44 protein-coding genes (1 of these 44 running past the window's edge) are annotated in these 57,671 nt (G+C 68.7%); 14 read left to right on the forward strand and 30 right to left on the reverse strand.

Annotated elements, in window-relative coordinates:
- A partial coding sequence (locus tag QHF83_RS24020) for a M23 family metallopeptidase (RefSeq protein WP_282420250.1) occupies positions 1 to 1,777 on the reverse strand: 1,777 nt, incomplete at its 3' end.
- 95 nt (positions 1,778 to 1,872) lie between these two features.
- On the opposite strand from QHF83_RS24020, the gene QHF83_RS24025 reads away from it, so the two are divergent.
- From QHF83_RS24025 to QHF83_RS24045, 5 genes are all read left to right on the forward strand, one after another.
- Positions 1,873 to 2,628, forward strand: coding sequence for a tetratricopeptide repeat protein (locus QHF83_RS24025; RefSeq protein ID WP_282420251.1), 756 nt, complete (start codon positions 1,873 to 1,875; stop codon positions 2,626 to 2,628).
- A gap of 106 nt (positions 2,629 to 2,734) precedes the next feature.
- Positions 2,735 to 3,946, forward strand: a complete 1,212-nt coding sequence (locus QHF83_RS24030; protein ID WP_282420252.1) for a DUF2062 domain-containing protein — start codon at positions 2,735 to 2,737, stop codon at positions 3,944 to 3,946.
- A gap of 66 nt (positions 3,947 to 4,012) precedes the next feature.
- Positions 4,013 to 5,641 carry an amidohydrolase gene (locus QHF83_RS24035; RefSeq protein WP_282420253.1) on the forward strand — a complete coding sequence of 543 codons (1,629 nt, stop codon included), beginning with the start codon at positions 4,013 to 4,015 and terminating at the stop codon, positions 5,639 to 5,641.
- Positions 5,638 to 6,972 (forward strand): amidohydrolase family protein, encoded by a 1,335-nt coding sequence (locus QHF83_RS24040; protein ID WP_282420254.1) that lies wholly within the window; start codon positions 5,638 to 5,640, stop codon positions 6,970 to 6,972. Before QHF83_RS24035 ends, QHF83_RS24040 begins: the two co-directional genes overlap by 4 nt.
- Complete coding sequence (locus QHF83_RS24045) at positions 6,969 to 7,337, forward strand: hypothetical protein (RefSeq protein ID WP_282420255.1); 369 nt, start codon at positions 6,969 to 6,971, stop codon at positions 7,335 to 7,337. Before QHF83_RS24040 ends, QHF83_RS24045 begins: the two co-directional genes overlap by 4 nt.
- A gap of 15 nt (positions 7,338 to 7,352) precedes the next feature.
- Here the strand turns inward: QHF83_RS24045 and QHF83_RS24050 are convergent, their stop codons facing one another.
- A complete protein-coding gene (locus tag QHF83_RS24050) occupies positions 7,353 to 8,567 on the reverse strand; it encodes a hypothetical protein (RefSeq protein WP_282420256.1) in 1,215 nt (404 codons plus the stop codon).
- 31 nt (positions 8,568 to 8,598) lie between these two features.
- On the opposite strand from QHF83_RS24050, the gene QHF83_RS24055 reads away from it, so the two are divergent.
- The gene (locus tag QHF83_RS24055; RefSeq protein WP_282420257.1) at positions 8,599 to 9,195 is read left to right on the forward strand and encodes a DUF938 domain-containing protein; all 597 of its coding nucleotides are present in this window, start codon (positions 8,599 to 8,601) and stop codon (positions 9,193 to 9,195) included.
- Between the two features lie 129 nt (positions 9,196 to 9,324).
- Here the strand turns inward: QHF83_RS24055 and QHF83_RS24060 are convergent, their stop codons facing one another.
- From QHF83_RS24060 to QHF83_RS24080, 5 genes are all read right to left on the reverse strand, one after another.
- A complete protein-coding gene (locus QHF83_RS24060; protein WP_282420258.1) occupies positions 9,325 to 10,965 on the reverse strand; it encodes an amidohydrolase family protein in 1,641 nt (546 codons plus the stop codon).
- Between the two features lie 143 nt (positions 10,966 to 11,108).
- Entirely contained in the window at positions 11,109 to 12,095 is a 987-nt protein-coding gene (locus QHF83_RS24065) for a hypothetical protein (RefSeq protein WP_282420259.1), read from the reverse strand.
- A 124-nt stretch (positions 12,096 to 12,219) separates the two neighbouring features.
- Positions 12,220 to 13,011 (reverse strand): hypothetical protein, encoded by a 792-nt coding sequence (locus tag QHF83_RS24070; RefSeq protein WP_282420260.1) that lies wholly within the window; start codon positions 13,009 to 13,011, stop codon positions 12,220 to 12,222.
- A gap of 42 nt (positions 13,012 to 13,053) precedes the next feature.
- On the reverse strand, positions 13,054 to 14,886 hold the full coding sequence (locus tag QHF83_RS24075; protein WP_282420261.1) for an ABC transporter transmembrane domain-containing protein: 1,833 nt from the start codon (positions 14,884 to 14,886) through the stop codon (positions 13,054 to 13,056).
- Positions 14,887 to 14,941: 55 nt separating this feature from the next.
- Complete coding sequence (locus QHF83_RS24080) at positions 14,942 to 15,862, reverse strand: Ku protein (RefSeq protein ID WP_282420262.1); 921 nt, start codon at positions 15,860 to 15,862, stop codon at positions 14,942 to 14,944.
- 45 nt (positions 15,863 to 15,907) lie between these two features.
- Here QHF83_RS24080 and ligD point away from each other — a divergent pair, with 45 nt between their 5' ends.
- Complete coding sequence (gene ligD / locus QHF83_RS24085; protein WP_282420263.1) at positions 15,908 to 18,472, forward strand: DNA ligase D; 2,565 nt, start codon at positions 15,908 to 15,910, stop codon at positions 18,470 to 18,472.
- A 6-nt stretch (positions 18,473 to 18,478) separates the two neighbouring features.
- Here ligD and QHF83_RS24090 read toward each other — a convergent pair whose 3' ends face one another.
- Both QHF83_RS24090 and QHF83_RS24095 read right to left on the reverse strand, forming a co-directional pair.
- Complete coding sequence (locus tag QHF83_RS24090) at positions 18,479 to 19,093, reverse strand: hypothetical protein (RefSeq protein WP_282420264.1); 615 nt, start codon at positions 19,091 to 19,093, stop codon at positions 18,479 to 18,481.
- Between the two features lie 12 nt (positions 19,094 to 19,105).
- The gene (locus QHF83_RS24095; protein WP_282420265.1) at positions 19,106 to 19,552 is read right to left on the reverse strand and encodes a hypothetical protein; all 447 of its coding nucleotides are present in this window, start codon (positions 19,550 to 19,552) and stop codon (positions 19,106 to 19,108) included.
- A gap of 180 nt (positions 19,553 to 19,732) precedes the next feature.
- On the opposite strand from QHF83_RS24095, the gene QHF83_RS24100 reads away from it, so the two are divergent.
- Together QHF83_RS24100 and QHF83_RS24105 are read left to right on the forward strand one after the other, a co-directional pair.
- Positions 19,733 to 19,966 carry a hypothetical protein gene (locus QHF83_RS24100; protein ID WP_282420266.1) on the forward strand — a complete coding sequence of 78 codons (234 nt, stop codon included), beginning with the start codon at positions 19,733 to 19,735 and terminating at the stop codon, positions 19,964 to 19,966.
- Between the two features lie 456 nt (positions 19,967 to 20,422).
- Complete coding sequence (locus tag QHF83_RS24105; protein ID WP_282420267.1) at positions 20,423 to 21,367, forward strand: hypothetical protein; 945 nt, start codon at positions 20,423 to 20,425, stop codon at positions 21,365 to 21,367.
- A 54-nt stretch (positions 21,368 to 21,421) separates the two neighbouring features.
- Here QHF83_RS24105 and QHF83_RS24110 read toward each other — a convergent pair whose 3' ends face one another.
- From QHF83_RS24110 to QHF83_RS24130, 5 genes are all read right to left on the reverse strand, one after another.
- Positions 21,422 to 22,021: an SRPBCC family protein gene (locus QHF83_RS24110; RefSeq protein ID WP_282420268.1), complete on the reverse strand. Its 600-nt coding sequence runs from the start codon at positions 22,019 to 22,021 to the stop codon at positions 21,422 to 21,424.
- 139 nt (positions 22,022 to 22,160) lie between these two features.
- On the reverse strand, positions 22,161 to 23,054 hold the full coding sequence (hemH, locus tag QHF83_RS24115; protein ID WP_282420269.1) for a ferrochelatase: 894 nt from the start codon (positions 23,052 to 23,054) through the stop codon (positions 22,161 to 22,163).
- 52 nt (positions 23,055 to 23,106) lie between these two features.
- Positions 23,107 to 25,026 (reverse strand): sulfate adenylyltransferase subunit CysN, encoded by a 1,920-nt coding sequence (gene cysN / locus QHF83_RS24120; RefSeq protein ID WP_282420270.1) that lies wholly within the window; start codon positions 25,024 to 25,026, stop codon positions 23,107 to 23,109.
- Position 25,027: 1 nt separating this feature from the next.
- Positions 25,028 to 25,939 carry a sulfate adenylyltransferase subunit CysD gene (cysD, locus tag QHF83_RS24125; RefSeq protein WP_348980465.1) on the reverse strand — a complete coding sequence of 304 codons (912 nt, stop codon included), beginning with the start codon at positions 25,937 to 25,939 and terminating at the stop codon, positions 25,028 to 25,030.
- A 97-nt stretch (positions 25,940 to 26,036) separates the two neighbouring features.
- Entirely contained in the window at positions 26,037 to 27,155 is a 1,119-nt protein-coding gene (locus QHF83_RS24130; RefSeq protein ID WP_282420272.1) for a hypothetical protein, read from the reverse strand.
- A 293-nt stretch (positions 27,156 to 27,448) separates the two neighbouring features.
- On the opposite strand from QHF83_RS24130, the gene QHF83_RS24135 reads away from it, so the two are divergent.
- Positions 27,449 to 27,931: a cytochrome c oxidase assembly factor Coa1 family protein gene (locus QHF83_RS24135; protein ID WP_282420273.1), complete on the forward strand. Its 483-nt coding sequence runs from the start codon at positions 27,449 to 27,451 to the stop codon at positions 27,929 to 27,931.
- Between the two features lie 9 nt (positions 27,932 to 27,940).
- Here the strand turns inward: QHF83_RS24135 and QHF83_RS24140 are convergent, their stop codons facing one another.
- The 11 genes from QHF83_RS24140 to QHF83_RS24190 all read right to left on the reverse strand — a co-directional run bounded on the left by QHF83_RS24140 (position 27,941) and on the right by QHF83_RS24190 (position 45,923).
- Positions 27,941 to 28,333, reverse strand: coding sequence for a DUF4150 domain-containing protein (locus tag QHF83_RS24140; protein WP_282420274.1), 393 nt, complete (start codon positions 28,331 to 28,333; stop codon positions 27,941 to 27,943).
- 5 nt (positions 28,334 to 28,338) lie between these two features.
- A complete protein-coding gene (locus tag QHF83_RS24145) occupies positions 28,339 to 29,001 on the reverse strand; it encodes a DUF3540 domain-containing protein (protein ID WP_282420275.1) in 663 nt (220 codons plus the stop codon).
- A gap of 14 nt (positions 29,002 to 29,015) precedes the next feature.
- Positions 29,016 to 30,062: a pentapeptide repeat-containing protein gene (locus tag QHF83_RS24150; RefSeq protein ID WP_282420276.1), complete on the reverse strand. Its 1,047-nt coding sequence runs from the start codon at positions 30,060 to 30,062 to the stop codon at positions 29,016 to 29,018.
- Positions 30,059 to 32,698, reverse strand: coding sequence for a DUF2169 domain-containing protein (locus QHF83_RS24155; protein WP_282420277.1), 2,640 nt, complete (start codon positions 32,696 to 32,698; stop codon positions 30,059 to 30,061). Before QHF83_RS24155 ends, QHF83_RS24150 begins: the two co-directional genes overlap by 4 nt.
- Positions 32,695 to 35,103: a type VI secretion system tip protein TssI/VgrG gene (gene tssI / locus QHF83_RS24160; RefSeq protein WP_282420278.1), complete on the reverse strand. Its 2,409-nt coding sequence runs from the start codon at positions 35,101 to 35,103 to the stop codon at positions 32,695 to 32,697. Before tssI ends, QHF83_RS24155 begins: the two co-directional genes overlap by 4 nt.
- A gap of 70 nt (positions 35,104 to 35,173) precedes the next feature.
- Entirely contained in the window at positions 35,174 to 37,771 is a 2,598-nt protein-coding gene (locus QHF83_RS24165; protein WP_282420279.1) for a hypothetical protein, read from the reverse strand.
- A complete protein-coding gene (locus tag QHF83_RS24170) occupies positions 37,768 to 40,410 on the reverse strand; it encodes an AAA family ATPase (RefSeq protein ID WP_282420280.1) in 2,643 nt (880 codons plus the stop codon). The genes QHF83_RS24165 and QHF83_RS24170 overlap by 4 nt, the downstream gene beginning before the upstream one ends.
- A gap of 42 nt (positions 40,411 to 40,452) precedes the next feature.
- Positions 40,453 to 41,208 carry a hypothetical protein gene (locus tag QHF83_RS24175; protein WP_282420281.1) on the reverse strand — a complete coding sequence of 252 codons (756 nt, stop codon included), beginning with the start codon at positions 41,206 to 41,208 and terminating at the stop codon, positions 40,453 to 40,455.
- Positions 41,205 to 43,934: an OmpA family protein gene (locus QHF83_RS24180; protein ID WP_282420282.1), complete on the reverse strand. Its 2,730-nt coding sequence runs from the start codon at positions 43,932 to 43,934 to the stop codon at positions 41,205 to 41,207. The genes QHF83_RS24175 and QHF83_RS24180 overlap by 4 nt, the downstream gene beginning before the upstream one ends.
- A 4-nt stretch (positions 43,935 to 43,938) precedes the next feature.
- A complete protein-coding gene (locus QHF83_RS24185) occupies positions 43,939 to 44,346 on the reverse strand; it encodes a hypothetical protein (protein WP_282420283.1) in 408 nt (135 codons plus the stop codon).
- 20 nt (positions 44,347 to 44,366) lie between these two features.
- Positions 44,367 to 45,923, reverse strand: a complete 1,557-nt coding sequence (locus QHF83_RS24190) for a hypothetical protein (RefSeq protein WP_282420284.1) — start codon at positions 45,921 to 45,923, stop codon at positions 44,367 to 44,369.
- Positions 45,924 to 46,176: 253 nt separating this feature from the next.
- On the opposite strand from QHF83_RS24190, the gene QHF83_RS24195 reads away from it, so the two are divergent.
- Positions 46,177 to 47,715, forward strand: a complete 1,539-nt coding sequence (locus tag QHF83_RS24195) for a choice-of-anchor L domain-containing protein (protein ID WP_282420285.1) — start codon at positions 46,177 to 46,179, stop codon at positions 47,713 to 47,715.
- A 51-nt stretch (positions 47,716 to 47,766) separates the two neighbouring features.
- On the opposite strand, the gene QHF83_RS24200 is transcribed toward QHF83_RS24195, so the two are convergent.
- The 4 genes from QHF83_RS24200 to QHF83_RS24215 form a co-directional block, all read right to left on the reverse strand.
- Positions 47,767 to 48,381, reverse strand: coding sequence for a Uma2 family endonuclease (locus QHF83_RS24200; RefSeq protein WP_282420286.1), 615 nt, complete (start codon positions 48,379 to 48,381; stop codon positions 47,767 to 47,769).
- A gap of 107 nt (positions 48,382 to 48,488) precedes the next feature.
- Positions 48,489 to 49,202 carry a hypothetical protein gene (locus tag QHF83_RS24205; RefSeq protein WP_282420287.1) on the reverse strand — a complete coding sequence of 238 codons (714 nt, stop codon included), beginning with the start codon at positions 49,200 to 49,202 and terminating at the stop codon, positions 48,489 to 48,491.
- A gap of 470 nt (positions 49,203 to 49,672) precedes the next feature.
- Positions 49,673 to 50,539, reverse strand: a complete 867-nt coding sequence (tesB, locus tag QHF83_RS24210) for an acyl-CoA thioesterase II (RefSeq protein WP_282420288.1) — start codon at positions 50,537 to 50,539, stop codon at positions 49,673 to 49,675.
- Between the two features lie 126 nt (positions 50,540 to 50,665).
- A complete protein-coding gene (locus QHF83_RS24215; protein ID WP_282420289.1) occupies positions 50,666 to 51,484 on the reverse strand; it encodes a hypothetical protein in 819 nt (272 codons plus the stop codon).
- 50 nt (positions 51,485 to 51,534) lie between these two features.
- Between QHF83_RS24215 and QHF83_RS24220 the strand changes: the two genes are divergently transcribed.
- The gene (locus QHF83_RS24220) at positions 51,535 to 53,811 is read left to right on the forward strand and encodes an IPT/TIG domain-containing protein (RefSeq protein ID WP_282420290.1); all 2,277 of its coding nucleotides are present in this window, start codon (positions 51,535 to 51,537) and stop codon (positions 53,809 to 53,811) included.
- A 32-nt stretch (positions 53,812 to 53,843) separates the two neighbouring features.
- Positions 53,844 to 54,689, forward strand: coding sequence for a hypothetical protein (locus tag QHF83_RS24225; RefSeq protein ID WP_282420291.1), 846 nt, complete (start codon positions 53,844 to 53,846; stop codon positions 54,687 to 54,689).
- A gap of 6 nt (positions 54,690 to 54,695) precedes the next feature.
- Here QHF83_RS24225 and QHF83_RS24230 read toward each other — a convergent pair whose 3' ends face one another.
- Positions 54,696 to 55,919: a hypothetical protein gene (locus tag QHF83_RS24230; RefSeq protein WP_282420292.1), complete on the reverse strand. Its 1,224-nt coding sequence runs from the start codon at positions 55,917 to 55,919 to the stop codon at positions 54,696 to 54,698.
- Positions 55,920 to 56,150: 231 nt separating this feature from the next.
- Between QHF83_RS24230 and QHF83_RS24235 the strand changes: the two genes are divergently transcribed.
- Positions 56,151 to 57,671: the 5' portion of a hypothetical protein gene (locus tag QHF83_RS24235; protein WP_282420293.1), read on the forward strand. The gene runs 138 nt beyond the window's last position; 1,521 of the gene's 1,659 nt are visible here — the first part of the coding sequence; the start codon lies at positions 56,151 to 56,153; its stop codon lies beyond the right edge, outside the window.

The raw sequence follows: 57,671 nt of genomic DNA on the forward strand, positions 1-57,671 counted from the left end.
CGCCCGGCACAGCGGGCGCAGCGCTCCCCGCGGGCGACGGCGACGCGCCCGGCGCGGCGGCCGCGGGCGCGGGCTTCTCGGGCGGCGGCTCGGGCAAGGGGATCGCGTCGAGGCGCCGATCGAGCTCCGCCTTCACCTCGAGGAACGCGGCACGATCGCCCGGCGGCAGCACGCGCTCGCCGTCCATCTGCAGCGTCAAGGCGTCGAAGAACTTGCCGTCCTTCTTCGCGCTGAAGTGCAGGTGCGGGCCCGTCGAGCGGCCCGTCGACCCGACGTACCCCACGAGCTGGTGCACGCCGAGCTTCATCCCGACCTTGATGCCGGGCGCGAAGCGCGAGAGGTGCGCGTAGCCCGTCTGCACGCCGTTCGGGTGCATGATCGTCACCAGGTTCCCGCTCGGACCCGCGGGCCCCACCCAGTCGACCGTGCCCTTGTACGCCGAGTACACCGGCGTCCCCGTCGGCGCGCCGAGGTCCGTGCCGTTGTGCGGCATCAGCTTCTTCAGCACGGGGTGCATCCGCTTCGGGTTGAAGTGCGACGTCACCGGCGCGCCCGGGACCGGCGAGCGCCAGCCGCCCGAGTAGGGCTGTTTGCCACGATCGTCCCAGTAGCCGCGCGCCTCTTGCCCGTTGAAGAAGTAGATGCGGATCGGCTTCTCGGCGGGATCGACGGGCCTGTACTCGAGCGCGACGATCTTCTTGTATCGCGCGAACATCCCGAGCGCCGTCTCCTCCACCGCGATCACACGAACCGTGGAGCCTTCCTCGAAGGCCTCCGACGAGATGCGACCGCCGAGCGCGTCGTCGATCGTCGCGATGATCCCGTCCTCGAGGCCGCCGGCCTGATACGACGCGACGAGATCCTTGCTCACGTAAAACGCGCTCACGACCTCGGCCTCGGCGACCTTCATGTCGAGCCGCGTGCCGGTGAGGATGCCGTTCTGATCCTCGCGCGCCTGGTAGACCTCGAGCGACGAGATCTCGTACTCGAAGGCGCGCACGCGCTTCGTCGCGCGATCGAGCGCCACGAAGAACTTGTCCTTGCGGCCGCACTTGTCGAACTTCCGCGTCCCCTCGAAGGCCTTCATGATCCGGTAGGTCTGGGCCTTCGGGACGTCCTTCTCCGCGAGCGCCTCCACGAAGCTCTTGCGATCGATCGTCCCCGACACGATCTGCACCGACGGATCCTTCGCGAGCTCCGACAGCCTCCACGGCCCCGGGACCGGCTCGCGCTTCCTCTTCGTCGGCAGCGCGTTCGGACCGCCTTGTGCGTTCTCCGGCGTCGAGGCCTGGTGCGTGAGCGCGGCGCCTGCGATGAGCGCGCGCTCGTTGCGCGGCGGCACCACCTGGATCAGGAGCGCGATGATCGACGTCACCGTCGCGAGCCCGAAGAGCCCCCCGAAGATCGCCGTCATGCGCGGCGTGAGGTGCACGCCTCCGTGTGCGCGCGGCAGCGGCCTCGCCGACGGGCCTTCGAGCCCCGACGAGGGCGACGGCCCTGCGCCGCTCCCCGCGAGCCCCGAGAGCGGGCCTCGTGGCGCGGCGGGCGGGCCTTCGGCTTCGCGCCTTCGCAGGGGCACGACGAGGCGCGGACGTTTGGATCTCGAAGCGTCTGCGACGCTCCCACCCGGCTCGGGCGACGGATCGTTCAGGTCGTCGAGCTCGGGCGCTTGGGGACCCGCGCGCTCTTCGACGGGGATGATCGGCTCCGGGACGTCCGCCACGGGATGCACGTACCCCGAGCAGACGAAGGCGGCAAGGGCGGCGTGCATGCGCATGTTCGAGCATCCGCCTCGGTCGAAGTATTGGAAAACGTAGGCTTTTTTGCTGGCCCGCATCGCCGAGCCGGTCTGACCGACGTAGACTTCGCGGCATGGATGAGCGCCTCAAGGACCTGCTCCGCGTCGCGCGAGAGCACTACCAACGACGGGATTACGAGCGCGCCGAGCCCGCCCTGAGACAAGCGCTCGCGCTCCATGGCGAGCTCGCCGACGTGCACGACATGCTGGGCGTGATCCTCCATGATCGCGGGGATCTCCTGGGCGCCCGGTTTCACTTCGCGAACGCCGCGCGCATCAACCCCGCCTACACCGAGGCGCTCATGAACCTCGCGGTCACCCACGCCGACCTCGGCGACTACGATGCCGCGCGCGAGGTCTACCGGCGCATCCAGTCGGAACACACGGGCACCACCTCCGATCCTTTCGTCCGCGGGAAAATCGCCAACATGCACGCGGACCTCGCGCAGGCCTACCTCGACGCCGGCAGCCCTCGCGACGCCATCGCGGAGTTGCGCCGCGCCGTCGACCTCTGCCCGCGTTTCCCCGACTTGCAGGCTCGCCTCGGCAACCTCTACCGCGACCAGGGCAACCACGCCCTCGCGCGCGAGCACTACACCGCGGCGATCGAGGCGAACCCGCGTTACGCCCCGGCCCACGTCCTGCTCGGCCTCACGATGCTCGCCCTCGGCAGCGCCGATCAGGCCGTCACGTGCTTCCGCTCGGCGCTCGCGGTCGACCCGGACAACAAGAGCGCGAAGATGTACCTTCGCCTGGTCGAGGCCCAGCGCAACGCGCGCGCGGCCAAGCAGACCAGCCGCTCCCGCGAGGGCGCCCGAACACCCACTTGACGCTCGGGGGTTCCGCTCGGACAAGCCGAGCTGCACCCCCAAACCCCTGACGCTCGGGGGTTCCGCTCGGACAAGCCGAGCTGCACCCCCAAACCCCCCACCTCATTTGGCGACCTTTTCCTTCTGGCGCGAGGAGCTCCGGCGCGCCTTCCGTGACCTCCAAGGCGAGGACCTCTCTCCCGCGCGGCTCGGCGCCGCCGTCGCACTTGGCCTGTTCATCGGCTCGCTGCCCGTCTTCGGGTTCCACCTCCTCCTCGTCCTCGTCGTCTGCCTGAAGCTCCGCCTGCACGCCGTGCTCGCGTACGCCGCGGCGAACGTCTCGAACCCCTTTTTCGCGCCCTTCCTCATCACCGCGGAGATCCAGGTCGGAGCTCGCCTCCGCACCGGCGCATGGCTCCGCCTCGATCATCCGATCGAGGCCGGCTACCGCGCCCTCGCCGACTTCGCCGCCTACATGCTCGTCGGCGCCCCGCTCGTCGGACTCGCCCTCGCCGTCGCCGGCTTCGCCCTCACCGTCGCGTTCGTCCTCGCCAAACGCGCCATTCGCCCTGCCTCCGGCGCGCTCCCGCCCTACCGCCTCCCTACGAGCGCGCCTCCCTGGATCGTCGCCGCCGAGCGCGTCGCCTCGCGCTTCGCCTCGCCCGAGAGCTCTTCCGCCGCCGACAAAAGCCTCTTCCACTACGTCCGCATCAAGCTCTCGCTCGATCCCGTCTCCCGCCTCATCGCCGACATCGAGGGCGCGCGTGACGGCGCGCTCGGCGACGTGCTCGACATCGGCACGGGCCGCGGCCAGCTCCCGATCCTCCTCCTCGAGCTCGGCCGCGCCACGCGCGCGCATGGCCTCGACTGGGACGAGGTCAAGATCGAGGCCGCGCGTCGCGCCGCCGCCACGCGCCCCGAGGGTGGTGTCCCCGCCACCGCCACGTTTGCTCGCGAGGACGCGCGCCGCTTCGAGGCCACGCCTGCCGACACCGTCCTGCTCATCGACCTCCTCCACTACTTCACGATCGAAGAGCAGGACGCGATCCTCGGCTGCGCCGCCGACCACGTAAAACCCGGCGGCCGCTTGCTCGTCCGCGAGGCCGACACCGAGCGAGGCTTCCGCAGCTTCGCCACCTTGCTCGAGGAAAAAATCTTCACGGCCGTACGGTTCAACCGCGGCGAGCGTGTTCGTTTCCGGCCTGCGCAGAGCATCGCCGCGCTCCTCGAAGCGCGCGGCTTCCACTGCGAAATCCTGCCGGCGTGGGGCTCCACGCCCTTCTCCAACGTCCTCATCGTGGCGCGACGACCCGCGCTGGAGAATGCCCCCGCGGCGTGATCTCCCGGCAAGCGGTGATCCGCGTATGCCCCGCACGTTCGTCCGGGTGTGATACCGTCCCGCGCGATGTTTTCCCGCCGCGCGTTCCGGCTCCTATCGCCGCTGCTCCTGGCCCTGCCCGCCTGCGCCTCCTCCTCGACCTCCGCGCCTCCGAGCTCGCCTGCGCAGGCCGAGGCGCCTCCGCCCGACGTCCCCTTCCCCTGGGAAGCGCGCCCCTCCACGGCCGCGGGCATCGAAACGCCCGCCGCGGCGTCGCCGCCGGTCCTCATCCGCAATGCGACGCTCTGGCTCGCCACGGGCAAGACCATCCCGCGCGGCAGCATTCTCCTGCGTGACGGCAAGATCGCCCAGGTCGCCGAGGGTGACATCACGCCGCCCGAAGGCGCGCGGGTCATCGACGCCGCTGGCAAATTCGTCACGCCCGGCATCATCGACACGCATTCGCACCTTGGCGTGTATCCGATGCCGGACACGGTCGCGCATTCCGACGGCAACGAGGCGAGCTCGCCCGTCACGCCCGACGTGCAGACCGTCGACGGCTTCTGGCCTCAGGATCCGGCCATCGAGCGTGCCGTCGCCGGCGGCGTCACCACGCTCCAGATCCTCCCCGGCTCGGCGAACCTCATTGGCGGACGCGCCGTCACCTTGAAGCTTCGGCCCGCCCTCTCGCCCCGACAAATGCATTTTCCGGGTGCGCCCGACGGCCTCAAGATGGCCTGCGGCGAGAACCCCAAGCGCACCTACGGCAACGGCCGGCACGCGGCCCCCGGCACCCGCATGGGCAACCTCGCCATGCAACGCAAGGCCTTCCTCGACGCAAAAAAACACGAGGACGACTGGCAACGTCACCGCATCACCGAGGCGAACCGCATCCGCGAGGACCAGAAGAAACGCGCCGCCTACGAGGCCGAGGTCGAAACCCGCAAGAAGCAGCAAGCGCAATGCCAGGACGACCCGTACTTCCCGTCCTGCGCCGAATGGCAAAAAGACTGGGACAAACCCCTCGACCCCCCGAAGCCGAGCGACCCGGGCGCCGCGCCCCCGCGTGATCCGGCCAAAGAGACGCTCATCGGCGCCATGCGCGGCAGCGTCCTCGTCCACATCCATTGTTATCGCGCGGACGACATGCTCGCCATGCTCTCGCTCGCCGACGAGGTCGGCTTCCAGGTGCGGAGCTTCCATCACGCGCTCGAGGCGTACAAGATCCGCGATATCCTCGTGAAAAAGAACGTATCCATCTCCACCTGGGCCGATTGGTGGGGCTTCAAGATGGAGGCGTACGACGGCATCCCCGAGAACATCGCGCTCCTGCAGGAATCGGGGGCCCTGCCGATCGTGCACACCGACTCGCCCGAGGGCATCCAGCGCATGAACCAGGAGGCGAGCAAGGCCCTCGCCAGCGGCCGGCGCGCCGGAATGACCCTCACGGACGAGGACGCCATTCGCTGGCTCACGTACAACCCCGCCTGGGCCCTCGGCATCGAGAAACGCGTCGGCACGCTCGAAGTCGGCAAGGACGCGGACGTCGTCCTCTGGGATCGCCATCCCTTCTCGGTCTATGCCTCGGCCGAGGAGGTCTGGATCGACGGCGCCACCGTGCATCAAAAAGGCAAAAAGCGCCCACCCTGGAGCGATTTCGAGCTCGGCCAGGATACCGGCCGGCCCACGACCCTTCTGCCCGGAGGTGCGCCGTGACGAACCCCCGAAATACGTTTGTCTCGTCCCTGTTCGTCCTGACCACCGTCCTCGCGACGACGGGTGCCTTCGCGCAACCTCGTCCCGCGCAAGCTCCGGCGCCCGCGGCCGCGAAATCCGCCGAGCCTGCCGCCGCCGCGCCGATGGCGATCGTCGGCGGACGCGTCCACACGGGCACGGGCGAGATTCTCGAGGACGCCACGATCCTCGTGGAAAAAGGCCTCGTCCAGAAAATCGGAAAAGGCCTCGCCGTCCCGCCCGGCGTCACCACGATCGACGCCAAGGGCGCCATCGTCACGCCCGGCTTCGTCGACGCGCTCACGTCCATCGGCCTCGTCGAGATCTCGCTCGAGGACTCCACGCACGACGACGATCGCGGCGGCAAAGACCCCATTCGCGCCGCCTTCCGCGCCGCCGACGGCTACAACCCCGCCTCCACCGTCGTCGGCATCACGCGCGCCGAGGGCGTCACCTCCGCGGCCGTCGTCCCTCTCGGCGGCGTTTTTTCTGGACAATCCGCCTGGGCCGACCTCGACGGCGACACCCGAGAATCCGCCCTCGCCCAGGGCCCCCTCGCGCTCCACGTCCACCTCGACGGCAGCAGCCTCGGCGGCGACCGCGGCGGCCCTGCGGCGGCCTTGCTCCGCGCGCGTGAGGTCTTCGACGACGCCCGTACGTTCCAGAAAAACCGCGCCGCGTGGGAGCGCAATCAAAGCCGCCCCTTCGCGGCGAGCCGCCTCGACCTCGAAGCCGTCGGCGACGCGCTCGCCGGCCGCGTCCCGGTCGTCTTCCACGTCGAGCGCGCCTCCGACATCCTCGCCGCCGTCGCGCTCGCCAAGGAATTCGGCCTCCGCCCCGTCATCGCGGGCGGCGCCGAGGCCTGGAAAATCGCGCCACGCCTCGCCGAATCGAAGACCCCGGTGATCGTCAATCCCCTCGAACCCGGCCCCACGAGCTTCCACACCCTCGGCATGCGCGACGACAACGCCGCGCTCCTCTACGCGGCCGGCGTCCCCGTCGTCATCACCACGGCCGACACGCACAATGCGCGCAAGCTCCGCCAGGTCGCCGGCAATGCCGTCCGCGCGGGGTTGCCGCACGCGGCGGCCATTGCCGCGATTACGCGCGCCCCGGCCGAGGCGCTCGGGCTCGGCGCGAAATACGGCACGCTCGCCCCTGGCAAGGTCGCGAACCTCGTCGTCTGGTCCGGGGATCCCCTCGAAATCGCCTCACGCCCGCTCGCGGTCGTCATTCGTGGCAAGAAGGTCGACCTCGCGAACCGCCAGTCTGCTCTTTTCACGCGATACCGGAAGCTCCCCATCGCCCGGTGAACGCGCCCGCCCCGCCTCGGTTTCGCATCCGCCTCTTCATCGAGCGCCTCGCCGTCGGCCATTTCTTCGGCTACCCCCTCGCCTTCGTGTGGGCCATCGCCTCGATGCCGCTCACGATCCACCTGCATTTCGAGCGCCTCTCCGCGATCGAACACGACACCGAGGCGATGGGCCAGCTCGTCGTCCGACTCGTCGCCTGGCCTGCGGGCGTCGTATTCGTCCTCTCGCACCTCTTCGCGATCGCGTGGGGGCTCGCGCAGGAGAAGAAACGCGGGCAATGGGTCTTCTTCGGCGGATTCGGCGTGATCCTCGGGACGGGCGTCCTCTTCGGCGCGGGGAGCTGGCTCTGGCTCTACCTGCGCTGACCCCTCCGTTCGGCGCTATCGAATCTCGATGTACCGGAGATCCGCGCTCTCCTGCGGACCGTCATTGTCGCCGAGCAACCACACGGTCGAATCTTTCCCCACGGGCGCGACCGGCCCGAGCTTCGATACCGTCGCGTCCCCCTTCGTCGCGCCCTTGATCGAGATCAGCCGCCGGTTCGGCAGGTATTGCACCCGCACCTCGAGCTCCTGATCCCGCGACCATTCGAGCCCCTCGATCCGCAGGCTATCCGGCGAGCCCACCTTGAGCAGCGTCAGCGTGCCTCCCGCCTTCATCCGGAAAAACGTGCTGTCGTCCTCCAGCGCGACGAGATCGTGATCGACGACCTGCTCGTTCTGCGCGAAATGCGGCGCATACCGGATCGTCACGTCGAAATATCCCGACGGGGCCAGCGTCTCCATCTCGACGTTCAAGAGATCCGCCTCCCGAAGCACCGGCGCTCCGGTCGTCGGAATGAAGCTCGAAGGATACGTCCCCACCTCGACCTGCGCCCCGTACACGTTCACCGACGTCTGCTGCGTGATGGCCGGCGCCGCCCCGATCGCCTCCGTCGTCAATCGAAGAAGGGGCTTCTCCTCGGACGTTCTCACCTCGTACCGCTTCCATGCGGTATCGCCCACCGACGCGTAAGCATTGCCATACGCAAAATAGGCGAACGTCCCCTCTCCCTGCGCGCCGATGATCCACGCCGACGCGATCGTGCCATCCACTTCGATCCCGGGGGAGGACTGCTTTCCGGAGGAGATCAAGGACACGCCATCCATCCCCCCCGCGGGATCGGGCGCGTCCGGCACGGCCAGCATCGATTCGGCCGGCGTGGTCCAGCCGGCGCCTCCCCATCGACTGAGCGGATTCAAATTCGTCCGCTCCGTCTCCATCGCGAGCCCCCAGCCCGTCCCCACGTTGCGCGGCCGCGGCTCGTTCTTCTGGTATCCGATGCGCAGCGTATTCGGCCCGATCTGCGACGTGCGCGGCGTATCCGACCGGTTGATGTACTCGAGCCAATCCGGCATCGTGTAGACCATCTCCGGCCCGGGCTCGGTCGCCTCCCATACCAGCGGATCGCGCGGCGGCAGGCTGCCGGGGTCATCGTCGAGCGTGAGCTCGGAAGGGAGCCCGCCCACGATCTGACAGCCAAAGGAGGACATCCCGACGGCCGCGATCCACAAAGCTCGTTTTGCCTTCCATACGCGCATCTTGCTAAGCTCCACGCGCCCGAGGATACACCACCCGGAAGCCCCCATGAAGCGACGCGCCCCCGCTGCCGAGAGAAATCGCGATCCCATCCTGGACATCCTCCGCCGCGTCCTCCCGGACGGCGCCTTTACGCTCGAAATCGCGAGCGGCTCCGGCCAGCACACCGCGCACTTCGCGGCCCACCTCCCCCGCGTCACGTTCCAGCCTACGGACCCCGATCCCGACGCGCTCGCCAGCATCGACGCGTACCGCGCGGAGCTCGACCTACCGAACTTCCTCCGCCCGCTCCGGCTCGACGCCTCCGAGGACGCCTGGCCCGTCTCCCGCGCCGACGCCGTCGTCTGCATCAACATGATCCACATCGCCCCCTTCCGCGCGTGCGAGGGCCTCTTCCGCGGCGCCGCGCGCATCCTCCCCGCGGGCGGCGTGCTCTTCACCTACGGCCCTTATCGATTCTCGGGCGCGTTCACGGCCCCGAGCAACGAGGCCTTCGACGCCTCGTTACGGGAAAGGGACCCTTCGTGGGGCGTGCGCGACCTCGACGATCTCCAGCGCCTGGCGCGACAAACCGGCTTCGTGCACGAGGAGACCGTCCCCATGCCTGCCAACAATCACTCGCTCGTCTTCCGCAAGACGGCCTGAGAGGGTGCTGCCACAGGCGTCGCGAGCGGCTCGAGGCTAGGGAGGCCGAGCGAGGCGTACACTGTACGTCGAGCGAGGCCGACCGACGCATCGAGCCGCGCAGCAGCCTGTGGAATACCCTCTCAGCGATCACTCGCATTTCACGAGAGGCGCGAGTGGCGCGAAATCCCACTCGGTCAGGTTCATCCCGTCGTACGTCTCGAGCTCCGTCGAGAGGATCTGCGTGATCTCGGCCCACGTCTGCCCGAACTTGTTCGTCGTCGTGCCGCCCGTCTCGGCCACGCACGCGAACTTCGCGGCCCCGCAAATATCGAGCGCCTCGCAGCCCGGCGCCTGGGGCCCGAGCGCCGCGAGCACCGCGTCGCCATAAAGCGGCACGCCATTCACCACCACGAGCGAAACATCCTTCGGCCGCGCCGCGAGCACCGTATGGAACGGCGTGCTTGCATCCCCCGCGATCACCGTCACGTCCGCCTTTTTCCCGACCTCCAGCGACCCGAGCACGTCCGAGAGCCCCAGCGCCTTCGCCGCGTTCACCGTCACCATGCGGACCAGCATGGCCGGCGAGATCACGTCCCCGAATGCCCCGTTGTCCACCTTGTTCGCGAAACGCAGCTCGTCGAGCAGATTCTGGCTGCCGCCGAGCGACCAATCCGGCGCCAGCGCCACGTTGATGCCCAGCGACAATGCCAGCGGCACGTCCGTCGTCTTCGTCAGGTCCGTCCCGCCGCCATACAAGAACACATTCGAGCGCGGCGACCACACGAGGCTCATGCCCTTGTCCGCCATCACCGCGAACTCGTCGGGCCCGAAGGCCGTCCCGTGCACGATCGTCGTCTCGGCCGCGTACAGGCAGCCGTCCGGGTTCGTCGACGTCCCGAGCGTGGTGAACTCCTTTTTCGCCGTCTCGTCCACGCCCTCGCCGCAATGAATGACGTACGCGTCGGTCTTGTCGACGACGAAATTGCTGCAGACCGTATCCCCGCTCGACGGCGGAAACAGCGTCGAGACCTGCACCTTGTCGGCGGCGAGATCGTTCCCTTTCTGATCGATCGTCCGCGCGAGCGACCCATAACACGTCTTGTCGATCGGGTTCGCCGCGCCGGCGATGCTCGTCGTCCCGGCGACGAGCCCCTTCATCTCGCCGTACTTGTTCATCTCGCAGCCGAAGCCCGGGTCGAGGTTCGGCGTCCCCTCGCCGTTCAGGTATTGCTTCGCGTCGACCATCGCCTTGTAACGCGGCTCGTTCGGCCACTGGTTGTGATTGCCGTACGGCTTCGAGGGGCTCCAGTCCGACTCGTCGAAGATGTCGAACAGGATGTGGTTGTGCGTATCGATCATCCCCGGCAGGATGACCCCGTGTGTCTTGACGACCGTCGCGTCCGCGGCGCCCGGCGCGTCCTCGCACGATGGGCCCACGCACGTCAGCGTATCGCTCTCGATGAGCACCTCGCCCGCGAATGCCTTGTCCGGGGTGACCACACACCCGATGAGGCGCAGCTTTCCGGGCATCCCCACCTTGGACACCTCGGGCGGACTCATGTCGGCCACACAATCGGTCTCGACCGGGGTGGCGTCGCCGCCGCCGCCTCCGCCTGCGCCGCCGCCTGCGCCGCCGCCCCCGGTTCCGCCCGCGCCGCCCATTCCTCCGACGCCGCCCATTCCTCCGACGCCGCCCGCGCCCCCGACGCCGCCCGACCCGGCGTCGCCGCCGCTTCCCCCATTGCCCTCGTCGACGTCCACGGGGAGGGGGTTGCTCGGCGTAAGCACCGGCTCTTCCGAACAACCCGCGACCGAGACCAACCCAAGGGCCCAAAGGACGAAGGTTCGGGAGGATGCCACGGGTCGAATGTACAGGTTTTCCCTCCGAACCGCACTCCGTTTTTCGTGACATCTCGATGGCACGCGGCGCGTCAATTCGCGGCGCGCACCACCAAAAGCGGACCCCGGAGCGAGCTGCCATCGAACCGATCGTCGAGGAAAACAGACCCGCCATCCTTTTCCACCACGATTGCGCGGACGCCCTGGTCGGTCGCGACGAGCGCCCGGTCCCCGGCCGTGACCAGGTCGCGCGAGAAAAACGTACCAGCGCGACGAACCTTCCCCCCGAGCGCGACCGCGGACGCGCTCGGCCCTCCGTTTTCCTCCCCCGGCTCCACGACCCACAACGTATTCGTCGACAGCACGAGCGCTGCCCCCGAGAGCACCTCCGCCGCCTCGATCCGCTCGATCCCCGGCCCGACCCCGAGCATCACCGCCGCCTCCGCGCCCTCCGCGTCCACCTTTCGCATCGCGACATCGCCTTCCACCACGTCCCAGAGCAGCCCGGATTCGGCCGACAGCGGAACGAATCGCGCGGTCGGCGGCGCGAGCGCCGGCTCTCCCAGGTCGAGCCCCGTCGTCACGACCAACCCGCCTTCCGTCATCGTCGCCGACAGCCGCGTCAATCGGTCATCGCTCACGCCGTAGGAAAACACCTCGACCCGGTCCCCTTCCCTCCACACCGAAGCGGGCCGCGGCGCGTAAACACCCTTTGCGATCGTACCTTCCCGCAGCACCTTCCACCGCGGCCCGTACGTCGCCTGCTCGAACACCCAGAGCCCCTCGTCGGCCGCGAAAAGCGCCGCGCCCCCATCCACCCACGCCGCGTGCTGGCACGGGCCCACCGCGCCTGCGTCGAGTGCACACACGCGGATCTCTCCGCCCGACGCATCCTCATTTTCTTCGAGCACCCACAATCGCGCCCCGTCCGGATCCACCGTCACGTCGCGCGGCGTCCCTCCGCCCCCTTCGGCCGAGCTCGTCACGGCCCCGGTCTTCCCATCGAAGACCACGACCTCCCCGTTCAGGCCAAACCCTACACCATACCACACTTCATCGGCGGGAGAAATATGTTTCACCTCCAACGGATTCTGCTCCCGGCACGCCGACACCCCAAAAACCCCGAGCATGAGCACTGACCATCGCGTCATGCCCCTTCATCGACGCGAGGCCCTCGGCAGTTGCGCGGAATTCTCTCGGACCTTACGGACAGCGAATCCGCGTAGGCAATGGCTCACACCGCGCCACGCCCTTGTGCAGCACGCAACAGGATTCGTGTGCCCCGTGGCACGGACAATCCTTCGGTTTCGTCCCATCGCCGCAGAGGACGCCGCGCGTCTTCTCGAACTCGGCCTGCTCGGCCCGCAAAAGCGGCAGCTCCTTCGACGAGAGCTGTGCGAGGGCCCGCGCCACCTCGGGTTTTCGTTTCTCCCCCGCGGGCAGCGTCTCGAGCAGCGCTCGCGCCTTGCAAACCGCCGCGCGCCCGTCCATCCGCGCGTCCCCGAGCGCCGCGCTCGCCAATCGCGTCCGCTCGCTCGTCGAAAGCTGCGCGGCGTTCGCCGCCTCGATCGCCTCACCGACCGCGCCCGACTCCACGGACGCCACAGGACGCGCCGGCTCCGCGGACGGGCTCTCCGCGCTGCTCTCGCGCAAGCGATCCTCGATCTCGCGCACGAGCCCGTCTTTGTTCTCGGCGACGTGCCCATACGCCACCACGGCCACGACGACCGACGCGAGCGCCACGGCCACGCGCACGAGCTCCATCTTGGTATACGCGAGCCAGCGCAAGCGCCGCGGCGCCCGTCCCTCGCGCGTGCTCCGTGCCACGAGCTCGTCCGCGAACACAGGATGATCGTCGAGCGGGATCCACGCCTCCTGCCCCTCGGGACGCACCCGCGTGGACGAAGGCAAACCTCGCTTGATGGCCCAGAGCACGGCCTCCTCGCTCATCGGGCCGATCTTCCTGTCGCCGTCTTGGAGCTCCCATCCGGGCATGATGGTTCAGCGTGAGACTACCATGAGTTCAGCGGCCGGGGCTCAAAGAACCTGCGCCCCTTCGGATGTCGGGACGAGCGACAATGGGCTGACCGAGTGTGCCCTCGCACCCTCCCGCCCCCCTTCGAGCTGCCGCTCCACGAGCTTCCGATAAAGCCCGCCTTGCTGCATCAGTGTCGCGTGGTCGCCGCTCTGGACGATCTTTCCATCCTCGATCACGACCACCCGGTTCGCGCCCATCACCGTCGACAATCGGTGCGCGATGATCAGCGTCGTCCGCCCCTTCATCAATCGGTCGAGCGCTTCTTTCACGAGGTGCTCGCTCTCCGCGTCGAGCGCGCTCGTCGCCTCGTCGAGCACCAGGATCCGTGGATCCTTCAGCACCGCGCGCGCGATCGCCACCCGCTGCTTCTGCCCGCCCGACAGCTTCACGCCCCGCTCGCCCACGAGCGTCGCATATCCCTCCGGGAACTTCGACACGAACTCGTGCGCGTTCGCCGCCCGCGCCGCCGCCTCCACCTCGGCCTCCGTCGCGGTTGTCCGGCCATACCGAATGTTGTCCGCCACGCTGCACGAAAATAGCATCGGCTCCTGCGACACCACCCCCACGTTGCGCCGCAGCCATTCCGGCGAGAGCTCCCGCAGATCCTTTCCGTCGAGCGCGATGCGCCCCTCGGTCGGATCGTACAGACGCAAAAGCAGCGCCGCGATCGTCGATTTCCCCGACCCCGACGGGCCCACGAGCGCCACCACCTCGCCCGACGCGATCGCGAGATCGAGGTCCCGGAGCACCGGCACGTCCTTCCGCGAGGGATACGCGAAGCTCACGCGCGAAAGCTCGATCCGCCCCTCCACCGACCCGGGCCGCGCGCCCTCCGCCAGCGGGATCGTCGGGGGACGATCGATCAATTCGAACACCCGCTCCGCCGCGCCCGACGCGCGCATCAGGTCCGCCCAGAGCTCGCTCATCCCGCCGAGCGAAAACGCCACCATGAGCGTGTAAATCAAGAATGACGTCAATCCGCCCGGCGTCATCGCGCCCTGTGACACGAGCCGCCCGCCATACCAGAGCACCAGCGCGAGCGCCGCGAATGCCGCGAACGACGAGACGCTCATGAACACGGAGCTCGTCACGATGCGCCGCCATACCACGGCGAATGCGTCCCATACCGCCTTCGTGTATCGCCCCGCCTCCGTCTTCTCCGCGGCGAACGCCCGCACCGTCCGAATGCCCGCGATCGTCTCCTCGGCGACCTCGTTCGCTCGGGCGAGCGCGTCCTGCGCCTCGCGCGACAGCTTGCGCACGCGGCGCCCATACGCCACCGCGCCCAGCGCCACCGGCGGTACCACCCCGAGCATCACGGCCGTGAGAATGGGTGACGTGTAGACGAGGAACCCGACGCCGCCGAGCACCTGCGCCGCGAAACGCAGCCCCATCGAGATGTTCACGCTCACCGCGTTTTGCACGAGCGTCGTGTCCGCCGCGAGCCGGCTCGTCAGCTCGCCCGTCTTCCGCTCGTCGAAGAACGCGATCTCCTGCGCGAGCAACTGCTCGAAGAGATCCCGCCTGAGCCGTGTCACGACCCGCTCGCCTGCGCTCGTGAAACACACGAAACGCAGCGCCGTCGAGACCGCCTGCACGGCCGCCAGCACGACCAGCGCGAGCGCCGCCCGGTCGATCGTCCAGAAGCCGTCCGCCTTGCTCACGGCGCGATCCAGGATCACCCGGAATGCCTGCGGAACGAGCAGACCCATCAGCGTCCCGATGACCAGAAACACGGTCCCGGCCGCGAGCCGCGTAATCTCCGGGCGAGCGAGCCCGAGCAAACGACCGAGGGACGCATTCGTCGAGGCAGGTTTGTCCGGATCTCCCATGATCCGGCATTATATACCACGGAGCACGCCCGCGGACGACGCTGCTTGCTCTACGTCAGCCTGCTTTCCTCTCGCGCTCGCGCGGCGCGCGCCTCGGCGCGGCCTTCTTCACCGACGGACGCGGGCGCGCCTCCTCGACGGGCGCCTCCTCCGCTGCGGGCGCTTCTTCTTCCTTCGGCGCGGGTGCCGCTGCGGCCGGCGCCTTGTGCTTTCCGGCGAGGCTCTGCTTCAGCGCCTCGAACAGATCGATGATCTGCGCCTGCGGCTCGGCCGGCGGCAGCGAAATCTCCTGCCCCGCCACCTTCTTCTCGATGAGCCCCGTCAGCCGCTCTTGATATTCGTCGTGGTAGTTCTCCGGGTGGAACGCGTCCGTCGACAGCTCGCCGATGAGCCGGTCCGCGAGGTCCTCTTCTTGCGCCCGGAAGTCCACCTTGGCCGGCGGCGCGATCTCCTCGAACGACCGCACCTCGTCCGCGTAATAGACCTGGTGCATGATGAGCCCGCCCTTGTACGGCCGCAAAAGGACGAGCTGATCCTTGCCGCGGACGCCATACCGGCCGACCGCGATCTTCCCCGTCCGCTCCATTGCATCCGCGAGCAGCTTGTACGCCCGCGCGCCGCCCTTGTCCGGGCCCAGGTAATTCGTCTTGTCGACGTAAAGCAGGTCGACGGTCTCGGCTGGGACGAACTCGACGATGTCGATCCGGTCCGTTCGCTCGGCGCGCACCGCGTCGAGGTCCTGATCCGTCACCTCGACGTATTGCTCCCGCGCGTACTCGAACCCTCGCATCGTGTCCGATCGCTCGACCACCTCGCGGTCGTACGGACAGAACAATTGCTGCTTCACGCGGGTCCCGCATTTCTTGTGAAGCATGTGAAAGCCGACGCCGTGGGAAGACGTGGCCGTGTACATCTTGACCGGAATGGAAACAAGGCCAAACGAGATGGTCCCCGTGCCCGTGGATCGCGCAGCCATGCGCATCGATCCTTGCAAAGGTCGTGGACGATCCCGGAGGCCCCTGTGGACGGATCGGCGAAGCTCGCAGCATATCGGAAAAAGCGTGATCCCGGGCAAACCCCCGAGCCCTTCGGCGGCCCTGCCGGCTCGCCCGGCGCCACGATGGAAGGCGCGTATGTCGTGCACCTGCACGACGCTCGCCGCCGCCATTACGACCTGCGCCTCGAGGTGGGCGGCGCGCTCGAGAGCTTCTCCGTGCCCAAGGGGCCCACGCTGAATCCGGGCGAGCGCCGCCTCGCCGTCCGCACCGAGCCGCACCCCCTCGAATATCTCCATTTCGAGGACGTCATCCCCGAGGGCAATTACGGTGCCGGACCCATGATCGCCTGGGACACCGGCAGCGTTCGGTACCTGGACGAACCCGCCGAAGACCAGTTACGCAAGGGCAAACTCGAGTTCGAGCTTTCGGGCCACAAGCTCCACGGCCGCTTCCTCCTGGTCCGGCTGAAGGACTCGGACAAGGACTGGCTCCTCTTCAAGAAACACGACGCCTTCGCGGCGCCCGGACACGACATCGTCCAGGAAAAACCGCGCTCCGTCCTCTCCGGCCTCGACATCGGCGAGCTCGGCCACGCCTCGGACATCGCCTCCGAGCTCGAAGCCCGCGCCGCGGCCCTCGGCGCGCCCACGGGTTCCATCGAGCCAAACATGGTCCCCATGCGCGCCTGCCCGGCGCCGAAGGGCTCGCTCGGCTCGAACTACGTCTTCGAGCTCAAGATGGACGGCGTCCGCTGCATTGCCCGGAAAAACGGCTCGGACGTCCTCCTCCAGTCCCGAAACCTGCGCGACGTCTCGCGCGTCTATCCCGAGGTCGCGCGCGCCGTCCACAAGCTCGCCGCCGCCCGCCTCGTCCTCGACGGCGAGATCATTGCCCTCGACCAGGCCGGGCAGCCGAGCTTCCAGCGCCTCGCCCAGCGCATCCACCTCGCGAAGAGCGCCGACATCCGCCGCGCCGAGACCCGGATTCCCGTCCTCTACGTGGTCTTCGACCTGCTCGCGATCGGCGACCGCGACCTGCGCCGCCTCCCCCTTCACGCGCGCAAGGAGCTCTTGCAAAGCCTCGTCCGCGCGCCTGGCGAGATTCGCACCCTCGACATGATCGAGGGCGACCCCACCATGCTCTTCGATTTCTGCCGCGAGCGCCACATGGAGGGCCTCGTCGCCAAGCGCCGCGACGCCCCCTATCGCCCCGGCCCCGCGCGTTCGTACGATTGGATCAAGCTCAAGTGCGAGCGCGACGACGATTTCGTGGTCGTCGGATATACCCTCGGCGAGGGCGGCCGCGCCCGGCTCGGCGCGCTCGACGTCGCTGCCTACGAGGCCGGCGAGCTGCGCTACCGCGGCAAGGTCGGCAGCGGCCTCGACGCGGCCTCGATCGAAGCCCTGCTCGCGCGCCTCACGCCCCTGCGCACGGACAAACCCACCGCGCGTGGCCCGTACAACGCCGCGCCGCGTGGCCGCATCCACGTGCGCCCCGAGGTTGTCGTGTCCGTACGTTTTTCCGGGTATACCGACGACGGCAACCTGCGCTTCCCGGTTTTTCGCGGGATCCGGGACGACGTCGCGCCCGAGGAGTGCGTGGTCTCGCCGCACGCCGACAAGGAGGAGACCGAGATCGAGCGCCTCGCGGCCGAGGCCGCTCACACGGGCGGCGCCGCGGGCGGGCCGACCAAGGTCCCCGTCGGCAATCCCGACAAGGTCCTCTTCCCCGGGGACGGCATCACGAAGCGGGACATCGTCGAATACTACGCCGCCGTCGCGCCCGTCCTCCTGCCGCACCTCCGCGACCGACCGGTCATGCTCGTGCGGTATCCCGACGGCATCACCGGCAAGTTTTTTTATCAATGGAACATCCCCGCGGGCGTGCCCGACTGGGTGCCCACGCTCCGCGTCCGCTTGCCAGGGCGCGAGGACGAGATGGAGGTCTTTCACATCCGCGACGAGGCCACGCTCCTCTACGTCGCGAACCTCGGCACGATCCCCATTCACGTGATCGCCTCGCGCGTCCCGCACCTCGAAGAGGCCGATTTCTTCAACATCGACCTCGACGTCAGCGGCGGGACGTTCGCCCACGTCATCACCCTCGCGCGCTCGCTCGAGGAATTGCTCGCTCAGATCGGCCTCACCGGGTTCCCCAAGACGTCGGGCCAGTCGGGCCTGCACGTCTTCGTCCCGCTCGGACCCGCGATCTCCTACGAGACGGCGCGCGCCCTCGCCGACCTGCTCGGCCATATGCTCGTCCGGAAACACCCCGACATCGCCACCATGGAGCGCTCGAAGCAGCGCCGCGGCCCGCGCGTCTATGTCGATACCGGACAAACCGGCGCGTCGCGCACCATCGTCGCCCCCTACGCCGTGCGCGCCGTGCCGGGCGCGCGCGTCTCCACGCCGCTCACCTGGGACGAGGTGGACGATACGCTCGATCCGCGCGCCTTCGACATCCGCACGGTCCCCCGCCGCGTCGCGCGTATCTTCGATCCCATGGCGCCGCTCCTCACGGAGACCCCTTCCGTGCTCGCGGCCATCGAGCGGCTCGAAAAGCTCGCCCTCGGCCGCCACGTCGCCTGATTCCCCTCACGACCGCTTCCAGACGAACGCCTCCGTCGGCACGAGCGTCACGTTCGTGAGGCCGTATTTGTCGCGCATCGCGAGCACCCGCTCGGTCGCCACGAGGCAACCGCCGAAGCCCCAGGGGACGAACACGTCCTCGCCGCTCCACGTCGGCTCGTCGATCGTGTATCCCTCGACGAGCGTGACCTCGGCCCCGCCCATGCATTGCAGGCAATCCGACTCGCCTTCCCGCGCCACGCGGCTCCGCTTCGGGTCGATCTGCGTCATTCCGTATCCGGCGAGCGCGAGGTGATACCGGGAATGCGGCGCGGCCGATTCCGGGTGCACCATCCGGATCTCGACCTCCTTCAGCCCGTGCAGCCCCGAGAGCTTCTCGGCGCGCCAGCCTTCGAGGAATCGCTCGGACACCAGCAAATCGAGGCCTGGCCCGAACGCCACGTCCCCGAGGCCCTCCCCGCGCGCGAAAAGCTCGGCCCGGAGCGGCGGGATCCATTCCTTTTCGGTGAGCGCGCGCCCGCACGCCGGGCACGTGAGCCCCTCTTTGAACTGCGGTTCGAGCGGGACGAACGCCGTCTCGTGGCTCGACCCGGAGCTAGGCTGCAAGACGAAGAACTTCATACGGCCTGCAGTCTACGACGAGCCCCCCTCCTCGCGCCGCATCTCCTCGACGAGCGTCCGCGCTTCGGCCTCCGTGGCACAAAAGAAGAGGGGGCGCTTCGACCGGTTCGGCCTCAGGATCAGCAGCGCCTTGGCCACCATGTTGGCCAGGAGACGCTGGCGAAAGCTCCCCCCGTACAGGATCGTCGCGCGCAAGAGCTGCTTGACGTCCCGCTGGATGGCGAGCTTGCTTGCCTCCTCGTTCACCCGCCCGAGCCGCGAGATGTCCGAGATCCAGAAGAGCCGCCGCCCCGTGCGCGCCGCGAGCTCTTCCACCAGATCGAACATGCACGCCATGTCGGCGCCGGAGACGTCGCCCACGTCGCCCAAAAAGAAGAGGTCCGGCTCCTCGAAGCGATAGCGGTGCGGACTTCCCGCCCGGAGCGGCAACCAATCCTCCTCGACCTCCGGCTTGACCATGCCTCGACGTACCCTTCCGGACGTGCCGTGAAACTTCTCCTGATGGGGGAAGATACCGACTTGCGCCGGCCCGTGCGAGCAAAGTGGCCCTCGGATACGCCCCTCCCGAGCGCAACGCCTGCGCTCGACCTCCGCAGTCGTGGTAGGACGGGGCGAGAACCCGCAACCGAGGAGTTCATCATGCGACGCGCCCTCCAGACCTTCGTGCTCACCTCCTTCCTTGGCCTCGCCCTCGCCGCCTGTGCGGGCTACTCACCGGAGGAAGCCCAGACCAAGTGCGACCTCGAGCGCGCCGCCAAGGCCGCCTGCGTGAACGACGCGGCCTACCAGCAGTGCTTGAGCTGCTTCGAAGAGTGCGGCGATAGCTGCGCCATCGCCGAGTCCTGCCCCATCCAGTACATCTGTTCCGAGTAATTCTCCCCACGCGGCGGCTCCACACGGCTTCACGACGTGGTTTGGAGCACGAAACCTCCGCGCAACCTCCCAAAAAAGAACGGCCTTGTCGCTTTCGTCCGGACGAATGGCCTCCCCAACACATGTAGGGGAACAGGGGAGGTCTGATCGGCGCTCGCCGGCCCGGCCTCTCCGGGGCTTCCGAGGACCCCGGTCCTCGTGCCCCTGGTCGGCCGCGGTGTCCGAGTTTCGCTCGGCGTCTGGGCAAAAAACATCCGCGCGTGCAAGGGCACCGCGGCCGACCAGGGGCAGGCCCCAGGAGGGCGTAACCGTCCTACCGCCCTGGTCACGATCACTCGGCACTGTGCACCTGGCCAAACCAAAAAGTGCATACGCCAGAAAGAGTCTCGTTGCCTCGGCCTTTGGGACAGTGAAATCTTCCTGGGGTTTGCCCCGTCCAACGCGCCGTAAAACGCCATGACCTTCGACCCCTTCCTCCACGACGAGCCGCCCGACACCCGCCACGACGCACCGACGAAGCGCGCGATGGAAGGGCTCTTCGCCGACGAAGTCGCGTCGAGCGACGGGCCCGCGACACGCGCCATGAGCCCGGACGAACGGGAGATGGCGCTACACGGGCACGAAGGAGGTCGATACGAAGGCGACGCGGAAGCCTGGGACGACGACGAACCCGCCGAGCCCGTCTTTCCCCCGGCATTCGCGGACTCCGATGACGAAGATACAGCCCTCGCCGAGCTCGCCGGGTTGTCAATACGGGATGATCGGAAGACGTTACCCTCGGCCCGCTTCACGCACCTCGGTGAACCCCTCGCCCCGCCCCGTTACGCCGACCTCGGCTGGGAAAACTCGGTCTGTACGGACGAACCCGTGACGTCCTCGGACGAAACCCCCCTCCCGGGCTCCGAGGAGCCGCCCATTTCCTCGCCGTCGATCTGGGGACGGGTGCAGCAGTTCGTCGCGCGCCTCGCCCTGAAGCGCCCGGCGCCGAACCCGGCGGCCTCGCACGCGCGGAGCACGGCGCGCGCGGTCGCGGAGCTCGTGTGGACGATGGAGGACACGGACCTCGAGGTGCTCGCGGCGCATATCGAGCGCGTGACCTCGCTGCGCCAGCTCGGCCCGGAAGCTTACGCGGAAGCGAGGATCCTCGACGCGCTCGGCACGCTGGAGTCGGAGGACCGCGCCGCGGGCGGCATCCCGCTCACGGCGCTGCGCGCGCACATGCCCGAGGTGTCGCGCGGCGCGCTCGACGCGGCGCTCTTGCGCCTCGAAGAACGCCGCTTCCTCGCGCTCGCGCCCGCGGAGGACGTGCCGGAGCGTGACGCGCTGCGCGACCCGAAGCGAGGTTTGCTCGGTCGCTGCGCGCTGCTGGCGCCTTCGACGATGGGACGGTCACGGATTTGAGCCCTCTCCCCTGCCCCTCTCCCGCCTGCGGCAGAGGGGTTTGGGGTGAGGAGCTCACTTCATCTTCGCCGCTTCTTCGCCGACGCGCTCGAACAGCTCCGGAATCGCCTTCTTCTGGGCGGCTTCGCGGATCCAACCGGGCAGGGCGGTGTTCGGCTCGGCGTGCACCGTGTACACGACGAGGCTCTTCTTGCCGCCGTCGTGCGGCTTCACCTCCCAGCTCCCCTGGTTGAACTTGTAGTCGCCGCGCAGAAGCTTCCAGCGCCGCGACATGCCCTGGTCGCTCACCTCGTGCACGGCCTCGGTCACGGCCGTCAGGTTCGACAGCGGGAACGGCATCTCGATCGTCACCTCGCAGGTGTGCTTGTTCCCTTCCTGCTTGACGAGCCGCGAGGCCTCGATGCGTGGCATGCGCTTCTTGTAACTCGCGCACTCGGAGACCACCTGCCACACCTTCTCGGGCGGCTGATCGATCACGCCCTTCGCCACGACCTTCGGCGTGTCGCTGCCCTTCACCTCGATCATGCGGATGTCGGGCGGCGCCGAACCTCCGGCGAGGGCGTCGGGTCCGAGCAACGTCGTGCCGACGAGGGCTGCGCCTGCCAGAACGGCGAGGGCGCCGCGCGGGAAGAGAATCGATCGTTCGCGTTCCATCTGTGCGGGCCTCCGGTCGTGACAGATCGAGAACTATCAGTGGAGCCGCGCGCAGGACAAGTCCCCGCAGCATGGAGGCATGCAAAGATTCCGGCTGTTCGTCACGTACGTTTTCCGGTGTGGCTGTCGCCGCCAAACCCTACCGGTCGAGCTCCCGCCGGACGACGGCCTCGAGCGCGTCGATGAAGCGGGGCCGGTCGCACACCGCCTTCGCCCGGTAGAACCGCCCGAGCCCCGCCTTCGCGGCGATCTTCGGCGCCTCGATGTCGAGGTCGTAGAGCGTCTCGACGTGCTCGGCGAGAAACCCGATCGGGGCGACGAGCACGGCCCCTGCGCCCTTCTGCGCGAGATCGGCGAACGTCTCGGCGAGGTCCGGCCCGAGCCACGGCTCGGCGCTCGCGCCCTGGCTCTGGAAGGCGATCCGCGTGGAAAAACCGCGCGCCTCGAACCGCGCCGCCACGGCGCCGGCCATTTCGCGGAACTGCGCCTCGTATTTGTCCCCCATGGCGATCACCCGGCGCGGCAGGCTGTGCGCCGACAGGACGATCGGCACCGCCGTTTGCTCCTCCGCGGCCGCGGCGACGAGCGCCTCGTCGATCGTCTCGACGAACGCGTCGATCAGCGCCGGCTCCATGCCCCAGGCCGGCACGGCGCGGATCGTGAGCTCCGGATGGCTCGCGGCGGCCTCGCGGACGGGCCCGTGATACGCGTCGACCGATTGCGGCGCGAGCGGGAGCGAGACGATCGTCCGCGCGCCCTTCGCGACGAGCCCGGGCAGGACCTCGCTCGGATACGGATGCCAGAGCCGGCCCGAGACGGCGACCGGAATGCCGAGCCGAGCTTCGAGCGCGCGCGCTTGCGCCTCGGTGATGGCCATGAGCGGCGAGCCGCCGATCACCTCGAACCGGTGTGTGACCTCCGCGACGAGCTCGGGCGGCGACGGGCGGCCCCGGCGGATGTTGTTCAGAAACGCGGGAATGTCGGCGGTGCGGGAGACGGTCCCGTGGCAGGAGACGAGGACGGCGGTCGACATGGGCCGTGTGTATAGGGCAGCGCGGGGGCCGCGACCAGCCACCCGCTACGGCCTACACGATCCGCCCGCGCCGTTCGAGCTCCCGCACGATTTTCTCGGCGCATTCGGCCACGCTCCATTCGTGGCTCGGCAGGACGAGGTCCGCGTCCTCGGGCGGCTCGTAGCGGAAATCGAGGCCCGGCACGTTCGATACCTTGCCCGCCTCGGCGTCGCGGTAAATCCCGCTGCGATCGACCTCCCGGCACCATTCGAGCGGCGCGGCGAGGTGTACCAGGAAAAACCGCTCCGGGCCCACGAGCTCGCGCGCCCGCCGGCGGACGGCGTCCTCGGGCGCGACCAGTGAGGCCACGCAGATGAGGCCCGCGTCGTTCAGGAGCTTCGCGACCTCCATCGAGCGGCGCAGGTTCTCCGAGCGGTCCGAGGCGGAGAAGCCGAGGTCCCGGTTCATCCCGTGCCGCATCGATTGCCCGTCGATCGCCACGACCGCGCGGCCGAGATCGAACAGCCTGCGCTCGACCTCCCGCGCCACGCTGGTTTTTCCGGACCCCGCGAGCCCCGTGATCAGGATTGTCGTGGGTCGCTGCCCATAACGTTTTTCCCGCTCCTCGCCCGTGACCGCGCTCTCCGTCCGCGTGAGCCTCCCTTGCGCCGGATCGTCCCAGCGCCCCTCGCCGCTCTCGACGATCATCCCGGCGCCGACGGTTCCATTCGTCACGCGGTCGATCACGATGAACGCGCCCGTCGCGCGGTTTTTCGTGTACGCGTCGAACAGCAGCGGCCGGCTCGTGCGCAGCTCCACGCGGCCCATCTCGTTCAGCGCGAGCGCCGGCGCGTCGCTCTTCTCCAGCGTGTTCACGTCCACGCGGTGCACGATCCGCGTCACGCTGCCCGGCGTGCGCAAGGGCCCGTGCTTGATCCAGTATTCGCGCCCCGGCACCATCGGCCGCTCGTCCATCCACACGAGCATCGCGAACACGCGCGTCGAGATCTCGGGCCGATTGTCCGAGTGACACAATACATCGCCACGGCTCGCGTCGATCTCGTCTTCGAGCGTCAGCGTCACCGACATCGGCGCCGCGGCCTCGGCGAGATCCCCCTCCCACGTCACGATCCGCGCGACCTTGCTCGCGCGCCCGGACGGCAGCGACACGACCTCGTCCCCGACCCGCACCGAGCCCGAGGCGATCGTCCCGGCAAACCCGCGAAAATCCAGGCTCGGCCGGTTCACGTATTGCACGGGGAATCGCAGGTCCACCGTGTTCGACGCCTCGCCCTGCGGCACCGTATCCAGCAATTCGAGCAGCGGCTCGCCCTCGAACCAGGGCATGGCCGTGCTCTTCTCGACCACGTTGTCGCCCACGAGTGCGCTCATCGGGATGAACCAGTGGTGCCGGTCCGGCAAATGGCCCGCGAATTCGAGGTATACGCGCCGGATCTCCTCGAAGACCTCCCGCGAATACCCGACGAGGTCCATCTTGTTCACGGCCACCACGACCTTGCGAATCCCGAGCAGGCTCGTGATGAACGCGTGCCGCTTCGTCTGCGTCGTCACGCCCTTGCGCGCGTCGATCAGGATCACCGCGAGCTCGGCCGTGCTCGCGCCCGTGGCCATGTTGCGCGTGTATTGCTCGTGCCCGGGCGTGTCCGCGATGATGTACTTGCGCCGCGCCGTCGAAAAATACCGATACGCGACGTCGATCGTGATCCCCTGCTCGCGCTCGCTCTTCAGGCCGTCGACGAGCAGGGCGAGGTCGATCGCGCCGCCCTGCGTGCCGAAGATTTTGCTGTCCTTGGCGACGGCGGCGAGCTGGTCCTCGTAAATGCCCTTCGTGTCGTGCAGCAGCCTGCCGATCAGCGTGCTCTTGCCGTCGTCGACGTTCCCGCACGTGAGGAAACGCAAGAGCTCCTTGCGCTCGTTCCGCGCGAGGTAGGCCTCGATGTCGGTCTTTGCGAGGTCTTCTTCGTGGCTCATCTCAGAAGTACCCTTCGCGCTTCTTCTCTTCCATGCTCCCCGACTGATCGAAATCGATCAGCCGGCCCTGGCGCTCGCTCTGCCGCGCGAGGAGCATCTCCTGGATGATCTCGGGCAGCGTGGTCGCATTGCTTTCGATCGCGCCCGAGAGCGGATAACAGCCGAGCGTCCGGAACCGGACGTTCTTGATCATCGGCGCCTCGCCTGGCCGCAGCGGCAGCCGCTCGTCATCGACCATGAGGAGCACGCCGTCGCGCTCCACGACCGGGCGCGGCGACGCGAAATACAGCGGCACGATCGGCAGTTTTTCCTGGTGGATGTATTGCCAGACGTCGAGCTCGGTCCAGTTCGAGAGCGGAAACACCCGGATGCTCTCGCCCTTGTGAACCTCGGTATTGTAGACGTTCCAGAGCTCCGGGCGCTGGTTCTTCGGGTCCCAGCGGTGGTTCTTGTCGCGGAACGAGAAGACGCGCTCCTTCGCGCGCGATTTCTCCTCGTCGCGCCGCGCCCCGCCGAACGCCGCGTCGAAGCCGTACTTGTCGAGCGCTTGCTTCAGCGCCTGCGTCTTCATCACGTCGGTGTGCACCTTGCTCCCGTGCGTGATCGGACCGACGCCGGCGCGCAGGCCCTCCTCGTTCGTGTAGACGAGCAGATCCACCCCGAGCTCGCCCTTCACGTAGCCGTCGCGGTAGGCATACATGTCCCGGAACTTCCACGTCGTGTCCACGTGGAGCAGCGGGAACGGGAGCTTCGCGGGGTGGAACGCCTTCCGCGCGAGGTGCAAGAGGACCGTGCTGTCCTTGCCGATCGAGTAGAGCATCACGGGTCGCTCGAAGCACGCGACGACCTCGCGAAGAATGTGGATGCTCTCGGCCTCGAGCATCTTGAGGTGCGTGAGCTTTCCCTGGGCCATGCTGGTCTCGACGCGCTGGGTCAAGCCCGAGCGTCGGACCAGAACATCCCGCGAACGCGGCGTCTGTCAAGGGCGTCCGGCCACGCGGCGAGCCCGCTCACGCCGCGATGGAGCACAATCGATCGCGGAGCGCGGCAAACGAAGGCGCGTGATGCCCCACGAGGGAAACGGCCACGTTCGCCGCGCGCTCGCGCGTGGCGCGGGGCGCGTCGCTCGCGACGACCCGGAGCGCGAGCTCGGCTTCGAGCGGCACGTCGCCGACGAGGCCCGCGAGCTCGAACGCGCGCACGGAGAACGCGGCCGGGACCTGGCCGAGCATCGCGAGGAGGCGCAAGGCGCGGGCCGCGAGCGCGAGATCGTCGAGCGACGCGGGGGAGGCCCGGAAGCGGTCCTCGAGGGCCTCCACGACGAACGAGGAGCGCGCCCGCGCCGCGTCGAGTTGCCCCGAGGCCGCGAGCGTCTCGGCCCGCTTCTGCTCGAAGATCGGGCGCGTGGGCAGAGGCTCGCGCGCGATGGCCGACGCGAGGAAAACGAGCGCCTCGCCGAAGAGGCCCATGCGACAGAGCGCGGTCGCCGTGGCCTCGCGGCGGAAGGCGTCGAGCGCGGGGGAATCGTTCGTATCGCGGACGCGGGCGACGGCGAGGGCCACGTCGTAACGCGCCCCCGCGATCAACGTCTCGAGCGCCCCGGCGATCGCCTCGGCCGCGAGCTTCGGCCCGAGCAGCGGCGCGAACGCCGATATTTCGGCCCATCGCGCGGGCGTCACCACGAGCGGGCCCGCTTCGAGCGAACCGCCGAGCGGCAAAGCCGCGAGCTTTTCGAACAGGAAAAGCGCCTCGTCGTCGTGACCGAGCGCGCATTCGATCCGGCCGAGGCCGAGCACGGCGCGGAGCGCGAGGGCGAGCGCCGCGAGATCACCATTGCGAGCGAACGACGACGTGAGCTCTCCGATCGACGCGAGGTAGAGGCGCCGCGCGTCGATCGGGCGGCCCAGGAGCGACGCGAGCCGGGCGGCCTCCTCGAAGCAGAGGGCGAGATCCGGGAGGCGGATTTCCTCGTCTTCGAGGGCCCGATCGAGGCGCGCGGCGATCTCCACGCACGCGGGCTCGATCGGCCCGCGCGGCCACTTCTCGCGCGGGGCCAGGAATTCGTCGCAAAGAAAAGCGCTCGGCCCGCCGCCCGGAGCGGCTGGCCATGCAAGGGCGATGGCGCTCATGACGGCCGCCTTTCAAGATGCGTCCGAAAACCGGGCAATACCCGGCGAATGCCTCCGAAGAGGCGTGCGCCCCCGGAGAGGCGCTATCGGGGCGAGGTCTCCCAGCCCCGTGGGTGCTGCATTCGATTGTGGCCGGGCGCTGCGGACGTCAACGCTCGGTGGATTCGATCATTACGGGATCCACCCTGGAATGGCAACGAAATTGACCCCCTGACCGGGACAGGAAATGTCCGATCCACGGGCGCACGTCGAGGGCGCTTGACGCCGCCTCGGCTGCAGGCCTTCATGGAGCCATGCAGCCTGTCATCCAGCCTGCGAAGAAGCCTGCCGGAAAAGCCATGTCCCTCCTCGGCGTGCTCGTCCTCTTCGCGCTCCTCGCGTCGTCGTGCGTGGGCAAATACATGTACACGATTTCGGCCCCGCCGATCGCGCGCACGGTCGAGCTCGTGGAGAAGGACGCCGCCGTGACCGCGGCGCTCGGCAGCCCGGTCTCGGTCTCGCTGGCCGTGGGGACGTCGCTCCGCCGCGACCTGCTCCGCAAGCTCCGGGGCACGGACAACGTGGACGTCGACACGAAGGTCAAGGGCCCGAAGGGCGAGGCTCGGCTCGAGCTTCGCGCGCTCAACATGGAGAACCAGGGCTGGGACGGAAGGTTCTCCGTCAAAATCGAGGGGCGCCCCGTTCTGCGCGAACAGGGGTACGTGCAAGAAGGCGCGAGCACGCTGCTCGAAGGCGACTTCGCCCCCGACGGCGCCCCGCGCGTGAAGAAGCCCTGATCCCGCGCCTCACGGCGCGAGCAAGAGCACCTTCGGCTGGCTCGGCACGATCCGCATGCCGGGGCAATTCGTCGAATTCTGCAGGGCCATGCTGGTCATGCGTGTCGCCGGAATCCCGCCGACGAGCACGCGGAACGCGGCCGTCAGGTGCCGCGACGGCCCCATCACCGTCCCCGACGCCACGCCCATCGCCACGCCGGCGTTATCGCCGTTCGTCATCGGAATGGTCGTCGTCATGTTGTGCGAGGGCGTGCACGTGAAGAGGACCTTGTAACAGGCCGAGACGGCCATCACCCCGACGGCGATGTTCGGATAAGGGACCGGCGTGGGCGCGGGCATGGGCGTGAGGCACACGTCCGGAAACCCGAGATCCATTCCCATCATCTGCGTATTCGCGAACATGGCATTCACCCCAGGTGGATCTGCTCGCCGTCGACCTTCACGAGCTCCTTCGCCATCACGATCGCGTGCTCGGCGCGCATGCTCAGCGTGCGCTTGGCCGCGTGATCGATGCTCTCGGCGCGGAGGTTGTCCTGCTCGGTCACGACCCGATAGACGCGCTTCGCCTTCTGGAAGATGCGATCCGCGATCGAATCGAGGGCCTCGGCGACGACCTTCACCACGCCGACCTCGGCGTTCACGGCGCTGCTGAAGATCCCGAGGCGCTCGGCGGACACGGCTGCGTCTGCCGCTTGAATCGTGGCCCGCCCGGCGATCATGCTGATCTCCTGCTCGGTCACGATTTCCACGCCCTCGCGCGATAGCACGCGGACCTTGCCGGAAGGCGCCTCGATCGAGGCGTCCCCGTCGAGCACGATGCGCGAATTCGCCTCGGCGTCGCGCTCCAGCACCGCGAGCACGTATGCCGCGCCGCTCTCCAGGAGCACGACGAGCACGGCATCCCCTGCCGTCGGCGCCAGCAGGCAGCTCGCGGCGCGCCGCGCGACGAGAATGTCGTCCGCGACCTCGACCCGGATGAGCTCTCCCTCGATGGCGTGGACCGTCCCGACCTCCTGGACGGCGCGGCCTCGGGGGGATTTCGCTCGCTTTCGTTGCGGCTCGAAATTCATGACAAACCACTCCTTCAGCTTGGAACGAAGCTCTCCGCCTTTGCGAGCTCGCGATCGTCGCCCAGCGCGAGTGCACGATCGGTGAAAATGGCCTGGGCCTCCACGGTGCGATGGAACCTGGCCCGGAACAGGGTCGCGCCGGAGAAATCGGCCTTCGACACGTCGGCGTTCGAAAAATCGGCGTACGTGAGGTCCGCGGCGGGCAAGAGCGCCCCCACGCAGCGGGCGCGGTGGAAGATGCACTGCGCGAGCTTGGCTTTCGCGAAATTCGCCCCCGAGAGGTCCGCGTCGACGAAGACCGCCTGATGAAAATCGCCGCGGCGCGCCCGCGCGGAGACGAGCTTCGCCTCCACGAAGAGCGTGTTCTTCGCGTTCACGTCGTCGAGGTTCGCGCCCGAGAGATCCGCGCCCTTGAAATTCGCCTGCACGAGCTGCGCGCCCGAGAGATCGGTCCCGCGCAGATCACACTCCATGAGCTGCGTCAGGCCGAGATCCACGCCCGGAAGCGACATCCCCGCGAGGTTCGAGCCGACGAGCACGGCCGTCTCGAAGCGCGCCTTCTCCAGGATGACCTTGCGCAGATCCGTCTTGAGCACGGCCGTTTGTCGGACCACGCTGCGCGTGAAACGCAGCCCCGCGAGGTCACACGAGACCAGGCTCGACCGGTCGAGCACGACGTCCACGAAGCTCCCGCCTTCGAGCTTTCCTTCGAGGATGTTCGTATTGTGCACCTTCGTGCGCTCGAACTTCGCGCCCGTCAGGTTGCATTTGTTGAAATTGGCGAACGAAAGATTCGTGTCCTCGAACGATACGCCTTCGAGGTTGCACTCCACGAACGACGCGTGGCGCGCGTCCACGCCCGCGAGGTTCACGCCCCGGAGATCGGTCCGGTGCACGATCACCTCGCGCAGGTTCGCCCCCGCGAGGTTCGCCCCGGCAAACTTGCTCTCCTCGGCGATGAGCCCCCCGAGGGACGCGCCCCGGAGGTCGAGCCCCGAGAAATCAAGCCGATTGAGAACCTCTCCGCGCGCGACGAGGCGCTCGAGCTCTTCCTTGTTCACGCGCCGCCCTCCCGCACGAAGCGCACCTGCGTCACGTTCGCCGCGTCGAAGCTCGTCTTGTCGTCGCCCTTCATCCGCGCGAGATCGGCCCGGAACAGGCTCGCGCCGCGGAAATCGGCCCCGGCGACCTTCGCCTTTTGCATGACCGCGAGCATGAGGTCCGCCCCGCGGAGCGTCGCCTTGTCGAGGTTCGTCCGCACCCAGCGCGACTCCCGGGCGCGAATCCGATCGAGCTTCGCGCCGCGCAGATCACATTCGCTGAGGTCGCCGCGATCGATCTTCGCCTCCGTCAGATCCGCCTCGACGAGCGCCGTCCCGCGCAGGTTTGCCTCGACGAACGTGGCCCCCCGGAACGATGCGCCCGAAAAATCGCTCTCCTCGACGAACCGGGCATTGTCGAGCGCCGCCTCGTCGAGGTTCGCGCCCTTGCCCTTGCACCGCAAGAACACGGCCGAGACGAGCTTCGCCCCCGTCATTTTCGCGCCCGAGAGATCACATTCGAGGAACGTCACGCCCGAGAGCTCCGCCTCGGAGAAGTCCACGTCGGCGAGGCGCGCTTCGAGCAGCCGCGCGCCCGCGAGCTTGACCCGGCGGAGCACGACGTCGCCGAACGTCGCCTCGAGGAGCGACGCGCCCGTGAGATCGGCGCCCGCGAAATCGGCGCCCGCGAGGTTTGCCTTGTCCAGCGTGGCTTGCGCGAGCGCCGCCTTCGCGAGCTTCGCGCCGCTCAGCGTGGCCGCTCCAAGGTTCGTCTCGACGAGCTCGGCCTCTTCGAGATCCGCCCCGGTGAGGTCCGCCCGCGCGAGCACCGCGCCCCCGAGCCGCGCTTTTCGGAGCACGCTCCCCCGCAGATTCGCATTTTCGAGCATGGCGCCTTCGAGGTCCATGCCCGAGAGATCCATTCCTTCGAGCGACGCGCCCGTCAAATCCCGCCCGGCGAGCGATTGCCCCGTCGCCCGTGCTTCGACCACCATCGCCCGCGCCCGCTCCATCGGCTCGCCCGAGAGCGACCCCGCCGGCGGATAATGATGGGCGAACCGCTGGTACATCTCCCGCAACTTCGTCTCGGTGAATCGCAGCTTCCGCTCGAACTCGGGGTCCGCGAGGTGGGCTTCGAGCGGCTCGCTGGGCGTCCCCTCGTCGCGATATCGCTTCGCGAGGGCCCGGAACTCGGCGAGCTGGGCGTCGGCGGAGAACTTCGGCGGCCCGGCCGCCTCCGCCTGGGCCTTCTTCATCTGCTCGTCGTAATCGAGCCCGGCCGCCTCGCACCGCGCGCGGACGTTCGCGATCGCCTCCTCCCGCTGCTTCTTCACCTGCTCGCGGGCCTTCTCCATTTCCTTTTCGATCTGCTCGACGTGCTCGGCCATGTCGTCGACGTCCGGCAGCGGGGCCTCGGGCGGCAATGCCTGCGGCACCTTCGCGTTCTTCTTGCTGTCGGGGAAATCGTCGAGGTTCGTGTCCACCTCGGCGAGCCGCGCCTCCATCCCCGCGCGCAGGTTCTTCGAGACGAGCCGCTCGGTCGTGGTCCCTGGCAGCCCCACCTCGTCCGCGCGGAACGCCGCGTACGACGCGCCGATCGGCAAGAGCTCGCGGTCGCGCAGCGCGTGCAAATGCCCCTTCTCCTTGTCCATGCGGCGCGCGAAGACCTCCTGGTAATACGCGGAGCTCCGCTTCTGATCCTTCGCGTCGAGCGCGCCGAGGAAATGGAGCACGTCCTTCGCGTCGTCCTCGGCGATCTTCACGACGCCGCGGAAGATCAGGATCCCGAGGAGCGCGCCAGGCAAGAGGTGCACCGTCTCCATGCGCAAGGGCACCTCCAGCCATTCCTCGCCGCGGGGCGTCTTCTGGGTGATGAACGCGCGGCCCACGACCTCGGGGACGCGCGAGACGATCCGCGCCCGCTCGGGGTGCACGTTTTCGAGCTCGATCGGCTCGCCCCCCGAGAAAAACCCTTCGATGCGCTGATCGGGCGGGGCGACGTTGAAGAACGTCCAGTCGAAATCGCTGGGCATCCCGGGCGCCTCGTTGTCGAGCCATTCCTTGTCGTACGTGCCCGAGCTCGCCCACCGCTCCGGCAGCGTGAGGTCCGCGGGGCCAAACGTCGCCGGCTCGGGCCGATCCCCCGGCGCCTTCACGAGCCGCTTCGGGTTCTCCACGTTCGGCAGGAAATGCACCTCGCCACCGCTCTCGGTCTTCTCCGGCGCGTATCCCCGGCCGATCGGGTTTTTCGTGAACCCCTTGCCGCCGAACGACCGCGACCACGTGAGAGGCATCTCGGTGAACGGCGCGGGCTCCGAGGGCACGCCGAGCTTCCAGGCGCGATCACCGAAGACGGCCAGCCGTTTGTCGATGGCGCCGACCTTCAAACGCACCGGACAAACCGGCGCGGGGCCTCCAGGCGGATACGCTTTGCCGCTGAGGAGCACCTCGCCGTTCGGCTTCGGGCGGCACACGTCGAGGGGTACGTTCGGGCCGAGCTCCTTCGTGATGGAGAGCCAGAGCGCGGCCTCGGGGACGAGCGAGGGCTCCTCGTCGAGCGTGAAGCCCGCGAGGAGCGAAACGACGAAATGGGGCTCGCGGCGCGCCTCGAAGACGCCCGTCATGACGCCGAGGCGGAGGGGCTTGATGGTCTTCATGCGAGCATGAAAATGCCGACCTGGGTGATGGTCACGCTCTGCTGGATGAGCGTGATGCTCACCGAACCGAGCTCGGCCTCTTTCTTGACGATCTTGCCCTTCTTGAGCTCGAACTCGGCGACACGATCCACGAGCGACAGCGTCGCGCCGAACCGGATCTCCGCGGCGAGGATCCCCTCGATCTTGCCGCCCACGAGCCCCTCCATCTTGAGCCCGAGGACGTTCTCGTTCTTGATGCCGATGTACGTCTCGAACTGGGAGCCCTTCACCGTCATTTCCTGACCGAGGATCTCGTGGATCTCGGACGTGCTCTTCGTCTCGACCTTCGGGGCCTTGATCAGGATCTCCGACTTCGCCGTGATGTCCATGCGCCCGGCCGTCGCGTCGATCACGACATTGCCGGCGGACGATTTCATCGTCATGTTCCCCTTGCTCAGGAGGTCCATCGTCGAGCCGCTCGACTCGACCTTGACCAATCCTTTGCTCAGGATCTCGGTCTTGCCATTCGTATCGAACTTCGTGTTGTTCGACGTGACCGTGACCGTGTAATCGCCCTTCGTCGTCGTCGTCATCGAGTTCGCGGGCACACGCGTGGTCCAGGGCCCTTCCGTCACGGTGAGCGTGTAGCTCCCATGGTTCGCGGTGATCGCGATGCTCTGGTTCGCCACGATCGTCATGCACCCGTCGGCCGGATCGCCGCCGAGCGCCACGCCCACGCCGAGGAACATGCCGCCGCCGATCGTCGACTTCCAGTGGTCGCAGACCTCGACGGTCCAGCTCCCGCCGCCGTTCATGCCCACGGTCTGGTCGTAATCTTTTCCGGCGTGGAGTAGCGTATTGTCGTCCGTCTTCACGATGAGCTCGTGCTCCTCGTTCGGCGAGCCCATGCGAACGTACGAGTTCGAATACGGCGTCGACAACGTGATGCGCTGCTGCCCGGCGAGGTCCTCGAGCTCGAGCCGGTTCCTGCCGCCCGTTTGAATGACGTTTTTCGTGTGGTTGCCGCTCGTCACCGGGCTCGGCGTGAGCGCGTTCGGCACGACGCCGGTGATCACCGGGCGATCCGGGTCGCCGCCGAGGAACGTGAACACCACCTCCGTCCCCTTGCGCAACGGAAAATGGAAGCCCTCGATGCCGCCGCCGTGCGGCTGCATCATGCGCACGAACGTCGAGGCATTGCCCTGCTTCAGGTTGCTCTCGTCGTACTTGAACTTGACGAGGTAACGGCCCTGATCGTCGATCTGCGCGTACTCGCTGTCGGCCGCGCCGTCGACGATGCCGTTCTCCACGCCGAAGATGCGCGGCCACGGCGTGCGGCATTCGGGCCGGAACTGCACGTCGGCGGGGATCGCGTCGACCTCGACGAAGTACACCTCTTCATGGTCGAGCTCCATGAGCTCTTTCCACTGGGTGTGCCCGGCGGCCTGGTTGCCGTAATGGTGCACGTCGATGGCCAGGTACTTCTTGTTGAACGAGGGCTTCGGGTGCTCATCGAGCTCGAAGGTATGGCCGCTCCTGAGGTGCGAGCGCGTGCCCGTCGCCCGGAAGACGACCTCGCGGGCGAGCATCTCCTCGGCGCGGAGCTGCGCGAGCCGCTTGCCGTCGCTCGGCGAGAAGAACCGAGCTCCGTAGACCGTCACCTCCGCCGTGCCGTGCTGCGACACGTTCGCTTGACCCGACACGTCGAGGTTCGGCTTGGCGTAATCGTAATCCTTCAGCTTGACCACGGCCGGAAGCGAGGCGTGGCGCGCCCGGAACGTGCGGAACGAGGGGCCCGCGCTGCGATCCATACCCGTCTGCGGGAAATACCGCACTGGCGCGCCGAGCGGCTCCGCGGGGTAACCTTCCGTGTCGCAGATGATGAGCTTCTCGCCGTTCTCCGAGTGCTCGAAATAATAATAAATGCCCTCGCGCTCCATCCACCGCGAGACGAACGCGAGGTCGCTCTCGTGATACTGGCAGACGTGCTCTTCCTTCCCGTACCCCGAAAGCCGGATCTCGAAGTCGTCCGAGGTGAAGCCATTGTCCTCGAGGATCGCCTGGATGATCTCGGGCACGCTCTTCTTCGTGAAGTTGCGCGAGTGACGCGAGAGCCCGAGCGTCCACAGGCGCGGCACGATCACCGCGCGGACGAGCGATCGACCGCCGTAGCTGTGCAGGTGCTCGAGGCTGCCGAGGATCCCCGCGATGATGAAGGGCGGGAGCTTGTCGTCGGCGCGATCGACGACGAGCCGCGCCTTGCCGCCGATGCCGTCCGCGAGGTCGATTTCCTCGCCGTCGGCCTCCTCGACCACGACCATGACCTCGAACTCGTAGGGCCGCGAGATCCCCTCCACGCCTCGAAACGTGGCGACGCGGCTGTTCTCGGGAAGTGCGCTCGATTCAAGGGTGATGAGGTCCGCCATAGGCTTGGATGGAAGGATAGATCACCATCGAGCCGCATGAGAAGGGAAAACCCTCAGCGCGGAAGCCCCGCTAGATCACGCTCCGCGACCCCGTCACAGCCGCGTGCACCGCCCGCATCGCGTCCGCGACCGCGACCGTCTCGTCGCGCATCACCGCGAACCACCGCGCCGGCGTGAGCATCGCGTCGGGCAGGAGCCGCTCCAGCAAATCGATCGCCTCGGCCCGCCGCGAGAGATCCGATCCGCCGAAATCGGCCACCACTTCGGCGATCGTCGAGAGGACGACGATCACGGCCTCGGAATCGGACGAACGGCCCGTGGTTGCATTCTGGCTACCGCTCGCCGACGGCGCTGGAAACCACCGCAAGAATCGCGATTCGAGCGCCCGCCGATCTTTTTCGACGGCCTCGCGCAGCGCCTTCGATCCTTCCCCCTTCGCCGCCGTGTCCGCCGGGACCCCGAGCGCCGCCTCCGCGCGCGCCGCCTCCGCGCTCGCGTCCGCCTCGGCCGCCATCGCTTCGATCGCCGCGATGCTTCGTTTCTCGGCGAGCGCCCCGAGCTCGTCCACGAGCCCGCCGAGCTCGGCGCGGAGCCGCGAAGCCCGCGCCTCGACCGAGAGGTTCTCTTCGTCCGGCAGTCCCTCCACGTGGATCTTCGGCCCCGTGAAGAGCTTGCCCTCGCAGATCTCGACGAGCGCGTCGTCGTCGAGGAAATGGTAAAATGCCCGCTCCCCGCGCGCCCGCTGCCGCGCCACGAGCTCTCGCAGCGCCTCGTTCTCCTCCCCGAGCGCGACCACGCTCACGGCGATCGGCACGTCCCCGACCTTCTCCCGCGCGGCCTGGATCACGTCCTCGCGCACCACGGCGTCGCCGTCGGTCACGAGCACGATCTGCGCCCGCGCGAGATCCGGATCCTCGTCCTTCGCCGCCCGGATCTGCTCGAAGCTCGACAAGAGCGCATTCTCGATGTCCGTGCCGCCCTTGCGCACCGTCCCGACGACGTCGGCCATCGCCGCGATCGCTTCCTTGCCCTTGCCGATTCGCGTGATCGGCCCGATCTTCTTCGTGAAGTAACGATAATGCAGGGTGAGGCGCGTCGACCGATCCCCCTCGGCGAAGCGCTTCACCAGCATGCCGAGCTCCGCGAGCAAGATCGCGTCCCGCACCCGCGCCCGCGCGCCCTTCTTGCCGTCTTCGAGCATCGAGCTCGACCCGTCGAGCACGTAGATGCGCGCCTCGCCCACGAGGCGCGTCCGCGTCCGCTTTCTGACCTCCTGCTCGACGTACCGCCGCGCGAGCAGCCGCCCCTCCGCGAGCGCGAGCAGGACCGTGCGTGGATCCTCGATGACCGCGTGCGGGATGTCCATCACGTCGCGCGCGGGCATGAGCAAGAGATCCGGCGTCGGGTGCCGGACGAGGCGCACGCGCGTCTCGACCTCGGTCACGCGCACGGGCGCGAGCGGAACGCCGACGTCCACCGTGCCGTCGATCGCGCAGAGCGCCGCGTGTGTCTCGGCCTCGTTCTCGGGCGCGAGCCATTGCAACGCGAGCAGGCGGTACTTCTTGTCTTCGTCGTTCTCGCCTTTCGACGGCTTCGCCTGCGATCGGCGCGCCTTGACGTACCCCTCCGCGATCGCGGCCATCGCCGCGCCGCCGAACATCTCCTCGCTCGATCGGCGCAGGCTGCGGAGTTTGTCGGCCTCGGGATCCTCGCCCTCGCCCTCGCCGAGCTTCTGACGCGCGCGGCAGGTCGCGGCGGAGAGCGCCTCGTCGCCGGCCGCGAGCGAGACGCCGTCGAGCGCGACGAGCGCGGCGTGCAGCCTTTGCCGTTCGCCCCGCGCGAGGGCGTCCTTCGCCTGGTGCAAGAGCCCGCGGTGCGCCGAGAGCCCTGCGGCTTCGAGCCGATCGATCCGCGCGATCTCCATGGCGAGGTGTCGCCTGCGCACCTCCACGCCGTCCTTGCCGAGCGGCAGCGCCGCGGACGCATCGAGCAGGAGCTTGCGCGCGGCTTCGAGCAGGCGGCGTTTGCGCGAGAGAAACTCCGTCTCGCCCCGCGCCGCGTCGAGCAGGTGATCGATCGCGAGCAGCTCGACCTCGACGAGGCGCTCCTCCTCGGGCGAAAGAGGCTTTTCGAGAAAGGACTCCGTCGCCTCGGAGGTCTCCTCCGCGGCCGCGACAGGCTCGCCTTTGCCGGCCTTCTTCGAGGGTTTGTCTTTCTCGCTCGTTTCGCCGGGCGTACGGGGCGTGATCGCGAGCGGCGGCGCGATCCGCACCGGATCGATCGCGGCCGCGACGCGACGCGCGGCCTCATTTTTCTGATCCCTCGCGGCGCGCGCGGCTCGCACCGTGACCTCGTAGAGCCGACGCACCCACGCGGCATGCGCGAGCGGCACCCGCCCATGGACCACGAGCGTTCGTTCGAGCGCGATCACGTTGTCTTCGAGCTCGCGCACGGCGCCCGTGAGCAGCACCTCGGGCACGGGTTTGCCCCCGGGCGCGCGCAGCGCGTCGAGCAGCGCCGTGACGCGGGCCGTGCGCAGCGCCGGGCGATAGCCGAGCGCACGCAGGAGCGGCCGCGCGATACGCACGAGCGGGGCGCGCACGTCGTGCGGCCGCGCCGTGAGCTGCTCGATACGCTCGCCGAGCGAGGAGAGCTCTTCGTCCCTCATGCGCTCCCGACACGCAGCGCTTCGGCCCACGCGGCATCCGAGCGCCGGCGGAAGAGCTCGGTCACGGCGGTGCGTGTCCGCCCGTCGAGCGCGTCGATGCGCCGGCGCACGGTGTCGATCTCGGCCGCGTGCGCCGGAAACACCTCGGCGACATTCCGGGCTTCGAGGGCAAACCGCGTGAGCGCCCCCTCGTCCCACAGGAGATCGAAGAACCGCGATTGCACGATTTCACGCAGGCGCGCCTCCGCGTCCCCCGCGCGCTCTTCGAGGTCCCGCCAGAACCGTTCGAGGTAGTCGAGCGCCCGCCCGATCCGCGCGAGATCCCCGGCGACGACACGCCCGCGCACCGCCTCCGGCAGCTTCCCGCACACGGCCGCGATCGCCGCCGCCGCCTCCGCGGGCGAGGGCGCGTCCCGCACGCCTTCGGGCGCGACGACGAGCGCGATCTCGGCGAGCGTGTACGCCGAGGACACGCGCTGCTCGGCCGCGCGGAGACGGCGGTATCCGTCGTGATCGTGGGTTTGTCCTTCGCCGACATTGGGCGCCACGTCCCCGCGGAGGAGCGCCTCCGCCGCCCAGCCGAGGAACGCCTCGGCGGCGATCGCCCGCGCGAGCCCGGCCTTTCCGAGCACGGCGACGAGCGCCTCGACCTCGCGCACGAGCGCGGGCCGGTCGCGCGCGTCGAATCCCTTGAACACGGCCTCGATCAGCGCGCCTAGGCGCGGGCCCGTGACCTTCGCTTTGAGCGTCGACGGCGCGCCGCGCACGCGTTCGAGGCGCGCGGCCATCGCGTCGAGCCGCTCGAGCTCGGGCGCGATCGCCGCGAGCACCTCGGCGAGCCTGCGCGAAGGCGCGCTCTTCAGCGCGCTCGTGACCACGCTGCGCAGCGAGATGTCGAGCAGGATCGTGATGTCGTCCTCGGCCGCGGCCACGGCGCGCTGCCAGGCTTTTTCCTCCCCGGTCTCGTGCACCGCGCCCTGACCGAGCAAATCGCGCCGGAGCTCGTACAAGGCTTCGAGCGCCTCGATCCGCGCGCGCGCCCTGCCTTGCGCCTCGGTCCCATCGTCGATGATCGACGCGACGAGATCCGTCGAGGAAGCGCCCGCCGCGTGCCCCGCGGCCTCGTCGACCATCACGAGCGCCCGTCCGCGCAGCCAGCGCGCCGTCGCACGCGTCCCGGCCGTCCCGTCCTCGATCTCGGCCGCGAGGCGCGACAGATCCCGCACGACTTCGCTGATCGGCCGAGTCCCACCGCCCGCGGCGGCGTCGATCCCGCGGCGCAGGACGAGCGCGGTGAGCGCCGCCGTCGCGTCCTTCACGAGCACACTCGCGCGCGCCGCGTCGATCGATCCCGCGCGCGCCTGCGTCCCGAGCTCACGCACGACGGAGAGCAAGCGCGTCGCGTCCCCCGAGGCAATGGCCTGATCGACCATCATGCGAGGTTTGTCCTCCGGCGCCGGGGGCGGCTCCGATTTGCGTTTCTTCTTTTTGCCCGCGTCCGCCGCCACGGTCACCGCGTCGGGCTTCGGCGCCTCGGTGGGCCGCGGTTTTACGTGAATGGGCGGCATCTGGGCGAGGCACGATTCGAAGATCGAGCGCTCGGTGCGCACGATTCCGAGCTGCCGCCGCTCGTTCGGATCACTCTCGCGGCCGATCAGCGCCTCGGTCTGGTCGGGCGTCGGGCCCGAGAGCAAGAGGTGCAGCCTGAGCCATTTGAAATCGGACGGCAGGACCTCGAGCGCGCGCCTCGGATTGTGCAGGATGCGGTCGGCGACCACGGCCGCCCGGAGCACGCGGCCCGAGCGAACGGCCGTGCGCGTGGAGATGTAGCGCGTCGGGACGAACGCCGGATCGGCGCGCACAGCGGCGTTGAGCTCGCGATCGAAGCGTTCGAGCAGCGCCGCGAGGCCGTCGCATACCGGATCGGAGACGTGCACCTCGTCGACGAGGTGCTGCAAAGCATCGAGGTCCTGGACGCTCAGCGTGGATTCGAGCAGCGGCCGCGACGAACCCCCGACATGCCGGCGCAAGACGAGCCCGAGCCGGTTCGGATCGGCGAACCCGCGCGGGACGAACGAGACGAACGCGATACGATCGACGAACGCGAGCAGCGTCTCCCGCGAGCCTTCCAGCACGTCGGCGATGTACCGGTTCGTCGTCATCAATGCGCACTCGATGCGGCCGCGCTTCACCTGCCCGCCTTGCTTCACCTCGCGCTCGTGCAGCACGTTCAGCGCGGAGCGGAGCAGCATGTCGCGGCCGTCGAAGATCTCGTCGAGAAAGGCGTGGACGGCGCCGAGCATCCCCTCGTCGGTGAAATGCTCGGTGCGCCCCGTCTCCATGAGCGTCTTGAAATCGATGGGGCCGATGAGGTCGGTCTGGACCGTGCTCTCGCCGATCTGCCGCGCGTAGAGGCTCGGCTCGCCCGTCTCCTCGTCGAGGATTCGCCCGAAGACCGCGGAGGCGAGCTGGCTCTTCGCCGTCCCCGGCGGGCCGGTGACGAGCAGGTGCTCGCGCGAGAGGAGCGCGAGCGCGAGCTGGAGGAGCAGGTCGTCGCGCTCGAGGAAGGCGTGATGCAGCTCGTCGAAGAAGGCGCGGAAGCGATTGGACGCGGCTTCGAGGCGGATCGGATCGACCATCGCGGCCGAGGGTAGCGGCCCCGGGGGGCCGAGGTAAAGGCCTTAGAGGACGTGGAAATGAAGCTCGATCGGGAGCCCCACGTGCACGGCCGAGGCCCCGAGGCTCTTCTCCGCGCTCTCGACGCGCTCGGTCTGGAAGAGACTGTAGAGCGCGATGCCGGTCCGCACCGAGAGGGTCGACGAGAGCTGATACCCGAACATTCCATACACGGACATCGCGACGCCGAACGTGCTCGACGCCTCGTCGACCTTGCGCCCGTCGGGGAGCCTGAGCGTGCGGTCGTTCGAGCCGAAATACGGGCCGATGCCGAGGCCCGGCAAGAACACGAGCCGCCGCGTGACGGGCAGCATGTAATGGCCCGTGAACTCGAAGAGCCCCGCGACCGCGGTCGCATTGCTGCCGTCCTCGCGCGTGAGGTTGTTGCCGAGCAGGCCGAACGAAGCGGAGACGAGCACCCGCTCGTGCACCGTCAAACCCACGGTGGGCGTCAGCCGGAAGAAGAGCGTCGTATTGCTCTGATCCTGGTCGAGGAGCGTATCGTTCGAGATGCCCGTGTAGCTGAACGCGCTCCGCCCGCCGAAGCTCCATTTCCACGGCGCGGTGGAGACCTCGGGCTCGGGCGAGGGGATCGGCACGACCGCGGGCAGCGCGACCGCGGGCGGCGGCGGGGCCTGTCCACGCCTCATCGCCTCGTAATCGGCGAACGGATCGGGCTGCGCCGCGGCCGTGAGCGAAACGGCCATGCAGGCCGCGGCGGCGAGCGCGGAGGCGGTGAGGCGCTTCTTCCTTCTCCTCATTTGACGCCCTCGACGAGCTCCATGTGGATCTCGATCCGTCGATTCTCCTCGCGGCCCTGCGGGGTGTTGTTGTTCGCGATCGGGTTCTCCGCGCCGCGCCCGTCCGTGATCAAAAGATCCGCGGGGACGCCGCGCTGGACGAGCGCGTCACGCACCGCCGCGGCCCGATCGGCCGAGAGCTTCTTGTTCGTCGCGCCGGCACCCCAGCTATCGGTGAAGCCGATCAGCGACACGCGCTTGAACGCGGCCTTGTTCTCGATCAGCACCTTGGCGAGCTCGTCGAGGGAGACCTCGCTCGGGGGCGTGAGCGTCGTCCCCTTCGAGAATTTCACGGGCGGATTCAAGCGGAGCTGCGCGCCGAACCGCGCCACGCGCGTCACGCCGGCCGGCAGGATGAACACGGGCTGCTTGGCGATCGTGTCCTTGAAGATCTTGTCGGCCTTGCTCGCGAGATCCTTCGCCGTCTCGTAGCGTTTGTCGACGTAGGCGGCCTGCGCCGAGGCCATGTATTCGGTCGCCCGGATCCACGCCTCGCCGTCGATCGCGCGGCAGTTCCGGGTATCGCATATCTTCTTCGTGATGTTCGCCTCGCGGAGCGCGCTGTCCGCCGCCTCCCGCAGCGCCTCGAGCTTCTCGGCCTCGATCTTCGGGTCCGACGCGTCCTTCTTGGGCTTCTGCAGCGCGGCCGAGAATTGCTCCTTGGCCTTGCCGGCGAGCTCGATCGCATACCCGAACCGCCGATCGACGTAGGCCTGTCTTGCCGAGGCGAGGAGCTCCTTCGCGTTCGCGTAGCCCGCGAGGTCACGCTCGCTGCACGCCTCCTTTTCGCAGACCTGCTGCCCCACGCTCGCCTCGCGGATGAGCGCGTCGGCCTTCCTCGTGCGCTCCTCGATTTCCTCGGGGCTCCCCCGCTCCGCCGTCACCTCTGCGAGCGGTTCGAGAATGGCGGACGCCTCGTCGGCGAGGCGCATCGCGTCGGCATGACGTTTCGCTTGCCAGGCCGCGCGCGACTGCGCGAGCAGCGCATCCGCCTCGTCGAGCCGCTTCTTGGCGTCGGGCGATCGGAGCTTCGCGCGGTCGCGCAGCGAGAGCGCCCGGAACACCCGCTCGTAGGCCGGCCGCCACGAGGCGTCGACCGGCCCCTGTTTCTGCTGCGCGAGCTGCGCGAGCACTTGCTCCATTTGCTGCATGCGGGCCGCGAGGAATTGCTCTTCGCGCGCCGCCGACCTCTCGTCGACGATTCGCACCGTCGTCCCCGGCGGCGCCGGCGGCACGGGCGGCGGCCCCTGAACGACGTAAACGGGGGCCTGTCCCTGCGGCTGCGTGGGCTGCGGCTGCGTGGGCTGCGATCCGCTCGGAGGTCGCGCGGCGGGTGCAGACGCGGGTGCGGACGCCGAAGGCTTCGTGGCGACCTTCGCGGGCTCCGGCGCCTTCACCTTGGAGAGCACGACGAGCGCGCGATTCGCAAAATCCTCCGCCTCCTCGTACGATCGTCTCCCGAGCCACGTATCCGCGTTCGAGAGCAGCAGGTTGCCCTGCAACACCCCCGGATCGTTCGGATTCACGGCTTGCGCCCGCGCGCTCTCGATCTGCGCCTTCTGCATGGCCACGACCGCCTTCTTGCGGGCCGTCTCCTCCGCGTCCTCCGCCCGCTTCTGGCTCGCGGGCGCCGCCGGGATCGCCGCCATCACCCCGAGCTTGTCGCAAGCACGGAATCGCTCGTCCGCGCGCAGCGCGTACTCGTAGGCGTGCTCGTAATCGCCGGCCTGGAATCGCTTCTGCGCGAGCGCGAGCATCGCATCCATCTCGCGGAACGGCCCCGGGCACCGCTGATCCTTCAGCTCGCCGAGCGCCTCCGCGCGCCGGAGCTCCAGCGACACGAGCGTCCTGTCCGCGAGGTCCTCGATCGACGTCGCGGCCCCGCGCGTCGCGCCCACGCGCGGGCGCGGCGGGGCGATTCTCTGCGCCTCGCCATTCACGGGCGCGACGGACGGCCTGTTCGCCTCCTCTGCTCGCTTCGGCTCCGGCCCGGGTTTGTCGCCCGCGGGCGTCGCCGCCCCATTTTCCTTCTCCGTGGCGCTCCCGATCGCCGACACGAACGAGGCCGCCGCGGACTGCCCCGCGTTCGCCGCCTCCGCGTACGACTTCACCTCGAAGGCATCGACGGCGACCTCCAGCAATGCCTGCCCCTGCTGGAAATAGACCCCGGCCGAACCCCCGGTCGCGCCTTTTTCGAGGGCCGCCGTCTGCTTTTCGCGCGCCCGGTCGATGGCCCGCATGGCCCGGGCCGCCTCGGGCGAGCTCTCGCTTTGGTCTTCGAGTTTGCGGAGCCGCGCCTCCAGCTCGATCTTCCGCCGCTCCTCCTCGCTCTCGCCCGCGGCCTTGTCGACGACCCGCAAAAGCCGCTCCGCCTCGTCACGCTCGGCCAGGTTTTTCGCGGTCGTGAAGAGCTGAATGGCCTGGTATGCGTAGAGCGTCGCCCGTTCGGCGTCGCCGATGCCATGCGCCGACTTCGCGCGGCGAAGCAAATCACGCGCCTCGGCCACGAGCTCGGGACGCGCGATCTTGATATCGCCGGCGTCCTTGCGCGCGAGGAGCCGATCCGCCTCGGCGAGCGGGGCCGGAGGCGGCGCCGACGCGCACGCAGCGACGAGGCATACGGGAGCGACACGCGCCGCGAGGAGGAGGGCGCCCGAGAGCCGCGAAAGAAAGCGTGATCGTCTCATGCCATCACTCCGGGGTTTCCTCGGCCATCGGCGCGAGCGCCTGCTCCCTGCGTTTCGCGAGCTTGTCCTCCGCCCGACGCCGCGCGTAATGCGTCTGGATCATCGAGAGCTGGCCCTCGGCGGTCGTGAGGTAGAGGTCGGCCCGCTCGTCGACCTTGCCTTCCTTGGCCTCGGCCTCGGCCGTGACGATCCACGTCTCGGCCCGCTGCAAATCGAGCCGGACCTCGTTCGCGAGCGGATCGGACTTCACTTTCTCGAAGGCGCCCCGAACGCGCAAGATCCGCTCGTTCACCTCGAGCGCCGTGGCCGGATAAGGCCCGTAATTGCGACCGCAGCCGGCGAGCGCGGCCAGGGAGACGCCGAGGAGCGCGGCGAGGACGATTCCTCGGGAGCGACGAACGAGCGAATGCATGGGCGTCCCAAGGCCTCCGGTCAGAAGATGGCCGCCTGGAGCCGCAGGCGGAACGTGTGGGCGAACTGGTTCGGCTCGACCGCGGCGGCGTCGCGCCGCAGGACGGCCGTGTAGACGACGGAGGCGAACCGCGAGAGGCGCAGGCTCGCGATGTTGTCCCACCGATAGATGGGCCGGTACGTCTCGCCGAGGAACTCGCCGAACTGGTCCGTGTCCACGAACATGTCGAAGCGGCTCTTCACCGACAGCACCTTGAACAGCGTGAACCCGACGAGCCCCGACGCCTCCGCGCCGTAATCGAAGGCGTCCGTGAGCGCGATCAGATCGAGGTTCGAGCCCGAGCGCGCCTGCACGTAGCGCCCGCCGCCGTAAAACGATTGCCGCATCGCGGCCCCGGCGCGGACGCCCAGCGTGATGCCCAGGAAATCGACGCGCGTCCCGAACCCCGCGCCCTCCTGGAAGAACAGGGGAAACCCCCCGGCGAACGTCTCGAGCTCGTCGCCGGCCAGATAATCGCCTTGCTTCACCACGTTGCCCTGCTCGTCGCGCGTCGTCGCCTGGTACGGCTGCTCGTCGCGATACGTGGTGTTGAAGAGGGTCGCGTATCCCATCGCGTGGGCGTAGGGGCCGAGGATGCCCACGACGCGATAATTGTAGAGCAGCTCCGCGCTCACCTCGTCGACGACCTTGCGGAGCGGGAACGCCTGCTCGACGGGCGAGGTCAGCGAAACGACCATCTCGTCGACGCCGATATTGAGCTGGGCGAGGTGACGGCCCGAGTCGTACGCGCCCTCGAAGCTCGTGAATCCGCCGGCCATGAAGACGTCGCCGTTGTACGTGGAGAACTGGTTCATCCGCTGGGCGAACGAAACATCCGCGCCGATGACCCATTGCACGCGCCACGGGCTCGGTTCGTAGTCGGCCTCGGGGCGGCCGAACTCGGTCCGTACGATCTTCCCGTCCTCGACGACGACGCGGTATTCGATGAGCTCGCCGCCGCCGACCTGGATCGCGATCGAGTTCTGGCTCGCGTTCGGGTTCGTGCCGAGCGCGAAGATGTACCGCCCCGGCGGCAGGATCAGCGCCTCCGGCTTCGCCGCCTTGTCGACCGAGGTCGCGACCGGGCCGTACACGCGAGCCCCGTCCGCGGACGCGACCACGTACTTGTCCTCGATCGGCGCCTTTCGATCGTCGACGAGGCTCACGCGGAGCACACCGAAATTTTGCGCCGCGGTGACGGTCATTCCTTTGACCACCGTCACCTCGCTCGAAGCGCGGAGCGCCTCGGGCCCCGAGCCCACGAGCACGCGATATTGCCCCGGCGGCACGGGGATCCGCTCGCCGATGTATCCGCGCGCGACCGTCTCTCCCTCGTACTGCACGAGCACGCTCGCGCCGGGCAACCTCCCCGCCGGGCTCGGTACGAATACGGCGCCGTACCCGGTGGGCAGGGGCGTGATATCCATGTCGAGCTGATCCTGAACGGACATTCCGGAGGTGCGCTTCGGCGCCGCGGCCGGGGCCGGCTGGGCGAGCGCGGGCGCGGCGAACATCCCCCCGGCGAGGGAGAGGGCCACGAAAAGCGCTCCCGTGAGGGGATGGAAGACGCGGCCGTTTCGCGGAAATGGAATAGGTGGGTTCACGGCGGTCCTGCGACATCGTACGATCGAAGCTCGAACAATGTCCAGAAACGGATCGGTCGGCGAAGCATCCCCCTCCGCCGTGGACACCTCGCGCAACGGGAGCGAAAAATTCCCGCGTGGATTCCAGCACCCCGGTGGTTATCGCAGCATCGGATGGCGGCGTCCGATGATGCCCCGGAGTACATGCATGAGACCTCTCCTCGTTTTATCCGCGGCGGTGTCCGCCATGGTCTATGTTTCGAGCGCCTCGGCGCTCACCGTCGGGACGACCAGCGATGCCGCCACTCTCGCGGACGCGCTCAAAAGCACCAGCGGGAGCGCGATCACCATCACGTCCGCCGTCTTCAGCGGCGGGGCCACTGCGGCGGGGACTTACTCGGAAGGCCCGCTGGGCATCGCGGACGGCTCCCTCTTCACGACGGGCGACGCCCAGCTCTCGCTTCCCCCGAGCGACAGTACAGGCACGACCCAGGACAACGGCTTGCCCGGCGATCCGCTCTGCGACGCGCTGATCCCGGGCTTCACGAGCTTCGACGCGACCAAGCTCACGCTCGTATTCGACCTCGCGCCGAACTTCGACGGCATCTCGTTTCAATCGATCTTCGGCTCCGAGGAGTACCCGGAGTTCGTCAATTCGAGCTTCAATGACGTCTACGGCGTGTACCTCAACGGCGTGCAAATCGCCTTCGACGCAGACGGCAACCCCATCACGATCAACGGCCCGTTCTTTTCGGGGGCGGCCGTCGTCGTCGACCCCGCGACCGGGACCGAATACGACGGATCGACCGGCCTCCTGACGACACGAGCCAAGCTCACCGGTGGCTCCGTGGGCAACGTGCTCGAGATCGTCATCTGCGACGCGGGCGACCGCGTCCTCGACAGCGGCGTCTTCATCGCCGGCTTGAACGGCTGCGTCGGAGACGACTGCAGCGGCACGGTGCCCTGTGGCCTCATCGACGACGACGGCGACGGCGCCAGCTCGTGCGTCGATTGCGACGACGCAAACCCCACCGTGAACCCGGGTGCCGATGAGTCGTGTAATGGAATCGACGACGATTGCGACTCCGCCGTCGACGAGGACGACGTATGCTGTCCGGACGACGACGCCGACGACGTCTGCAACAGCGACGACAACTGCCCAGGCATCGCCAATACCGACCAGCTGAACACGGACGGCGACACGTTCGGGGACGCGTGTGACAACTGCGATTCCGTGCAAAACCCGGATCAAACCGACGGCGACGGCGACGGCGTGGGCGACGTTTGCGACAACTGCCCCGGGAAGGCGAATTCGAACCAGCTCGACGGGGACGAGGACGGCGTGGGCGACGTTTGCGACAATTGCGCCGGGGTGGACGGGGCGCAAACCGACACGGACGGCGACGGCCTCGGCGACGCCTGCGACGCATGCATGTTCGACGCTGAAAACGATAGCGACGGGGACGGCGTATGCGGGGACGTCGACGCCTGCTACGGTACCACCCTGCCGGACGCGGTCCCGACGGTGAAGCTCGGCGTGAACCGCTGGGCCGACACGAACGGGGACGGCGTATTCGAGACGACGTCACCGAACGGCAACGGCCCCGGAAAGTCGTACACGATCGCGGAGACCGGCGGCTGTAGCTGCGCGCAAATCATCGAGGCGCTCGGCCTCGGCGAGGGCCACACGAAACACGGCTGCAGCATCAGCGCCATGGATACGTGGGTGAGCTACGTGCAGCCCTGAATCCACGCCTCGTTCGCCCGTGGGGCGGCCCTTTGGGGCCGGCCCACGGGCTCAGCCCTGCGCCTCGCCCTCGGCTCGCACCTCGGCGACCTCGGCCCACAGGGCGTCGAGATCGATCACGAGCCCGACACACCCCGGAACCGATTCGATCCGCCCATCGGTCGACGTGACCTTGTGGATGTATTCGTTCTCGGGCCCGAGCTCGAGGATCTCGAACGATTGAAGCGCCGGATCGACGATCCAGTACCACTTCACGCCGAACGCCGCGTACTCCTTCAGCTTCTCCACGCGGTCGCGCCGGGCATCCCGGGGCGTCGCCGAGACGACCTCGACCGCGATGCTCGGGGGCACGCGAATCGGCCCCTCCGCGGGCGGGCGGCGTGCGCCGGCGAGGTACACCGTGAGATCGGGCATGCGCCCTTGCGTGGCTGACACCACGAACTTGCCCGCGGACCCGGCGACCCGCGCCCCATGCGCGAGCGCCCAGGCCCGAAGCAGGTGCGCGAGCCAAACGACGACGACCTCGTGGACGTACCCGGCTATCTCTTCCTCGACGAGCTCGCCGTCGACGAGCTCCCCCGGCTCGTCCTCGGGCAGCGCGGCCCACTCCTCGATCGTCATGCGCCGAGGGGATGCGCGATCGGCACCGTGAGCGACGAAGCTCATGAACGGAAGTCTACCGAACGTGGATGGGTGTGTCGAGGCGAGGGGGAAGCGGCGGGGAGGAGGCGCGCGGGCTCTGCGGGGCGGGGCGAGCGCCGCGCCGGTCGATATCAGGCGTCCGCGGGCGGGAGGGGCTCTGCGGGGAGCGGATCTTCCACCCCGCCCTCCTCGCTCACGGCGGTGACGATAGCGGCCTCCTCGAGGGCCGGGAAGATGACGTCCTGGGTCACGCGATCGCGCGGGAACGCGGCGCGGACCTGACCCATGATGCGGTCGACGGCGTCGTGGTGCGCTTCTCGGAGCGCGACCTCGAGCTTGAAGGCCTCGTCATGCGCGGTGAGCGCCGAAAGGTGCGCGGCGACGGCCGCCTCGAAGCTCGCGAGCGCGGCTTGCAGCTTCGGGAGCCACGCGCCGCGATATGCGTCGATGCCAGCGACCTTTGAATTCTCCAGCCGCTCGACGAGCTCGCGCAAGGGTTTGAGCTGGCGTTTCCCGACAGGAGCGAGGATCGGCCGGGATCCCTTCGGAAAGACGCTCGCGCAGATACGCCCGCGCCTGCCACCGTCCTCCATTTCGGCGGCGCGGAGGGACAACCGGATGACGCGCTCGACGCTGTACTCGCCGAAGCGGAGCGCGGCGCGCGTCCTGATGACGGGGACGTGCAGGGCGCGGCGCTTGTCGTGCTGGGCCGCGAGGGCCTCGTTGACGGACTGGATATCGGCGGCGGCGGAGGTCAGTTCGGGGAACGAGGAGAGGCCGGCGGCGAGCTCGACGCCATACTCGTAACGGACGGTCGACGAGGCATTGCTGCGATACTTGCGCATGAGGTCATCCCTGGGCCCGAGGCCCGGTCTGGTGGGTTCCGGAGTCCCTGCCGCGTCCATCGCGTCGGCGGGTCCCCGTTGAACGAGAACGCGAACTTTCCAATCGAAGCAGAGCAAGAGTTCGACGTTCGGAGCGAGACGAGCGGGTCGGCGCGGGGCGAGGGGGACGCGTCACCGTGACGCGAAGGTGTCGGGACCGAAGCGACGGGCGCGCGTGACCGTGACGCGTGGGGGTAGGCGCGAGGCGAGGACCGCGTGGAGAGGCCACGCGGAGCGGTCGGCGCCGAGCTCGGTGCGTCGCATCGAGGCGACGCGAAGGGGTCGGCACGCGGCGAGGGGCGCGCGTCGGTGTAACGCGAAGGCGTTTTCGTCGAACGGAGGCGCGCGCGTCATCGTGACGCGAGAGGGTCGCCGCGTGGCGAGGGGGAAGGATTCGAGAAAACGGGCGGCCCGGGAGCGAAGGCCTCGCCCTACGCCCGCTTTCGCCGACGCAAGAGCCCTTCCTGGGCGGTGGACGCGACGAGCTGCCCGTCCCGCGAAAAGACGCTGCCCCGCACGAGCCCACGAGCCCCGGACGCCGACGGGCTGTGGATCACGTGGAGGAGCCAATCATCCATGCGGAAGGGCCGGTGAAACCACATCACGTGATCGATGCTGGCGACCTGCATCGAGAAATCGAGCCACGTGACGCCGTGGGGGCGCAGCGCGGTGGTGACGAAGGCGTGATCCGACGCATAAGCGAGCAGGTACCGGTGCAGCGCCGGATCGTCGGGGAGGGGCCCGGCCGCGCGTATCCAGATGGCCTCGTGCGGCTCCCTTTTCTCCGGACGAAAGGGATCGATCGGGTTCACGTGGCGAATCTCGATCGGCTGCTCGGCGACGGCGCGGGTGCGGAAAGGCTCGGGGATCTTGTGCGCCAGCCGGCTCCAGATCTCCTGCTGGCTCGAGAGCCCGTCCGGACCTGGGACGTTCTCCATGCCATCCGCGTGCTCCAATCCCTCTTCCTCGATCTGGAAAGAGGCGGACATGTTGAAGATGGGCTGGCCATTCTGGATGGCCACCACGCGGCGGGTCGTGAAGCTCTGCCCGTCGCGGATACGATCGACGTCGTAGACGATCGGCTTGCGCGCGTCGCCGGGGCGCAGGAAATACGCGTGGAGCGAATGGACCTGGCGCTCGGGGGGCACGGTCTGCGCGGCGGCAGAGAGCGCCTGGCCGAGGACCTGACCGCCAAAGACCTGGCCCCAGCCGAGGTCCTGGCTCTGGCCCCGAAAAAGGTTGGTTTCGATCCTCTCCAGCGAGAGCAGCTCGATGAGCTCGGTCAGGACGCGGGTCATGGTGCCGTGCGTCATAGTGGACACCCCGCCCGACCGACAAGAGAGCGAGGTTCCAGAGCGCGTAAAAGTTCTGGGGGGGTCGTGAAAGTCCTCACGGACTCCCCCAGGAGCCGGCCAACCGCGGCCCTACGCGACGTCGTTCTTGCCAAACACCTTCATGCTCCCGATCCGGTCCACGTAAATCGCGAGGTCCTCCCCCATCGACCACTGGACCCGCAAGAACGGCCATGCATAGGCCCGGATCACGTGCCGCACGACGCTCGCGCCGGCGCCGATCGCCGAAAGGCCCGCGAGCGCCTTGTCGATCGTGTCGCCGAAATCGTGGCCGTGGAAATCGGGGCGGACCGTGCGCTCGCCGCCGCGATAAGCCGAGCCGGCCACGCGGCCCGTGAGGTCGTGGCAGCGCAGCTCCTCCGGTAACGCCTGCTGGAACTGGATGTCCTGCTCCAATCGGCTCTCCAGCCCGAAGAGCGGCGGCACCGCCGTGATGTGCGACGGCATGTAGGCCTCGCTCAAAAAGGCCGGCGTGTCCGTGTAATAGCGCAGGCGCACCCGGTTCGACTTCGTCGCGCCGCCGCACGTCGGGCACACGATGAAGCCACCGTCGCACGAGCAGGTCGTAAAGAAGACCGTGCCCGAGCCGCCGCAGACGCGGCAGCGCCGTTTGCCCGGCGTCAGCGTGCACGCCGTGCACGGGCCGCCCCCGAGGTTCGCGTCGAGCCGCACGTGGTGGTGGATCTCGAGGTCGTCGGGCGGCGGCGGTTCGCCACGTTCGAGCGCCGCGGGCGCGATCTCCGCGTCCTCCGCCCAGCTCGTGCGCCGGATCAACGCCGCGTGTACCACCAGCATCGCGAGCCGCTCCACCGAGACCGGTTCCCCGGCCGGCAGCGGCAGATGCGCGCGCGCTGTTTCGAGTGTCGGGAAATACGATGCCAGCGATGACATGTCCCGGAGGAGGCCAGCCTTGTCGCGCGCCGTCAAGGGAAGAGCCTCCCATGACCCCGGAGCTCTGTTACCATGCGCGGCGAAAGGGCGTTTCGGGTGTGATGATGGCAACGTTCGGGCTCGGCAGGATCGTCCTCTACGCGGGGAATCCCGAAGCCGCGAGCGCCTTTTATGCGCGCGCCGCGGGGCTCTCGTTCGATCGGGTGGAGGGGACGCGGCGCTACGAGTCGGTGAGCGCAGGCGGGACCTCGCTCGTGATCGATCTCGCGCTCGAACCGCTGCCGCGAGGCCGCAGGGAGTGCTCGCTCTCGCTGCGCGTGCCGAACCTCGAAGCCGTCGCGTCGAGCCTGCGCGAGGACGGCATCGACGTGGGGCCGATCCTCGAAAGGCCCTCCGGCCTCTTCGCGTCGCTCAAGGACCCGGATGGGCGTGACGTCGAGCTCTGGGAGCCCCGCGCCAAACCCGTGAGTGTCGCGCCGCCGGCGCTCGTGGACAAACCCGCGCTCGACGCGCCGCCGCTCCCGCCCCCGCCCGTGCCGCTGCCGCCGGATGCGCCGGCGATCGTCGCGCCGCCCGCGATCGTCGCGCCGCCCGCGATCGTCGACAAGCCGCCCGTGCGGCTCGAGATGCATTCGGCGCTCGACCTCGAAAAAGAGGTGGACAAACCCGCGACGGAGCCGCCCGCGGAGAGCGGCGCCACGTCCGAAAAGCGCGGGACCGAGCCGCCGCCGCCTCCGCCGATGATGGGCGCGCCGGGGCCCATGCTCACCGCGGCGCGGCCGGCGAAGGTGTCGACCCAAGGCGGCGCGAAGATCTCGCTCTACGGCGCGAACTTCGCCGACGGCTGCCGCGTGCTCGTCGACGGCGACGATTGTACGAAGCCGAAACGACTCGACGATTTCACCCTGGAGATCGAGGCGCCGCCCCACGCACCGGGGGCGGTCGAGATCGTCGTGGAGAACGCCGACGGGCAACGCGCCGTCATCCAGATCGTCTACGACGAGGGCCCCGCGATCGAGCGCTTCTCCCCGCTCGAAGGCTCGCCGCGCGGCGGCACGGAGGTCGTCGTCGAAGGCCGCAACTTCGAGGACGGCTGCCGCGTGACGTTCTTCGGCAACCGCGCGCCCGAGGTCATCTTCGAGAGCGCCTCGCGCATCCGATTCGTCACGCCGCCGCAGGAGCAGCTCTTCCACGGCGAGCTCCGCGTGACGAACCCCGATGGCCTGTCGGCGCTCGCGGCCGAGCTCTTCACGTATCGCCTGGCGACGCCCTACGCGCGCGAGGTCTCGCCCGCGTCGGGGCTCGTCGGCGGCTCGAAGCGCGTCGTCGTGACGGGCGTCGACTTCCATCCGCAATGCGTGGCGCGCCTCGGCGGCAAGCAGGCGACCATCACGTTCCGGAGCGCCGAGTCGCTGGAGCTCGTGACCCCGCGGGCGAGCGAGCCGGGGCTCGTGGACCTCGAAATCGAGAACCCCGACGGGCAAATCACGAAGCTCGAAGGCGCATTCACGTACGAGGCCGAGCCCACGCCGCCGCTGCTCGTCGAGGTGCGCCCCGACCGCGGGTATTGCGCGGGCGGGCAGACGATCCGGCTCGTCGGGGACAATTTCGAGGCGGATACGCTGGTGCGCATCGGCGAGGTGCGGGCCGTCTCGCGGACGCGCTCGCGGCACGAGATCGAGGTGGAGCTGCCGCAACGGACGCAGCCGGGCCTCGTGCCGATCGAGCTCGTCGATCGGCACGGCGTCGTCGTGCGCCGCGAGGATGCATTCACGTACGAGTCGCGCCCGGCGCCGCGCGTCGACAGCGTCACGCCGCGCAATGGTCCCATGGTCGGCGGCACGCGGATCGTCCTCGAAGGCGATTTCTTCGACGAGCACGTGTTCGTGCGCATCGGCGGGCAGGCGCCGAAGCGCGCCGTGGTCCGATCGACCACGACGATCGAGCTCGTGGCGCCGCCGTCGCGCGCGTCGGGGTTCGTCGACGTCGAGGTCGGCCGCGGCGACGCGGGCACGACCGTCGTGAAGAATGCATTCCGCTACGACCCCTCGCCCGCCCCCGCGATCGACTCCGTCGCGCCCAACAAGGGCTCGGTCGAGGGCGGCACCGAGGTCAGCATCGAGGGCAAAAACTTCGTCGCCGAGTCGGCCGTGCTCTTCGGTGGCAAGCCCGCCCAACGGGTCAAATTCGTCTCGGCCTCGACGCTCGAGGTCAAGACGCCGCCGGGCAAGAATGGCGAGATGGTCGACGTCGTGGTGCGCAATCCCGACGGCAAAGAGGCCATCACCAAACGCGCGTTTCTGTACGACGCGCGTTACCGTTCCTGACGTCAGAGCCTCGCGGGTCTACGATGGGAACCGTGCGAACGTTTCTGGGGATCACGCTCTTCGGACTCTTCTCGGCGCTCGGAGGGGCCTGCATCCCCGAGGGTTCGACGACCCTCGATTGCCTCGAAGGAGGCGGCTGCGAGCAGAGCTGTTCGACGAACGAGGACTGCACGTTCACCTGCGAGACGGGCAGGTGCGATCAGACGTGCTCGGACACGCTCGATTGCAGCATGGATTGCAACGCCGGCGGCTGCGCGCAGCTCTGCTCGGGCAGCCAGTGCGTGATGACGTGCGACCTCGCGTCGTGCACCCAGGGCTGCGAGAGCGACGTCTGCGGCGAGCGGTGCAGCGCGGGCGGGTGCACGCAGACATGCGACGGCGACGAGACGTGCGCGCTCGATTGCAGCTTCGGGTGTCCGCAGACGTGCACGAGCCCGTCCTGCGGGCTCGTCTGCGCCGGGAGTCAGTGTGATCAATCCTGCAAGGCGGGCCTCTGCGATGCGTCGTGCGACGCCGATTGCCTGCAAACCTGCGAGGGCGACACCTGTCGGCTCGAATGCGGGGCGGGTGGCCATTGCACGCAGGCCTGCACGAAGCAGAGCGGCGGCACCTGCAACCAGGCCTGCGCGGGCGGGGGCTGCACGCAGGAGTGCACCCAGCCCACCTGCGTGCTCGACTGCGCAGGCGGCAATTGCACGCAGAAATGCCTGCAGGGCACGTGCGACCTCCACTGCGGCGGAGGCGGGTGCGTCGTGCAATGCATGACCACGTGCGTGGTCGGTTGCCCCGCCGGCGGCTGCCAGGTGACGTGCCCGGGTGGAACGCCGCCGATCACGTGCCCCGGAGGGACGCTCTCCTGCGGGGCGAATTGCCCGTGAGCCGCATCAAGGCGCCGTCGTGATCGCCCACTCCTTCACGATCGCGATCTTGTCCGCCGGCAGCTTCTTCTCGTAGTTCGGCGGCGGCATCGAGCGCTCGTCGGCCACGCGCGCGATCACGCGCTCGACGAGGCCGAGCGCGACGTCGTAGTTCTCGAAATCGATCTTCGGCGCGCCGCGCGTCCCCGAACCATGGCAATCGGCGCAATACTCGCGCATGATCGGCCTGACGTCCGTGAGGAACGAGAGCGGGGTGCCGAGCGCGAGCTTGCGCGTCGTCGTTCCCTCGCCCGCATACACGTCGCCGATCTTGTCGACGGCGAGCGAGCGCGGCGCCTCCGCCGGCCCGAGCGTCGCCACGACCTCCGGCACCTCGCCCGCGCGCACGCGCAGGACCCAGCTGCCCGCGAGCGCGTAGAGCCGCTGCTTGCCCGCGTCGAGCGCGAATGCATCGATTCCGACCGCCGCCCCGCCCTCTGCGGCGAGCGGATAGAGCGAATATTCACCGCTCGGCGAGCGCTCGACGAGCCCCGCGTCGGAGGCGAAATACACGAGCGAGCCGTCCTCGCACGCGAGGCTCCCGCACGCCATGGCCCGGACGAAGCCCACGTCGAAGACGAGCGGATACGCCTTGCCGCTCACCTTGTCGATTTCGTACACGCGCTCGCCGTACGCGAGATAGACGCGCTCCTTCTGCGTGAGGACGGCCGTGGGCGCGCCCTCCTCGCCCTCCACGGTCCAGGCCACGAGCTCGCCGCCGCCGAGCTCGTAGGCGCCTCTTTCGCCGCGAATCGCGAGGTGCGTCTCGGCCGTCCCGTCGCCGTCGTCGTCGGCCACGCGCGCGCGCATCGCCCGAATGCCGAGCGGCGTGAGCGCCGCGGCGCCGAGCGATCGCTGGAGCACGCCGCCCGGCGTGAAAAACACGCCGCCCTCGGCCGCGACGAGCACGCCGTTTTCATAACCGGCCATCGCGCGCACGGCGCCGGTCTCGCTCGGAAGGTCGGGCCCGTCGCCGACGATCGGCAGGAGCGTCGGGCCCGTCGCCGCGAGCTCGTAAACGCCCGTCGTCGTGCCGACGGCGACAAGCGCGCCCTGGCTGCCCATCGCGGTCGAGTATCCCTCGATTGTGAACGTGGCGCTCTCGGGCTCGGCGCTCGGCGTCGCGGGCGCGCCGTGCACGACGGCGAGCTCGGGGGGGCCTTCGGTGCCGGCATTCGTGGGGGGTGCCACGCCGCAAGCCGCCGTTGTGATCACGGAGAGCATCGCAACGAAACGCGAAAGGAGCCTGTGCGGCAATCTTCGATGGAACTGTAGATGGGGGGAGTCGAGCACAGCCTGGCAGGATAACAAATTTCGTCCGTGCTCCCAAGAGATGTTGACGAAACGTTATGGCTCGGTTCCACTGGAACATGGCCCGCTCCCGCCCGCGGCGCCTCCCTCCTTTCGACACCGAGCCGTAACATGAAGAGCAAACGACGCTGGCAAGCGCTCTGCTTCGCCCTCCTCGCGGCCGCGCCCTCCGCGGCGCTCGCCGAAGATGGAGAGCAATGTTTCTTGCACCGGGAGTTGCCTGTCGAACGGCAGCTCCGACGCCTCTCGATCGATCTGCGCGGGACCGTGCCCGACGTCGCCGAGTACGACGCGGTCGCGGGACTCTCCGCGCTCCCCGATGCGCTCCTCGACGAGTACCTCGCGAGCGACGCGTTTCGCGTGCAAATGCGCCGCTATCACGAGAGCCTGCTCTGGACGAACCCGAACATCGCCCTCGCCGACGTGAACTTCTCGCTGAGCACCGTCAATTACGACGGGAGCCCGGTCTACTTCGTCCCAGGGGCGGGGAAGAGCGCGCTCTATCGCGGCGGCGACGGCACGCATACCTGCCAGAACAAGCCCCAGGACGCCCTCGGTTACGACCCCGTGACGGGATTTCCGATGACCGAACCCATGGGCAGCGACGGCGTGGGCCCGTGGTTCGCCGAGGGCTGGGTCGAGGTGCACCCTTACTGGGAAGCCGACCCGGCGAAAAAGGTGAAGGTGTGCGCGTTCGACGCCCAGGCGACGGAGACGTACACGCTGCCGCCCGGGGATCCGGACGCGGGGACGCATTCCTGTGATCACCTGATGGCCACGGGCAAGGCGAAGACCTGCGGCTGCGGGCCGGAGCTCAGCTATTGCATGCCGGCCGGCATCGTTCAGCCGCTCGTGCTCGCGGCGCTGCGCGAGCAGGTGCTCCGTCTCGTCGACGAGCACACGGACGGCACGCAGCCGTACTCCGGGCTGCTCACGACGAAGCGCGTGCATTACAATGGTCCGCTCGCTCATTACTTTCGTTATCACGCGCAGCGGCAGACGCTCTCGCGCACGCAGAACGAGCACCAGCCCTCGGACGGCCCGCTGCCCGAGCTCGCGTTCACGGACGTGGACACCTGGGTCGGGGTGGACCGCGAGGCGCCGCACGCCGGCCTCATCACCCTGCCCGCATTCCTCCTCCGCTTCCAGACGAACCGCGGCCGGGCGAATCGCTACCGGATCGCGTTCCTCGGGCAATACTTCCAGCCGCCGAGCACGAAGGACACGAACTGCGAGAAGGAAGGCGACGACCTCACCCGCCGCTGCGTCTGCCGGAGCTGCCACGTGACGCTGGAGCCGCTCGCCGCGCACTTCGGTCAATTCACGGAGGCCGGCAGCATGTCCCTGCACGATTTCGCCCGCGAATACCCGACCCGCAAGGCCTGCGCCAAGGGCACCGCGCCGCAGAACGCAGGGTGGTGCGACCGTTATTACGTGCCGGTCTCGGACCAGACGGACCCCGATCTCCGGACGTACAGGCTGAAGGCGCTTCAATACGCCGACGACGAGCACCCGGAGCTCGAGCCGAATTTCGAGGCGGGTCCGGCCGACCTCGTGAAGGCCGACCTCGAGAGCGGCCGGTTCCACGAGGTGGCCATCGAGCACCTCTTCTCGTATCTCATGAAACGCGAG

This window comes from Polyangium sp. 15x6, from assembly GCF_029960785.1.
Lineage (GTDB): Bacteria > Myxococcota_A > Polyangia > Polyangiales > Polyangiaceae > Polyangium.

Excerpts from the sequence above, each read along its gene's own strand:
- QHF83_RS24200 (WP_282420286.1), bottom strand. The coding sequence starts at position 48,381 with ATGAGCTTCGTCGCTCACGGTGCCGATCGCGCATCCCCTCGGCGCATG.
- QHF83_RS24165 (WP_282420279.1), bottom strand. The coding sequence starts at position 37,771 with ATGAGGGACGAAGAGCTCTCCTCGCTCGGCGAGCGTATCGAGCAGCTC.
- QHF83_RS24095 (WP_282420265.1), bottom strand. The coding sequence starts at position 19,552 with ATGGTCAAGCCGGAGGTCGAGGAGGATTGGTTGCCGCTCCGGGCGGGA.
- tesB (WP_282420288.1), bottom strand. The coding sequence starts at position 50,539 with ATGACCCGCGTCCTGACCGAGCTCATCGAGCTGCTCTCGCTGGAGAGG.
- cysN (WP_282420270.1), bottom strand. The coding sequence starts at position 25,026 with ATGAGCCACGAAGAAGACCTCGCAAAGACCGACATCGAGGCCTACCTC.
- hemH (WP_282420269.1), bottom strand. The coding sequence starts at position 23,054 with ATGTCGACCGCCGTCCTCGTCTCCTGCCACGGGACCGTCTCCCGCACC.
- QHF83_RS24170 (WP_282420280.1), bottom strand. The coding sequence starts at position 40,410 with ATGGTCGATCCGATCCGCCTCGAAGCCGCGTCCAATCGCTTCCGCGCC.
- QHF83_RS24070 (WP_282420260.1), bottom strand. The coding sequence starts at position 13,011 with ATGCCCGGATGGGAGCTCCAAGACGGCGACAGGAAGATCGGCCCGATG.
- QHF83_RS24080 (WP_282420262.1), bottom strand. The coding sequence starts at position 15,862 with ATGGCTGCGCGATCCACGGGCACGGGGACCATCTCGTTTGGCCTTGTT.
- QHF83_RS24215 (WP_282420289.1), bottom strand. The coding sequence starts at position 51,484 with ATGTCATCGCTGGCATCGTATTTCCCGACACTCGAAACAGCGCGCGCG.
- QHF83_RS24140 (WP_282420274.1), bottom strand. The coding sequence starts at position 28,333 with ATGTTCGCGAATACGCAGATGATGGGAATGGATCTCGGGTTTCCGGAC.
- QHF83_RS24135 (WP_282420273.1), top strand. The coding sequence starts at position 27,449 with ATGCAGCCTGTCATCCAGCCTGCGAAGAAGCCTGCCGGAAAAGCCATG.
- QHF83_RS24205 (WP_282420287.1), bottom strand. The coding sequence starts at position 49,202 with ATGCGCAAGTATCGCAGCAATGCCTCGTCGACCGTCCGTTACGAGTAT.
- QHF83_RS24055 (WP_282420257.1), top strand. The coding sequence starts at position 8,599 with ATGAAGCGACGCGCCCCCGCTGCCGAGAGAAATCGCGATCCCATCCTG.
- QHF83_RS24090 (WP_282420264.1), bottom strand. The coding sequence starts at position 19,093 with ATGAAGTTCTTCGTCTTGCAGCCTAGCTCCGGGTCGAGCCACGAGACG.
- QHF83_RS24110 (WP_282420268.1), bottom strand. The coding sequence starts at position 22,021 with ATGGAACGCGAACGATCGATTCTCTTCCCGCGCGGCGCCCTCGCCGTT.
- QHF83_RS24145 (WP_282420275.1), bottom strand. The coding sequence starts at position 29,001 with ATGAATTTCGAGCCGCAACGAAAGCGAGCGAAATCCCCCCGAGGCCGC.
- QHF83_RS24130 (WP_282420272.1), bottom strand. The coding sequence starts at position 27,155 with ATGAGCGCCATCGCCCTTGCATGGCCAGCCGCTCCGGGCGGCGGGCCG.
- QHF83_RS24195 (WP_282420285.1), top strand. The coding sequence starts at position 46,177 with ATGAGACCTCTCCTCGTTTTATCCGCGGCGGTGTCCGCCATGGTCTAT.
- QHF83_RS24180 (WP_282420282.1), bottom strand. The coding sequence starts at position 43,934 with ATGAGACGATCACGCTTTCTTTCGCGGCTCTCGGGCGCCCTCCTCCTC.
- QHF83_RS24025 (WP_282420251.1), top strand. The coding sequence starts at position 1,873 with ATGGATGAGCGCCTCAAGGACCTGCTCCGCGTCGCGCGAGAGCACTAC.
- cysD (WP_348980465.1), bottom strand. The coding sequence starts at position 25,939 with ATGGCCCAGGGAAAGCTCACGCACCTCAAGATGCTCGAGGCCGAGAGC.
- tssI (WP_282420278.1), bottom strand. The coding sequence starts at position 35,103 with ATGGCGGACCTCATCACCCTTGAATCGAGCGCACTTCCCGAGAACAGC.
- QHF83_RS24175 (WP_282420281.1), bottom strand. The coding sequence starts at position 41,208 with ATGAGGAGAAGGAAGAAGCGCCTCACCGCCTCCGCGCTCGCCGCCGCG.
- QHF83_RS24100 (WP_282420266.1), top strand. The coding sequence starts at position 19,733 with ATGCGACGCGCCCTCCAGACCTTCGTGCTCACCTCCTTCCTTGGCCTC.
- QHF83_RS24155 (WP_282420277.1), bottom strand. The coding sequence starts at position 32,698 with ATGAAGACCATCAAGCCCCTCCGCCTCGGCGTCATGACGGGCGTCTTC.
- QHF83_RS24075 (WP_282420261.1), bottom strand. The coding sequence starts at position 14,886 with ATGGGAGATCCGGACAAACCTGCCTCGACGAATGCGTCCCTCGGTCGT.
- QHF83_RS24105 (WP_282420267.1), top strand. The coding sequence starts at position 20,423 with ATGACCTTCGACCCCTTCCTCCACGACGAGCCGCCCGACACCCGCCAC.
- QHF83_RS24185 (WP_282420283.1), bottom strand. The coding sequence starts at position 44,346 with ATGCATTCGCTCGTTCGTCGCTCCCGAGGAATCGTCCTCGCCGCGCTC.
- QHF83_RS24220 (WP_282420290.1), top strand. The coding sequence starts at position 51,535 with ATGACCCCGGAGCTCTGTTACCATGCGCGGCGAAAGGGCGTTTCGGGT.
- QHF83_RS24035 (WP_282420253.1), top strand. The coding sequence starts at position 4,013 with ATGTTTTCCCGCCGCGCGTTCCGGCTCCTATCGCCGCTGCTCCTGGCC.